51 protein-coding genes and 1 tRNA gene (1 of these 52 running past the window's edge) are annotated in these 57671 nt (G+C 48.3%); 32 read left to right on the top strand and 20 right to left on the bottom strand.

What is annotated here, in order from left to right; all coding sequences use genetic code 11:
- On the bottom strand, positions 1-705 hold the beginning of the coding sequence (locus HUK38_RS15520; protein ID WP_182583999.1) for a response regulator. 1461 nt of this gene lie to the left of the window's left edge; 705 of the gene's 2166 nt are visible here — the first part of the coding sequence; it begins with the start codon at positions 703-705; its stop codon lies off the left edge, out of view.
- Positions 706-811: 106 nt separating this feature from the next.
- Positions 812-1678 (bottom strand): bifunctional hydroxymethylpyrimidine kinase/phosphomethylpyrimidine kinase, encoded by an 867-nt coding sequence (gene thiD / locus HUK38_RS09015; RefSeq protein WP_238787554.1) that lies wholly within the window; start codon positions 1676-1678, stop codon positions 812-814.
- Between the two features lie 282 nt (positions 1679-1960).
- Between thiD and HUK38_RS15605 the strand changes: the two genes are divergently transcribed.
- Positions 1961-3841: a methyl-accepting chemotaxis protein gene (locus tag HUK38_RS15605; protein ID WP_182583998.1), complete on the top strand. Its 1881-nt coding sequence runs from the start codon at positions 1961-1963 to the stop codon at positions 3839-3841.
- On the opposite strand, the gene HUK38_RS09005 is transcribed toward HUK38_RS15605, so the two are convergent.
- From HUK38_RS09005 to HUK38_RS08970, 8 genes are all read right to left on the bottom strand, one after another.
- Entirely contained in the window at positions 3781-4074 is a 294-nt protein-coding gene (locus HUK38_RS09005) for a hypothetical protein (protein WP_182583997.1), read from the bottom strand. The genes HUK38_RS15605 and HUK38_RS09005 overlap by 61 nt on opposite strands.
- A gap of 16 nt (positions 4075-4090) precedes the next feature.
- Positions 4091-4516 (bottom strand): hypothetical protein, encoded by a 426-nt coding sequence (locus tag HUK38_RS09000; protein ID WP_182583996.1) that lies wholly within the window; start codon positions 4514-4516, stop codon positions 4091-4093.
- Positions 4517-4640: 124 nt separating this feature from the next.
- The gene (locus HUK38_RS08995) at positions 4641-5957 is read right to left on the bottom strand and encodes an exonuclease SbcCD subunit D (RefSeq protein ID WP_275285012.1); all 1317 of its coding nucleotides are present in this window, start codon (positions 5955-5957) and stop codon (positions 4641-4643) included.
- Positions 5958-5972: 15 nt separating this feature from the next.
- A complete protein-coding gene (gene hflD, locus HUK38_RS08990; protein WP_182583995.1) occupies positions 5973-6638 on the bottom strand; it encodes a high frequency lysogenization protein HflD in 666 nt (221 codons plus the stop codon).
- 65 nt (positions 6639-6703) lie between these two features.
- The gene (gene rpmG / locus HUK38_RS08985) at positions 6704-6871 is read right to left on the bottom strand and encodes a 50S ribosomal protein L33 (protein ID WP_182583994.1); all 168 of its coding nucleotides are present in this window, start codon (positions 6869-6871) and stop codon (positions 6704-6706) included.
- 103 nt (positions 6872-6974) lie between these two features.
- A complete protein-coding gene (gene rpmB, locus HUK38_RS08980) occupies positions 6975-7211 on the bottom strand; it encodes a 50S ribosomal protein L28 (protein WP_182583993.1) in 237 nt (78 codons plus the stop codon).
- 167 nt (positions 7212-7378) lie between these two features.
- Positions 7379-10534, bottom strand: coding sequence for a PAS domain S-box protein (locus tag HUK38_RS08975; protein WP_182583992.1), 3156 nt, complete (start codon positions 10532-10534; stop codon positions 7379-7381).
- Positions 10535-10969: 435 nt separating this feature from the next.
- Positions 10970-11045: transfer RNA gene (locus tag HUK38_RS08970), tRNA-Lys, on the bottom strand.
- A gap of 469 nt (positions 11046-11514) precedes the next feature.
- Between HUK38_RS08970 and HUK38_RS08965 the strand changes: the two genes are divergently transcribed.
- The 10 genes from HUK38_RS08965 to HUK38_RS08920 all read left to right on the top strand — a co-directional run bounded on the left by HUK38_RS08965 (position 11515) and on the right by HUK38_RS08920 (position 23605).
- A complete protein-coding gene (locus tag HUK38_RS08965; protein WP_338065392.1) occupies positions 11515-12282 on the top strand; it encodes an ABC transporter ATP-binding protein in 768 nt (255 codons plus the stop codon).
- Positions 12279-13334, top strand: coding sequence for an HlyD family secretion protein (locus HUK38_RS08960; protein WP_182583990.1), 1056 nt, complete (start codon positions 12279-12281; stop codon positions 13332-13334). Before HUK38_RS08965 ends, HUK38_RS08960 begins: the two co-directional genes overlap by 4 nt.
- A 38-nt stretch (positions 13335-13372) precedes the next feature.
- A complete protein-coding gene (trkA, locus tag HUK38_RS08955) occupies positions 13373-14779 on the top strand; it encodes a Trk system potassium transporter TrkA (protein ID WP_182583989.1) in 1407 nt (468 codons plus the stop codon).
- Positions 14779-16233 (top strand): TrkH family potassium uptake protein, encoded by a 1455-nt coding sequence (locus tag HUK38_RS08950; RefSeq protein WP_182583988.1) that lies wholly within the window; start codon positions 14779-14781, stop codon positions 16231-16233. Before trkA ends, HUK38_RS08950 begins: the two co-directional genes overlap by 1 nt.
- 154 nt (positions 16234-16387) lie before the next feature.
- The gene (locus HUK38_RS08945; protein WP_194374858.1) at positions 16388-17662 is read left to right on the top strand and encodes a dicarboxylate/amino acid:cation symporter; all 1275 of its coding nucleotides are present in this window, start codon (positions 16388-16390) and stop codon (positions 17660-17662) included.
- 105 nt (positions 17663-17767) lie between these two features.
- Complete coding sequence (gene ileS, locus HUK38_RS08940; RefSeq protein WP_182583987.1) at positions 17768-20593, top strand: isoleucine--tRNA ligase; 2826 nt, start codon at positions 17768-17770, stop codon at positions 20591-20593.
- Entirely contained in the window at positions 20593-21087 is a 495-nt protein-coding gene (gene lspA, locus HUK38_RS08935) for a signal peptidase II (protein ID WP_194374857.1), read from the top strand. The genes ileS and lspA overlap by 1 nt, the downstream gene beginning before the upstream one ends.
- Positions 21088-21096: 9 nt before the next feature.
- Complete coding sequence (gene rimK / locus HUK38_RS08930; RefSeq protein ID WP_182584013.1) at positions 21097-21999, top strand: 30S ribosomal protein S6--L-glutamate ligase; 903 nt, start codon at positions 21097-21099, stop codon at positions 21997-21999.
- A 66-nt stretch (positions 22000-22065) separates the two neighbouring features.
- On the top strand, positions 22066-23007 hold the full coding sequence (locus HUK38_RS08925) for a hypothetical protein (protein WP_182583986.1): 942 nt from the start codon (positions 22066-22068) through the stop codon (positions 23005-23007).
- 115 nt (positions 23008-23122) lie between these two features.
- Positions 23123-23605: a pilin gene (locus HUK38_RS08920; RefSeq protein WP_182583985.1), complete on the top strand. Its 483-nt coding sequence runs from the start codon at positions 23123-23125 to the stop codon at positions 23603-23605.
- Between the two features lie 106 nt (positions 23606-23711).
- On the opposite strand, the gene HUK38_RS08915 is transcribed toward HUK38_RS08920, so the two are convergent.
- Positions 23712-24191 carry a hypothetical protein gene (locus HUK38_RS08915; RefSeq protein WP_182583984.1) on the bottom strand — a complete coding sequence of 160 codons (480 nt, stop codon included), beginning with the start codon at positions 24189-24191 and terminating at the stop codon, positions 23712-23714.
- Positions 24192-24299: 108 nt separating this feature from the next.
- On the opposite strand from HUK38_RS08915, the gene pta reads away from it, so the two are divergent.
- Both pta and HUK38_RS08905 read left to right on the top strand, forming a co-directional pair.
- Positions 24300-26411, top strand: coding sequence for a phosphate acetyltransferase (gene pta, locus HUK38_RS08910; RefSeq protein ID WP_182584012.1), 2112 nt, complete (start codon positions 24300-24302; stop codon positions 26409-26411).
- Entirely contained in the window at positions 26408-27607 is a 1200-nt protein-coding gene (locus HUK38_RS08905; protein WP_182583983.1) for an acetate/propionate family kinase, read from the top strand. The genes pta and HUK38_RS08905 overlap by 4 nt, the downstream gene beginning before the upstream one ends.
- A gap of 334 nt (positions 27608-27941) precedes the next feature.
- Here the strand turns inward: HUK38_RS08905 and alaC are convergent, their stop codons facing one another.
- Complete coding sequence (gene alaC, locus HUK38_RS08900) at positions 27942-29165, bottom strand: alanine transaminase (RefSeq protein WP_182583982.1); 1224 nt, start codon at positions 29163-29165, stop codon at positions 27942-27944.
- A gap of 433 nt (positions 29166-29598) precedes the next feature.
- Between alaC and hrcA the strand changes: the two genes are divergently transcribed.
- From hrcA to dnaJ, 4 genes are all read left to right on the top strand, one after another.
- On the top strand, positions 29599-30639 hold the full coding sequence (gene hrcA / locus HUK38_RS08895) for a heat-inducible transcriptional repressor HrcA (RefSeq protein ID WP_182583981.1): 1041 nt from the start codon (positions 29599-29601) through the stop codon (positions 30637-30639).
- A gap of 148 nt (positions 30640-30787) precedes the next feature.
- The gene (grpE, locus tag HUK38_RS08890) at positions 30788-31387 is read left to right on the top strand and encodes a nucleotide exchange factor GrpE (RefSeq protein WP_182583980.1); all 600 of its coding nucleotides are present in this window, start codon (positions 30788-30790) and stop codon (positions 31385-31387) included.
- A gap of 116 nt (positions 31388-31503) precedes the next feature.
- Positions 31504-33432: a molecular chaperone DnaK gene (gene dnaK / locus HUK38_RS08885; protein ID WP_182583979.1), complete on the top strand. Its 1929-nt coding sequence runs from the start codon at positions 31504-31506 to the stop codon at positions 33430-33432.
- Positions 33433-33509: 77 nt separating this feature from the next.
- Positions 33510-34649 carry a molecular chaperone DnaJ gene (gene dnaJ / locus HUK38_RS08880; protein WP_182583978.1) on the top strand — a complete coding sequence of 380 codons (1140 nt, stop codon included), beginning with the start codon at positions 33510-33512 and terminating at the stop codon, positions 34647-34649.
- A 181-nt stretch (positions 34650-34830) separates the two neighbouring features.
- Here the strand turns inward: dnaJ and HUK38_RS08875 are convergent, their stop codons facing one another.
- Together HUK38_RS08875 and HUK38_RS08870 are read right to left on the bottom strand one after the other, a co-directional pair.
- Complete coding sequence (locus HUK38_RS08875) at positions 34831-35934, bottom strand: 6-carboxytetrahydropterin synthase (RefSeq protein ID WP_182583977.1); 1104 nt, start codon at positions 35932-35934, stop codon at positions 34831-34833.
- Positions 35935-36000: 66 nt separating this feature from the next.
- Complete coding sequence (locus HUK38_RS08870) at positions 36001-38400, bottom strand: ATP-binding response regulator (protein ID WP_238787553.1); 2400 nt, start codon at positions 38398-38400, stop codon at positions 36001-36003.
- 436 nt (positions 38401-38836) lie between these two features.
- Here HUK38_RS08870 and HUK38_RS15515 point away from each other — a divergent pair, with 436 nt between their 5' ends.
- Complete coding sequence (locus HUK38_RS15515) at positions 38837-39013, top strand: BPTI/Kunitz-type proteinase inhibitor domain-containing protein (protein ID WP_182583976.1); 177 nt, start codon at positions 38837-38839, stop codon at positions 39011-39013.
- Between the two features lie 263 nt (positions 39014-39276).
- Here HUK38_RS15515 and HUK38_RS08860 read toward each other — a convergent pair whose 3' ends face one another.
- From HUK38_RS08860 to HUK38_RS08850, 3 genes are all read right to left on the bottom strand, one after another.
- Positions 39277-40101 carry a GGDEF domain-containing protein gene (locus HUK38_RS08860; RefSeq protein WP_182583975.1) on the bottom strand — a complete coding sequence of 275 codons (825 nt, stop codon included), beginning with the start codon at positions 40099-40101 and terminating at the stop codon, positions 39277-39279.
- Positions 40102-40221: 120 nt separating this feature from the next.
- A complete protein-coding gene (locus HUK38_RS08855; RefSeq protein ID WP_182583974.1) occupies positions 40222-41709 on the bottom strand; it encodes a Ppx/GppA phosphatase family protein in 1488 nt (495 codons plus the stop codon).
- A 25-nt stretch (positions 41710-41734) separates the two neighbouring features.
- A complete protein-coding gene (locus HUK38_RS08850) occupies positions 41735-45040 on the bottom strand; it encodes a mechanosensitive ion channel domain-containing protein (RefSeq protein ID WP_182583973.1) in 3306 nt (1101 codons plus the stop codon).
- Between HUK38_RS08850 and HUK38_RS08845 the strand changes: the two genes are divergently transcribed.
- Entirely contained in the window at positions 45039-45224 is a 186-nt protein-coding gene (locus tag HUK38_RS08845) for a hypothetical protein (protein ID WP_182583972.1), read from the top strand. The genes HUK38_RS08850 and HUK38_RS08845 overlap by 2 nt on opposite strands.
- Here HUK38_RS08845 and gnd read toward each other — a convergent pair.
- Both gnd and HUK38_RS08835 read right to left on the bottom strand, forming a co-directional pair.
- Complete coding sequence (gene gnd, locus HUK38_RS08840) at positions 45189-46184, bottom strand: phosphogluconate dehydrogenase (NAD(+)-dependent, decarboxylating) (protein WP_182583971.1); 996 nt, start codon at positions 46182-46184, stop codon at positions 45189-45191. The genes HUK38_RS08845 and gnd overlap by 36 nt on opposite strands.
- A 48-nt stretch (positions 46185-46232) precedes the next feature.
- Positions 46233-46871, bottom strand: coding sequence for a ParA family protein (locus HUK38_RS08835; RefSeq protein WP_182583970.1), 639 nt, complete (start codon positions 46869-46871; stop codon positions 46233-46235).
- Here HUK38_RS08835 and HUK38_RS15385 point away from each other — a divergent pair.
- The gene (locus tag HUK38_RS15385; protein ID WP_275285011.1) at positions 46870-47004 is read left to right on the top strand and encodes a hypothetical protein; all 135 of its coding nucleotides are present in this window, start codon (positions 46870-46872) and stop codon (positions 47002-47004) included. The two genes, HUK38_RS08835 and HUK38_RS15385, sit on opposite strands and share 2 nt — an antisense overlap.
- Before the next feature lies 1 nt (position 47005).
- Here the strand turns inward: HUK38_RS15385 and HUK38_RS08830 are convergent, their stop codons facing one another.
- On the bottom strand, positions 47006-48043 hold the full coding sequence (locus HUK38_RS08830) for an LbtU family siderophore porin (RefSeq protein WP_182583969.1): 1038 nt from the start codon (positions 48041-48043) through the stop codon (positions 47006-47008).
- A 156-nt stretch (positions 48044-48199) separates the two neighbouring features.
- Between HUK38_RS08830 and HUK38_RS08825 the strand changes: the two genes are divergently transcribed.
- The 12 genes from HUK38_RS08825 to HUK38_RS08770 all read left to right on the top strand — a co-directional run bounded on the left by HUK38_RS08825 (position 48200) and on the right by HUK38_RS08770 (position 57636).
- Positions 48200-50752 (top strand): methyl-accepting chemotaxis protein, encoded by a 2553-nt coding sequence (locus HUK38_RS08825; protein ID WP_182583968.1) that lies wholly within the window; start codon positions 48200-48202, stop codon positions 50750-50752.
- A 275-nt stretch (positions 50753-51027) separates the two neighbouring features.
- Positions 51028-51168: a hypothetical protein gene (locus tag HUK38_RS08820; protein ID WP_182583967.1), complete on the top strand. Its 141-nt coding sequence runs from the start codon at positions 51028-51030 to the stop codon at positions 51166-51168.
- A 25-nt stretch (positions 51169-51193) separates the two neighbouring features.
- Complete coding sequence (locus HUK38_RS08815) at positions 51194-51571, top strand: BrnT family toxin (protein ID WP_238787551.1); 378 nt, start codon at positions 51194-51196, stop codon at positions 51569-51571.
- On the top strand, positions 51552-51770 hold the full coding sequence (locus HUK38_RS08810; RefSeq protein ID WP_182583966.1) for a hypothetical protein: 219 nt from the start codon (positions 51552-51554) through the stop codon (positions 51768-51770). The genes HUK38_RS08815 and HUK38_RS08810 overlap by 20 nt, the downstream gene beginning before the upstream one ends.
- An 89-nt stretch (positions 51771-51859) precedes the next feature.
- Positions 51860-52252: a glycine cleavage system protein GcvH gene (gene gcvH, locus HUK38_RS08805; RefSeq protein ID WP_182583965.1), complete on the top strand. Its 393-nt coding sequence runs from the start codon at positions 51860-51862 to the stop codon at positions 52250-52252.
- Positions 52253-52259: 7 nt separating this feature from the next.
- Positions 52260-53657: an aminomethyl-transferring glycine dehydrogenase subunit GcvPA gene (gene gcvPA, locus HUK38_RS08800; protein ID WP_182583964.1), complete on the top strand. Its 1398-nt coding sequence runs from the start codon at positions 52260-52262 to the stop codon at positions 53655-53657.
- Between the two features lie 101 nt (positions 53658-53758).
- Positions 53759-54595 carry an HNH endonuclease gene (locus HUK38_RS08795; RefSeq protein WP_182583963.1) on the top strand — a complete coding sequence of 279 codons (837 nt, stop codon included), beginning with the start codon at positions 53759-53761 and terminating at the stop codon, positions 54593-54595.
- 335 nt (positions 54596-54930) lie between these two features.
- Positions 54931-55140 carry a hypothetical protein gene (locus tag HUK38_RS08785; protein ID WP_238787550.1) on the top strand — a complete coding sequence of 70 codons (210 nt, stop codon included), beginning with the start codon at positions 54931-54933 and terminating at the stop codon, positions 55138-55140.
- Positions 55141-55271: 131 nt separating this feature from the next.
- Positions 55272-55523: a hypothetical protein gene (locus HUK38_RS08780; RefSeq protein WP_182583960.1), complete on the top strand. Its 252-nt coding sequence runs from the start codon at positions 55272-55274 to the stop codon at positions 55521-55523.
- Complete coding sequence (locus tag HUK38_RS15600; protein ID WP_420825166.1) at positions 55504-55773, top strand: ParE family toxin-like protein; 270 nt, start codon at positions 55504-55506, stop codon at positions 55771-55773. The genes HUK38_RS08780 and HUK38_RS15600 overlap by 20 nt, the downstream gene beginning before the upstream one ends.
- Before the next feature lie 26 nt (positions 55774-55799).
- On the top strand, positions 55800-56936 hold the full coding sequence (locus tag HUK38_RS08775; RefSeq protein ID WP_202985533.1) for a DNA adenine methylase: 1137 nt from the start codon (positions 55800-55802) through the stop codon (positions 56934-56936).
- A gap of 1 nt (position 56937) precedes the next feature.
- Positions 56938-57636, top strand: a complete 699-nt coding sequence (locus HUK38_RS08770) for an EcoRI family type II restriction endonuclease (protein ID WP_182583959.1) — start codon at positions 56938-56940, stop codon at positions 57634-57636.
- Positions 57637-57671: the final 35 nt, after the last annotated feature.

Here is a 57671-nt window from a genome sequence, read left to right as displayed (position 1 = left end):
GCGGCGGGCGCCTTCCAGATCGGTATCGGGTAACAACACGACAAATTCTTCGCCGCCGTAGCGGGCGAGTAGATCACCCGGGCGGCGCAAAGTGGATGTCATGGCCGCTGCGCCCTGTTGCAAGCAGATGTCGCCGCTGCCGTGACCGTAGTGATCGTTTAACGCTTTGAAATGGTCAAAGTCAATCATCACCAGCGCCAGCGGTCGGCGGGTGCGGCGGCCGCGTTGCCATTCAATCGGCAGCGTCATGTCAAACCGCCGGCGGTTGTGCGCGTGGGTTAACCCATCAATGTAGGACATCGCCTCCAACATATCGGTTTTTTTGCGCACGTTCATGTGATTACGCACCCGAGCGCGCACGATTGGCCAGCGCAGCGGCTTGGCGATGTAATCCACCGCGCCGAGATTTAACCCCACCTCTTCGGCGGCACTGTCGCCCATCGCGGTGACAAAGATCACCATAATATCTTTGGTATCCGGTTGATCTTTGAGGCGGCGGCAAACTTCAAACCCGTCCAATTCGGGCATCATCACATCGAGCAGGATCAGTGCCGGTTTATCGTCACTCTGAGCGATGGCTAATGCTTCACCGCCGCTGAGGGCCGAGCGCACCGTGTAGCTATCCTGCAACATGCGCGTCAGCAGCAACACGTTCGCTGGCTCATCATCCACCACCAGAATGCTGTAATCCTTTTCTTTCATCATGTTGTGAAACTGTAGAGTGTTAAAGCATGTCGCCACTAAGTTATTTCTTAAGTCAATCCGCAGACTGAGGTGTCTCGATCAAAGCGCCCGCCACTTTCCGCCAGCATTAGCCAACGCGCCGCGGCGTCATTTGACAGCGCCCGGTTTGACGTGCCGTGTTCAGCGCCGCCGCAACGTAGATTTGTGCCGCCTCAATGGCATCCACCAACGATTGTCCGCTGGCTAATCGTGCGGCAATCGCACTGGCCAGCGTACAACCGGAACCGTGAAAACTCGCCGCCAGCCGCGGCCATTCCCACGCCACGACCGCTTCATTGGGGCGGTACAGGCGATTGATAACCAACTCACTCGTGTGATCGTGCGTACCGGTCAATAATACCGCTTTACAACCAAATGCTAATAATCGCTCTGCGGCGCGTTCAAATTGCGTCACGGTTGACATCAACAACGCCTCCGGCACATTGGGCGTGACCAGTTCACAGCGCGGCAACAGATGCAAGCGCAACTGATTGATGAGCGCCGCATCCGCCGTCACCTGCCCACTACCGGCGGCTAACACCGGATCAAGCACCACCGGCACCCCCGGGCAGGCGTCAATCAATTCGCCCAACACTTGAATCAACCGCGAACTCCCAATTAGCCCCACTTTAATGGCACCGATCCGGCTGTCATCCATAATCACCTGACACTGCGCCCGCACTTGCGCCGGCCGCTGCGGCACGAGTTGACACAAGCCACAGGTATTTTGCACCGTGATACAAGTGATCGCAGTACAACAATGCACGCCAGCGGCCGCGGCCGCTTCGGTATCTGCTTGAATTCCCGCCCCACCGCTGGGGTCGTGACCGCCGATGGCTAACAGAATTGGCGTACGCTCGACATCCGCCGGCGCCATAATGGACGTTTCGGCCGCCGAGCGTGGCGTGATGGCAACAGGTGATGAGGTGGCGGGTGCTTGAGAATGAACATTCATGCAGTGAGTTCCGAGTGGTGGGCTGGCAAATCCGCCACCCAACGCGGTTGGTAGGGGATTGATGTGAACGGTAGCAGAGCGGCGCGGCGATGGCGATTTCGCTTGACTTGGTGGCAAATGTGGTGCTGCGCCAGGCAGAATCCCTCTGTAAAACCGCCGCGCAGTTCTGATAACTATACCTTGTCGCTGAATGGTACGTTGGTAAAAAAGTTGCTATTCAGTTAATGTTGTATCCTTGCCACGCATTTGGTATCGGCAGTTAATTTGCCACCCCCCGTGACCATGTCCAATTCCACGCATCACCTGCGCCACACCATCGCCTTTCGCGCCGTGACCGCCCTGCTGTTGGGCGTCATCTGCGTCGCCACCGCCGTTTTCACCGCCGCGTGGTTTTATTTAGACCGCCAATCTCACCAACGCCTCCAGCAAAATGGCGACCACTTGTTGACGATGCTGGTGCGCAACACCCACGAATCTATCAGCAAAGGGCAGCGCGAGAGTTTTCAACGCGCAATTGACGATTTTAACGAACTCGACGGCGTGGTGGACGTGGCATTATTCGCCCGTTTTCGCCACCTGGTCTATCGTTCAGGACTGGTCAGCGTCGGCTTACCATTCGTCCAGCGCGATGGACAACTGCTTGATAACATTAACGAATCACTTTACCAGCGCAGTCGCGGACGCTATCAACGCAGTGACTGGAACTGGCGCGACGTCACCGACACCCCCGCCGCCCAAGCGCACATCGCCGCCTATCGTGACACCCGCCAAACTTGCGCGGATTGTCACTTCACCCTGCCCGAGGCGCTGCAATTTGACAACGCCACGCGGCGCGAAACCGTCATCACCGCCGGCAGCGCCGATTTTTATGCCGCGCTACCAGTCACGCCCGACTGCATCGTGTGTCACACCCATTGGCAGCAGGGCGAAGCCGGCGGTTATTTGCGCGTGCGCCTCGATCCCTTGCCATTCACCGCCCAACGCAATGAAACGTTAATGAGCATGGCTGGCGCCATGCTCGGCGTTTTAATTCCAACCTTATTAATCTTGGCAATCATCTTCCGTCGTTTCATTCAACGTCCGCTGGCGCGATTGCAAAACAGTTTAACCGATTTAACTCAGGGCGATGGTGATTTAACCCACCGCCTGCCAATTAAACGGCATGATGAAATGGGTTTAATTGCCGCCGCCTTTAATCAATTCATCAGCAAGGTGCAATCCATTGTTGCCGCTATTATGCGGCGCATGACTATTTTGTCAACCGAAGCCGAGCAACTATTACAACGCAGCCGCACCCTATTAACGCATAGCGGTCAAATGGTCACGCATTTAGAACAGATTAGTCAGGGCGCGAGTCAATTGCGCACGACTACCCAACAATTAACCACCGCCGTGACACAGGTAAATCAAACGCTCGACGGCGTGGTGAATACGGTAGATCGCAGTCAACAGGTGGCGCGGCAGAATCACACCTTGAGTGATACGGCGATGCAACATATTCAACAATGCAATGAACGCATGACCACAGTGGCGACGCAATCGCATACGATTGTTGAATTACTCAATCACATTAAACGCATTGCCGATCAGACCAATTTATTAGCACTCAATGCCGCCATTGAAGCCGCTCGCGCTGGTGAACAGGGACGCGGGTTTGCAGTGGTGGCGGATGAAGTGCGGGTATTAGCCAATAAAACGGCTGAATTAACCCAGAGCATTGATCGCAATTTAACCACCTTTGTGCGCGATATTAAACACACCGAAATCATTATGCACGACACTACTGGTGTGATGCAGCAGGTGTCCGTGTTATCTAATCAAAGTGAACAAGAATTGTCCACCGCTGCCCAGCAAATTCACGATTTATCTCAAGGCTTTACGCACATGCAGCAGGCAATGACTATGCAAGATCATGTCACGGATGACATCAATCATCAAATTGACGCGACAAATCAAAGCGTATTAGGAACGCGGGTCATTAGTGCTGAATTGGCCGAATTAGCGCAACAGGTGCGACAGACGGTGGATGGCGTCACCGCCGAAACGGCGCAGTTTCGGATTGGTGAAGTGAATGAAGGCGTGAATAAAAACGTCACGACCGCTTATTCTAGCGAATACGGCGCGGGATGCTGCACTTCAGACAGCGCCCGCCACACGCGGTAATAAGCATGATGCAATGCATGATCGGTCACTGATTCCTTAAAGTTAGGATAATCAATACCCACTACTGACAATGCAATTGCATCCGCCACCTCTTGTTCAGGAATAAAAGCGCGATACAAATAATCACAGCCTTTAGTCATAATTACCTCAGCTGTTGCCCACAACTTCTCAATATCACCCGCCCGCCGCGCTCGCACTAATAACTGCCCATCCGGACACGCAGCAGTACGCACGATGGAATAAAACCCGTTATTTAACTGTATTCACATAACTAATGCCCAGTAATGCAAAAACCAGTTTTTTAACTGAGCGATCTACGCTGCTATACAGCTTACGCTCATCATCTGCGTATAGCGGCAGTAGATCCATTAACTCGCTCGCAAAACTAGCGAGCGCAGAGCGAACTATCAAGAATAAACTTTGTTCTTGCTCAAGCTGATAGATAGTGATGAGTAAAGCGCCCAATTGTTCTAAAGTCAGCCACCCATTCGGCGCTGTGTACTGTGCATCATCACCACTAAAAATATGCCCCAGCCGATCAATTTCGTGATAAATAACTTCAATATCATCTGCCATCATCACATCTGATACGAATTGCCGCACCAACCCGTCCACAACAGCGATATTACCCAAATACATGGAATCACTTGCTTGGCTTATACTTGATTCAAACATCTCAACTCCTTAATTAACTGTTTGGCAACACGATGAGTTCAATAACCCGCTTACCTGCCCCTCCCCATGTGCCAGGGTTAATTGATCGTTCCCACGCGCCAGCATTGGAATAATTAAGAAAGTTTTATTCCGCCGCTGAATTAAAATCCGCCGCCGTGACCTCGGCTAATAATTCGTTAAAGGTATTGAGTAATTCCGCACTCGGCTGCGTGGCATAGCGCGTTTGATATAATTGCGCGAAGACATCTTGCGGCAATAACCGCTCCAGTTCATCCAAAGAACGATAATTATCAACGGCCGGCGCGGCGCTGGCGGCATAGGTCGTTTCAATTCGCGCTAATCGCACCCGCTGATGCTGCAATGCCGTTTCAATTTGCACCCGCAAACTCGGTTCTGGCGCTGTTAATAAAACCCGCACTTGCAAATAAGGCGGCGCATCAATTGGCTGCGGCGGCAACTGCAATTCACGCAATTGCATTAACACGGTGGCGAGCGGGGCGGGTTGTGCGGGAATACGCAATAAATGAACTGGACGCGGGACGTAAATAGGTTGAATAGAGTCAACCTGCGCGCCGTTTAATTCAATACACAGCACCTGATGTTGATAATTCACTTCTGCAAATGACAATGGCAATGGACTGCCGCAATAACGGCGGTGCGCGTGTTGACCAACCAGTTGCGCCCGATGCAAATGCCCGAGTGCTGCGTAACTGATTGTTTTGTCAAAAATTTCTACCGGCAACGCCTCCGCCCCGCCAATCACCAAGCGCCGCTCCGAATCCGCCGACACCTGCCCGCCTGACATGTGACAATGTCCCAGCGCGATCAGGGCGTGATCGGCTTTCCGCACCGCCTGCGCCCGCGCCGTCACCTGTTGATACACCGCCGCCACGCCGCGCACATAGCCAGCATCCGTTGCGGGTAGCTCGCGGTGGGGCGGATCAAATAACGTCGGGTTGGCAGCGGCGGGCGGCGGCGCGGGTGTGGCAGTGGCGCGACGTGGCAGATCACTGAAACGCAAAAATGGCACGGCTAAACACCACGCGGCGCAGCGCCCGTGCGCGTCATGCAGCGGGATCACCAGCCGCTGCGTGTCCAGCGCCCCGCTCGCGTCATACTTGACCGTGCCAACGACGGTGATGCCGAACGGTTGCAACACGGCGGCGGGTGCTTCGAGGCGGGCGGCGGAATCGTGATTACCGGCAATCACCACGATGTCAAGGCGTGGTAATTGCAGGCGGGCGGTGGCGAGGAATTGATACCACTGCCGCTGCGCCTCGGCGGACGGGTTGGGTTGATCGAACACGTCACCGCTGATGAGCAGCGCGTCAATCCGTTGCGCGACCAGTTGGTCGAGTAACCAGGTGAGGAAAAATTGCTGCTCGGCGCTGCGGTCAAAGCCGTGCAGCGTTTGTCCAAGATGCCAATCTGAAGTGTGCAGCAGGCGCAGCGGCGTTCAATCCAATTGCGGTGGCGCGGCGGGATCGGTGTCGGTATCGGCTAAATACGCCCGCGCTGCATCGTACAAACGCCGCCGGGCAAAAATAATGTGCCAGCGCCGCCCGCCGAGTTGATACCACAAAATCGCTGCCCGCACGCCAGTTAATAATAGCGCCCGCACGGCGTGTTGATTATCCGTTTGTTTCAAATACACCGCTTGACCGTGAATTAAAATGCGCGGTTCTAATCGCCCAACGGTATCGCTGTAGAGCGCGGCCAATTGCGCTAAACAGGTGTCATCTAATAATGATGATTCATGTTGACAGACGGCGGCAATGCGTTCTAATTCGGTGCGCAGGCGGGTTAATAGATCGCGGCGTTTGGATAATTGCTGCGCGTGTTTTAATAGCGTGATGGCGTAACGAGTCAATTCCAAATCACGCGGGGAACTGACCAATTGATCGAGTAAATGTTGCGCCCCGCCGCGCACCGCTGCCGCGTATTCATAAACGGCGGGAACATCGCTTGGATCGAATTGAAACAGACTGTAAATACACGGCTGCATTGGGGCAGTTTCAATTCGGCCGTGGCGGGCAATCGCTTGCACACAAGCAGCCGCTTGATACAGCCCTGCGATTGCTAATAACCGGTCACGTTCGGAATGCGTGGATGCTGATGACACGAATAATTAACGCCAAATCGCCGATTCGCCACTGCCAGTTGGTGACATCAATTGGACAAGCGTCATTATTTAATCTTGCCTTCTTTATACATGACATGTTTGCGTGCCACCGGGTCATACTTTTTAATTTCCATCTTGCCCGGTTGATTGCGTTTATTCTTCGTGGTGGTATAAAAATGCCCAGTACCGGCACTGGAATTCAATCGAATTTTGTCGCGTGCTGCCTTAGCCATATTAAAATGCTCCGCATTGAAAATGACGGTGGTTAACCATAACAAATGCACGTCGGGGTTAACCGTTTTTTGTTAAAAAAACCAACTGAACTGAATCGCTCTCCTAATAACTTTCGCCGCGAGTGCGCAAGTCAGATAACACCGCATCAATTCCCAGTTTATCAATGGTGCGCATTCCTTTGGTCGTCACCCGCAATCGCACCCAGCGATGTTCTGATTCAACCCAAAAGCGATGGTAATGTAGATTTGGTAAAAACCGCCGTTTAGTTCTATTGTTGGCATGAGAAACGTTATTACCCACGAGTGGGCGCTTACCCGTCACTTGACAGATTTTCGACATGTTGTTGATCCTCAAAATCATTTATGCGCAACCCGTGCGCGAAAAGACGCGCTAGGTTACTGAATTAACGCGGTAGGGTCAAGTTGCTTGTTGAGCCACCGCCAATGGTGACGTATTTTAATGAGTTTGCCCATTTAATAATACGCCGCCGGCTTCATCATTCTAGTCTAATCCGTTGACAAATCAATATCTGCCAATAGATGCGCTAGGGTATCGGTCAACTGTTTAATGTTAAATGGTTTAGTCAAATATGCCGCAAAGCCGGCCGCTAACCCATTTTCAATATCACGCGCTGTTGCATTAGCCGTTAATGCCACAACGGGAATGTGTTGCGTGGCGGCATCCGTGTGCAAAATACGCAAAGCTGTATAACCATCCATGCCCGGCATGTTAATATCCATTAAAATTAAATCGGGTTGTTGATTGCGCGCAATGTCAATTCCTAATGCCGCCGTTTGCGCACTCAAGCCACGCACGCCAGGATAGCGAGCTAATAACCGTTCGACCAATTTAAGATTCGCTGAATTATCTTCAATTTGCAAAATTGTGCGGTATTTAATTGGCGGTGTCTCAATCGCTTCGTACTCAGTTGAATCAACATCTATTGTGACTGCGGTCATCGTATTAGCGCGGGGTAATTCAATCCAGAACTGGCTGCCTTCATTCACCTGGCTAACCACGCCAATTCGCCCGCCCATTGCTTCAACCAATCGCCGACACACCGCCAAACCAATACCGGTACCTTCTTGATATTCATCGCGGCGCAGGCGGGCAAATGGTTGGAATAAATCATCAATGTGAACAGCAGGAATCCCAAGTCCGGTGTCGGTAATTTGCAGGCGCGTCATTGCGTTTAATTCCCCTGCGGGTACGGTATCAATCCGCACAATACCCGCTGGGCGATTATATTTAATCGCATTAGACAGCAGGTTAATAATCACTTGCTTTAAGCGAATACGGTCAGAGATTAGGTGAATATCACTCGTGATATTCGCCAAAATCTGAATGCTCTGTTGCCGTGCCAGCGGCGCTAATAGGGTGACACACTCTGTGACTATTTCGGATAATAAAATCGGCTCTAACGATAGCTCAATTTTACCGGATTCAATGCGTGCCAAATCTAATATTTCATTGATTAATTCTAATAAATGTTTACCGGCGCGCAGAATCTCTTCAACATTTTCGATTTGTTCGGCATTGAGATCGCTGTCATGTTCTAATAATTGCGCAAATCCCAGCACGGCATTCATGGGGGTGCGCAATTCATGACTCATGGAAGATAAGAATTCTGATTTGGCTTGACTGGCACGTTCGGCTTCTTCTTTTGCTTGGCGTAAATCGGCTTCAATTTGACGACTCGCGGTAATATCTTGATGATTAATCACAACGCGGGGGTGGTTTTCATTCGCCCCCTGCAATGGTGTAATGCGCACCAAATGGGTTTCTTCTTTATCGGCACGCGGTACGCGAATCTCGGTTTCAAAGCCGCGCAATTGACCTGCTAATACATCGCGCACACCCTGCGCTAATGTAGTCATATCCGTCCGATGATGTTGTGTGCTTAAATTATCACACAATTGTAAATAATTACCGCCAATTGTGAGGCGGTGACTGCCATCACCAAAACGATAGGCGTATTGTTGCCACGAGCGATTTAATGACAAAATCACGCCTTGTTCATCAACAACACAAATTAACGCCCATAATGAATCAATAATTGATTGGATTTGTTGGCGGGCGCGTTTTTCAACGAATTCGGCATGTTTTAATGCGGTAATATCTTGCACGACACCAAACATACGCAAGGGCCGGCCATCGATGTTATGCACGACATTACCGCGTGCTAACATCCAGCGTAATGATCCATCTGGCCATTGAACGCGAAATTCTTCATCTAAAACATCTTGCCCTTCGACGCAGCGATCTAAACATTGGCGTAAGTGAAGACGGTCTAATGGATGGACGGCGTTAAAGAAATCTTCAAAGCTAAAGCCGAGGCGGGATTCGGTTGATCCTAATAATTCTGGAATGCGGTCTGACCAATAGACTTCATTGACTAAGATATTCCAATCCCATAAACCAATATTGGCGAATGCATGACTACGGCTTAACCGTTCTTCACTCAGTTGCAGCGATTCTAATAGGCTACGATATTCGCTGACATCTTGCCCAGTGCCAATTAACACCGGCCGCCCGTCGTGAATACGGCGCACTGCCGTGTAATAAATTGGTACACGGGTGCCGGCTTGGGTAATTAAACGTAGTTCTAATGAAACTGGAGCGCGTTTTTCAAATCCTTCGGCAATAGCAACCAGGGCGCGTTCACGCTCTTCACCCGCGAAAAAGTCGAGTAATGTCATGTGGTATAGATCGCGGGTATCATAGCCGCTGACTTCACAGACTTTGTTATTAAAAGCTAATAAGTTGGCCTGTTCATCAATCATAATGAATAGGGTGGGGATGGATTCCAGCGCCATGCGGATGAAGTCGCGTTCATTACGCAATGCTTCTTGCGCATTAATCATGGTGGTAATGTCTTGTTGAATCCCAAAAAAATGACTAATGCCACCGTATTCATCGTGTAATGGTGCGACCATTAACCGATTCCAAAATAAGCTGCCATCTTGACGATAATTGCGTAATATCACTTCGGTTTTGCGCCCGTCGCGTAATGCGGTGCGTAATTGTCCTAACCCGATTTGATCTTCGTCGTTGCGGTGTAAAAAGCGGCAGTTTTTGCCAATAACGTTTTCTATCGTATAGCCAGTTAATCGGGCAAAGCCGGGGTTGGCATAAATAATTGGCATATCCGGAGCGCGGGCGTCGGCAATTGAAATGCCATTGTCGAGTTCTTCAATTGCTTTGACTAATAAGTGACTGACATCTATTGGCGGCGCGCTGCTAAATGTTAATTGCGGTATTGATGTTGGTATGAGCGTCATTATTGCACCACAACAGCATTGGGCGTTGTCGAATAATGGGTGTGCTGAAATGAGTAATGGTTGCGGCGTGTGAATATGATTGCCGTGTGGATACAGTTGCATAGACTGAATAATTTCACCGCGTAGGGCGCGGGCGAGCGGCAAATCTTCGGCGATGAGTGGCAGTCCATCTGGCGTCAGGGCTAACGCTAAACCCACCAGCGGGGCATTCGGCTGAGTGACTGCGTCTTGGCAGGCCGAATTTTCTAGCAAATGTTGCGCCGTTTTGTTGCAAAACCGCAGGCACCCGTTGAGGTCGGCGATGATGACGCCTTCCGCGAGTGCATCAAAGAGGTGTTGAAGGTCGAATTTGTTCAGCAGGTGCGCGACAGATGACGACATGCAGGATCCCAGCATGAGCATTTTTAGCGAAAATGTCGCTCACGTTTAACCACAATTAGCGGTATGTCGTGGCGACAGAGAGGGTTACGATAAAACATTAGCCCATCACGCCACGCCGATTGGTTGGCGCGGGGGCAACGTGAGTATAGCGTTATGTGAGAGTAAGGGTGTCAGATAATAACCAAGTTATCTGCTCTGTTAATAATTCGGGTAACGAGTTTTAATAGCTATGTCATGTCATTTAATCAATAGACGCGATAGGTTTGTTGACAATTGGTGGCGCATTGTTTTAATGCAGTTAATGATTAATGTTGGAATGACATGACAGGTACGCCGCCGCTGAGATTGATTTTTCAACCACGGCCGCGCCCGGTGCTGGTTTATGACTGCCCAAAAAAAACGGCTCAGATCGTTTGACCTAAGCCGTTGCTATATTGGTGCGCCCTGTGCGACTTGAACGCACGACCACCTAATTAAAAGTCAGATGCTCTACCGACTGAGCTAAGGGCGCTGTGTGATCGGAGGCGCAGTATAGCAGCTTTGCGCCCGCTGTCACTAGCGGAATGCACCTTAAAAAAATCACCACATTAGGCCGCTTCAGTCGCTAACTGCTTGATTTATTAACGCACGGCGTAACATGCGATCACTTGACAACCAGTGTAAGAATTGCTGGCGGCGCTTGATGAATCACATTTTCCGCGCCGCCGCTTTAGCATATTCACTGCTTTTAATCAGTTTCAGGTTGATTGACTCCAACCTGAAAACGCCTTCTTTCTTAACGAATCAATCGGTTATGATCTGAACTGCATCACTGACGCTTTCCATTAATTTTATCATTCCAGTTTAATTGCCGGCACGGCGCATCCGCGTTACCCGTATTTAGTACGCGCCCGCTCGTCATTCAAAATCCGAGGGCTGAAATCACCGATCAAACCCAATTGTTTTAAGCACCAATACCGGTTGCGCGGTGTATCATCATTGTGGTTATCGTGACGCCGCACCTGCTTGCCTTTTCACCACGCGCCTGCCCTGCTATGTCAACGCCACCTGCACTCCATGCCATTGATGTTTCAATCATTTACGGTCAAGGTGACACCGCCGTCCGCGCTTTGGACACAGTCAATTTACAGATTGGCGCCGGTGAAATCGTCGCCATGATGGGACCGTCCGGCAGCGGCAAAACCACTCTCCTCATGGTATTGGGCGGGTTATTGCAGCCCACACTCGGCGAAGTTCAAATACGCGGCCAATCGCTCACTGGTTTATCTGAAACGCAACGCGCCCGCCTGCGATTAACTTTGATGGGCTTTATTTTCCAAAGCTACAATCTCTTCCCCGCCCTCACCGCGCTGGAAAATGTGCAATTAGCATTAGAACTCAAGCGCCGCCCGTCGCGTGAAGCCGCGCCACTGCTCGAACAGGTTGGGCTGGGGCATCGGCGCCACAGTTACCCGGCTAAACTCTCCGGCGGTGAAAAACAGCGCGTCGCCATCGCCCGTGCCCTGGCCGGTGATCCGGGGATTTTATTAGCTGACGAACCCACCGCCGCGCTGGATACCAAACACGGCATGGCCGTTGTCGAACTGTTGCGTACCATCGCCCATGAACAGGGGCGCGCTATCGTGATGGTCACGCACGATCCCCGCGTCGGCCCCATGTCCGACCGCCTCGTCACGATTGCCGACGGTAAATTGGTGGCCGCGCCCGTGCAATATGGCTTGAAATCCGACGCGAGAGAACACGCATGACGCATCATCACTGGCCGGGTCACCTGCTGATATTTGTACTGGGGTTTGCCACGACGGCCACTTGGCTGATGTTGCAACCCGCCGGGCAGCAACTCCACGCCCAATCCACCGGGATCAAACTCACCGCCATTCCGCGCACCCGTGTTGCAGCACTTGGGCGCGTTGAGCCGCGCTCGGAGGAAATGTCCATTGCCGCCGCCATGACCGGCCGTTTGGCGACCGTGGCAGTTGAAGAAGGCGAGTCTATTGTCATCGGGCAGGTGTTGGCGACGTTGGAAAATGCCGATCATTTTGCCCGGTTGCAAACTGCGCAAGCCGCGCTCGCGGCGGCGCGGGCGCAGTTGGATCGCGTGTTAAACGGTGCCCGTCAGGCGGAACGCGATCAGGCCAAAGCTGAGGTCGGTGAAGCCAAAGCGGTGGTTGAGCTGGCGCAGTTGGAATTGGCGCGCCAGCAGAGTTTAGAACAGCGGCGGCTGGGCAGTCGGCAGGATTTAGACCGCGCCCGCAGTGAATATCAGGTTGCCACCGCCCGTTTAACCCGTGCGCGGTTGCAACACGAATTGCTGGAAAGTCCGCCGCGTGCCGATGAACGGGCCGCGGCGGCGGCGGAAGTGGCGGTGGCGGAGTCGCGTTTGAACGAAATGCGGGCGGTGTTTGAAAAATCCTTCGTGCGCAGCCCGATCAACGGCGTGGTGCTGCGCAAGTTGCGTCACCCGGGCGAACAGGTCAGCGAGTTGGGTGACACGCCGATTGTGGTGATTGGCGATACCTCGGTGCTGCGGGTGCGGGCGGAGGTGGACGAGGCCGACATCGCGCTGGTGCGCACCAATCAAACCGTTGACATCCGCGCTGATGCCTTCCCGGGGCGCAGTTTTCGCGGGCAAGTTAGCCGCATCGGTAATCGCATGGGACGGAAGGCGGTGCGCAATGAACTGCCCGAGGAGCATGTGGACACCCGCGTCCTCGAAGTTTTGATTGATCTGGAAACCAACGCGCCACTGCCGGTCGGGTTGCGGGTGGATGTGTATTTTGCGTTAGATAATAACCCATAACCGGCGCAGCAGTTGCGCGCACCTTTGCGAGCATTACTTTGAAAATCATCATTTTAGGTGCCGGTCAAGTCGGCAGTTCCGTTGCGGAAAGTTTGGTCTCCGAAGCCAACGAGATCACCGTCGTAGATACCGACACCCGCCGCCTGCGCCACCTGCAAGATCATCTCGACCTGCGCACCGTCGTGGGCAACGCCGCGTTACCCTCCACCCTGCAACAGGCGGGCGCGGAAGATGCCGACCTGTTAATTGCCGTCACCCAAAGCGATCAAACCAATTTGTGCGCCTGCCGCACCGCCGCGACGTTATTCAAAATTCCCACCAAAATTGCGCGGCTGCGCTCGGCTGATTACCGCGATCATCCCGAATTATTAGATCAAAAAAACTTCGCGGTAGATTTCAATATCTGCCCCGAACAAATCGTCACCGATTATCTATTAAAGTTAATTGAATTCCCCGAAGCCTTGCAGGTATTAGAATTCGCCGGCGGTCTGGTGAGTTTAGTCGCCGCCCGCGCCGTGGAAGGCGGGTTATTAGTCGGTCATCCCGTCTCTGATTTACGCCAACACAGCCCCGATCTTGACGCCCGCATTGCCGCCATTTATCGCGGTAATCAAGCCATCATTCCCAAAGGCGACACCCGTATTCAAGCCGGCAATGAAGTCTTTTATTTAGCCGCCACCCATGACATTCGCCAAGTGATGAGTGAATTACGCCAACGTGATCGCCCCACGCGGCGGTTAATGATTGCCGGCGGCGGCAATATTGGCTCACGTTTAACCATGGCCGCCGAGGCGCGTTATCAAGTCAAGGTCATTGAAATCAATGAAGAACGGGCGCGGGAATTGGGCGCAACATTAGGCAGCGCATTGGTGTTACACGGTGACGCAACGGATGAGACTTTATTAGCAGCGGAAAACATTGATGACATGGATTTCTTTTTAGCTTTAACCGATGATGATGAAAACAACATCATGGCGGCGTTATTAGCTAAAAACCTCGGCGCCCGGCGGGTGCTGGCGCTCATCAATCGCCACGCCTATGCCGATTTATTACAGGCAGATCGCATTGACATTGCCATCTCACCCGCGCAAATTTCCATTGGTTCATTATTAGCGCATGTCCGCCAGGGCGATGTGGCGGCGGTGCATAGTTTAAGACGCGGCGCGGCCGAAGCATTAGAAATCATTGTGCATGGTGATGCTGCGACCTCGCGTGTCATTGGGCGGCGGATTGATGAATTAGAATTGCCCGCCGGTGCCAGCGTCGGCGCCATTGTGCGTGGATTACAATACGCCACGCCCGAGACGCCACGCAGCGGACAAGTCATTATTGTCCATCGTGACACGGTCATTGAACCAGAAGATCACATCATTTTATTTTTATCGAATAAAAGTCTGGTCAATAGTATTGAGCGGTATTTTCAAGTCGGATTGGCGTTTTTTTAATGCGTAATATTTTGTCAGTCACCAATGTACTCGGGCACCTGTTGATGGTGTTCAGCGTCACCTATCTATTGCCCATCAGCACCGCGATCATTTATCGTGATGGTACCCTCATTACCTTTGTCGCCAGCCTGGGTGCATGTTTAATTGCCAGCGCGGTCTTAACCTTAACCACGCGCCATCATCGCACCGAATTAAAAGCGCGGGACGGGTTTATTTTAGTCGCGCTTGCATGGATATTGATTTCAGCAATTGCCACTGTGCCATTGATGTTGCATGAACAACTCAGTTTCACTGACGCCTTTTTTGAAACCATGTCGGGATTAACAACGACGGGCGCCACCGTCATGTCAGGCTTGGATCAAGTTGCACCATCAATTAACTTGTGGCGTCATACTTTGAATTGGCTTGGCGGTATGGGAATCATTGTATTAGCAGTCGCCATTTTACCCATGCTCGGCGTTGGTGGAATGCAATTATTTCGCGCTGAGGTACCGGGGCCAATTAAAGATGCCAAACTCACTGCGCGCATTGCCGATACCGCCACCGTATTATGGATTGTTTATTTAGCATTAACCCTGGTCTGTTTATTGGCGCTGCGCCTCGCTGGCATGAACTGGTTTGATGCGATTTGCCATGCGTTTGCAGCATTAAGTTTGGGTGGTTTTTCAACGCGGGATGCCAGTATTGGTGCGTTTAATTCACCGTTAATTGAAGCAATATTAATTGTTTTTATGGTACTCGCGGCACTGAATTTTGCGACGCATTTCACCGCCTGGCGCGAACGTAAGTTAAAAGCCTATTGGCGTGATGCCGAGGTGCGCGGCGTTTTATTTGTACTCATTTGGAGCATTTTAATCTGCACCTGTTATTTATGGTTTACTGATACTTATCATCACTTTTTAACCGCATTACGCCACGTTAGTTTTAATTTAGTCTCCATTGCAACCGACTGTGGTTTTGCCAGTGTTGATTACGCACAATGGCCAATTTTTGTGTCGTTTTGGATACTCTTTTTATCTTCAATCACCGCCAGTTCTGGCTCGACCGGTGGCGGCGTTAAAATGATTCGCACATTAGTGCTAATCCGCCAAAGTTCTCGTGAATTAACCCGCATGTTACATCCAACATTAGTGTCACCCGTGACCGTGGGTGGTGCGCCAATTCCAAATAACATCGTGATTGCCATTTTGGGGTTTATTTTTTTGTATTTTATGAGCATTGTTGTTTTAACTTTTATGCTCATTTTTGGTGGATTAGATTTTATTTCGGCATTTACCGCTGTCATTGCCTGTATTAACAACGCGGGGCCAGGGTTGGGTCAAGTTGGACCAGCGACGAATTACGGCAGCTTAACTGATTATGAAATCTGGGTACTTACCTTTACCATGCTACTCGGGCGACTGGAGGTATTTTCATTACTCATTTTATTTACACCGCAGTTTTGGCGTAAATAACTAGAAATGACGCATGGGAACGATCAATAGATCACTTACCCCACGCCTAAAAGTATAGAATCAATTGTCATTCATTATCCGATACACATTAAAACAATGAAGCGCACCCTGTGGGCGGCGGTTTTATTGCGGGCGCCCGCCCAAGAACGTAATCTTGATAAATCAGGAGCTAACCATTAACAAATCAACGCCAATTTTAGCTGCTTTACCATTGGCCGTCCTGGTCGGGATTTTTATTGAACGCGACGCGGGATTATTCGGCATCACTCTGCTATCGGTATTTGATTTTATTGGCGCATTATTCTTGAATGCACTCAAGATGGTCATAGTGCCTTTAATTATGTCGTCAATCATTGTCGGCATGTCGGGATTGGGAACTGCCGAGCAATTGGGGCGGCTCGGCGGTAAAACCATTGCGTATTACACCATGACCAGTTTAATTGCCATTGTGGTCGGCGTGTTCATGGCTAATCTCATTCAACCCGGCGTGGTGACTGGCGATCCAACAACGGTATTTGGCTTAAATGCGGACACGGCCACCATCGCCGCCCAATTGAGTGATAAAACCGGCGGCGATGTGATTGACGTATTTCTGCGCATGATTCCGCCTAATATCATTGCCGCCGCCGCCGAAGGACAAATGCTCGGGCTGATTTTCTTTAGTTTACTTTACGGTTTTTTTATTAACAAATTAACCGACATCAATTCACAAGCGCAGCGGTTATTTTTCAGCGGCATGTTCGATATTATGCTGCACATCACTCATCTTATTATGCGTTTTGCCCCCATTGGCGTATTCGCACTGGTGGCGAAAACCGTGATGAATACCGGATTAGATGTATTCTGGCCGCTGGCACAGTTTTTTATCACCGTTGTATTAGGATTGGCAATTCACGCTTTTATTATTCTACCGCTGTTGTTATTTGTCATCGGGCGGATCAATCCCGTGCGGCATTATTCAGCCATGAGCGCCGCATTATTAACCGCCTTTTCCACCGCCTCCTCGTCGGCAACGCTGCCCGTTACAATGGAGTGTATTGAAAAGAACGCCGGCGTATCGAATCGCATTAGCAGTTTTGTTTTACCGCTCGGCGCGACGGTGAATATGGACGGCACCGCGTTGTATGAATGCGTCGCCGCGCTGTTCATTGCCCAAGCCTATGGTTTAGAGCTAACTTTTGCCACGCAATTCACCATTGTGTTATTAGCGTTATTAACCTCAATTGGCGTGGCCGGTATTCCCGCCGCCAGTCTAGTCGCTATTGCCGTTATTTTAGGTGCCATTGGCTTACCATTAGAAGGCATTGGCTTGATTTTAGCGGTGGATCGTATTCTGGATATGCTGCGCACGGCGGTCAATGTATTGAGTGATACTTGCGGGGCGGTGATGATTGCGCAGTCGGAGGGTGAAATAACCAGCGGCAAATAACGCGGCGAATAGTAATGATGATCACCCGCGCTTCAATACAATCCAGATTAAAACAGCGAAAAAAGTTAAAATGCGGCATCTTCACTTCAGCAATCGGGATGCCACATGTACAAACACACATTAAATCTGCCTCAAACCGCCTTTGCCATGAAGGCCAATTTACCGCAGCGCGAACCGCAAATTTTAGAGCGCTGGCAAACACTTAACCTCTACAGTCACATCCGCGCAGCACGGCACGGCGCGCCGCAATTCATCCTCCACGACGGCCCGCCCTACGCCAACGGCGCGATCCACCTCGGTCACGCCGTCAACAAAATTCTCAAGGACGTGATTGTCAAAGCGCACACGCTCGACGGTGAAGATGCGCCCTACGTCCCCGGCTGGGATTGTCACGGCTTGCCAATTGAATTGCAGGTCGAGAAAAAACACGGCAAGCCCGGCGGCAAGATTTCGCCCACGCAATTCCGTCAAGCCTGCCGCGCCTACGCCACCACGCAAATTGCCAGTCAATCCGCCGATTTCCAGCGCCTCGGCGTGGTGGGCGACTGGGCAAAGCCGTATTTAACGATGGATTTCGCCTGCGAAGCCGACATCGTGCGGGCGCTCGGGCGGATTTTGCAGCAGCAACACATCCATCAGGGGTTTAAACCCGTCCACTGGTGCATTGATTGCGGCTCGGCGCTGGCGGAGGCGGAAGTTGAATACGCCGACAAAGAATCCATCGCCATTGACGTGCGCTTCCCGGTGTTATCAGAAGAGGCATTATTTGCCCGCTGTCACGCCGCCCCCGACGGTCACGGTGACGGCCCGTTGTCGGTGGTGATTTGGACGACCACGCCCTGGACGCTGCCGGCCAACCACGCGGTCGCGCTCAATCCCGAGTTCGACTACGCCATCGTGCAAGCGGACGGCGATCACGGCCACGAGCGGCTGTTGATTGCCGAAGGGTTGCTCAAAACGGCGCTGGATCGCTGGAGCATCACCAACTACCGCGTCATCGCCTACGGCCGCGGCGCCAGCTTCGCCGGTTTAAAACTGCAACACCCGTTTTATGACCGCGAAGTGCCGCTGATTTTGGGCGAATACGTCACGCTCGAAGCCGGCACCGGCGCCGTCCACATCGCCCCCGGTCACGGGTTAGACGATTATCTGGTCGGCAACCGCTACGGCTTACCAGTGGACAACCCAGTTGGTGGCGACGGGCGGTTCATCCCCGGCACGCCGTTATTTGCCGGGGAACATGTGTTCACCGTCAACGAGCGCGTAGTCGAAGTGTTAAAAGCGCACGGGCGTTTATTACTCGCCAGCCGCTTCCGTCACAGTTACCCGCACTGCTGGCGGCACAAAACGCCGATCATTTTTCGCGCCACGCCGCAGTGGTTTATCAGCATGGAACAGGCCGGGCTACGCCGTGACGCGCTCGCGGCAATTGAGCAGGTTGCATGGCTGCCCGACTGGGGACAATCGCGCATTGACGGCATGATCCGCCACCGCCCCGACTGGTGCATCAGTCGCCAGCGCACCTGGGGCGTGCCGATTGCGTTACTGGTTCACAAGGACAGCGGCGCGCTGCATCCGCGCACTGACGAGTTGTTGGAACAGGTCGCGCAACGCATTGAATTACAAGGCATTGATGCGTGGTTTAATTTGCAACCGAGCGATCTGTTACCCGCCGACGAGGCCGCGCACTACGTCAAGGTGCAGGACACGCTCGATGTGTGGTTTGACTCCGGCGTCACCCACGCCAGCGTCCTCGCCCGCCGCGCTGAATTGACCAGCCCGGCTGACCTGTACCTCGAAGGCTCAGATCAACATCGCGGCTGGTTTCAATCGTCGCTGCTGACCGCCGTCGCCATGCACGGCCGCGCCCCGTATCGGCAGGTGTTGACGCACGGCTTCACCGTTGACCAGCACGGGCGGAAAATGTCCAAGTCGCTCGGCAACGTGATTAGTCCGCAGGATGTGACCAAAACGCTCGGCGCGGACGTGTTGCGGCTGTGGGTGGCGGCGACTGATTACCGCGCCGAAATGAATGTCTCGGATGAAATCCTCAAACGCACGGCGGATGCGTATCGGCGTATTCGCAACACGGCGCGGTTTTTACTCGCCAATTTGCACGATTTCAATCCCGCCGAGCATCAATTGCCAATTGACCAGTTATTAGCGCTGGATCGCTGGGTATTAGATCGTGCGCATCAATTGCAAGCCGACATCATTGCCGCCTATCGTGAGTATCAATTCCACGTTATCTATCATAAATTGCACAACTTTTGCGTGGTGGATTTGGGCAGTTTTTATTTGGATGTCATTAAAGATCGCCAATACACCATGCCCGCCAATAGCGCAGCGCGGCGCTCGTGTCAAACCGTGATTTATCACATCATTGAAGCGATGAGCCGCTGGTTAGCGCCAATTCTGAGTTTCACCGCAGATGAGATTTGGCAATACATCCCCGGCGAGCGTTCACCATCCGTATTCACCGCGACCTGGTATTCAGACCTGGCGGCGCTGGATGATAACACTTTGTTTAATCACGAGTTTTGGTCACAGGTGCTGGCGCTGCGCACCGCCGTTGGCAAACAATTAGAACAGGCGCGGGGGCAAAACTTCATTGGCGCCGCCTTAGCCGCAGAATTAGAGTTGTATTGCGCGCCGGCATTACTTGTGCAATTGCAACAATTAGAGGATGAATTGCGGTTTATTTTAATTGTGTCTGCCGTGCGATTACATCCGTTCATTGATGCGCCGGCCACTGCTGCGGCAACTGAATTAGACGAATTGCGCGTCGTGGTCAATGCCAGTTCTGCTCCGAAATGCGTGCGCTGTTGGCATCAACGCCCGGACGTTGGTAATGATCCACAGCATCCGCAATTATGCGGGCGGTGTATTGAAAACGTGGTCGGCAATGGCGAAACGCGGCGGTTTGCGTAATGAAAAACATCTTTCAATCATCACGCTTGCGTATTCAACCCTGGCTGTGGTTGGCGGGCATCATTTTAGTTTTAGATCAACTCACCAAAGGGTTGGCCGAATTAAACTTACCGCTGCACCAACCGGTGCCGGTCATGCCGCTATTCAATTTAACGCTGGTTTATAATACCGGCGCCGCATTCAGTTTTTTAGCCGAAGCGGGCGGCTGGCAACGCTGGTTTTTTATTGGATTAGCCATACTCGTGACCAGCGTGTTAATTGCGTGGCTCAAGCAATTAACTGTGACTCAACGCCTCGCCGCCGCCGGATTAGCATTGTTAATTGGTGGCGCCATTGGCAATGTATTAGACCGCATTGTGCGCGGCGCGGTGGTGGATTTTATTGACATCTATTACGCCAATTGGCACTGGCCGGCATTCAATTTAGCCGACAGCGCCATTACCATTGGCGTTGGTTTGTTAATTCTCGACACCCTGCGCGGCAGTCGGCGTTAATCATTTATGCTGCGCTTTGCTGTTCTCTCGCGCAATCCCAAACTCTATTCCACGCGCCGCTTGGTTGAAGCGATTAAAGCGCGTGGACATAGCGCCCAAGTCATTGATGTTTTACGCTGTTATATGAATATCACCGCCAGCGCGCCGTCTATTCATTATCGCGGTCAAATGCTCGGCGAATTTGATATTGTCATTCCGCGTATTGGTGCATCCGTGACCTTTTATGGCATGGCGGTATTGCGTCAATTAGAAATGATGAATGTTTATACACCGAATGACGCCATTGCCATTACGCGAGCGCGGGATAAATTGCGCTGTTTGCAATTATTATCACGGCAGGGAATTGATTTACCGATCACCGGCTTTGCCCACGCGCCGGATGATGTAAATGATTTAATTAAAATGGTCGGCGGCGCGCCATTAGTGATTAAATTATTAGAAGGTACACAAGGCATTGGTGTGGTATTAGCGGAAACCAAACAAGCCGCTGAAAGCGTGATTGAAGCGTTTATGGGATTAAAAGTGAATATCCTCGTGCAGGAATACATTCACGATGCACAGGGCGCGGATATTCGCTGTTTTGTCATTGGTGAGCGCGTCGTAGCGGCAATAAAACGGCAAGCAAAAGCGGGTGAATTTCGTTCCAATTTACATCGCGGGGGCAGCGCCAGTTTCATTCACATTACGCCGCAAGAACGGGCGGCTGCTATTTGTGCAGCGCGATTAGTTGGATTAAAAATTGCGGGCGTGGATATTCTGCGCGCAGCACGGGGACCGGTCGTGATGGAGGTCAATTCATCGCCCGGCTTGGCGGGAATTGAACAGGTCACGCGCAAAGATATTGCCGGCATGATTGTCGATTTTATTATTCAAGATGCGGCAAATCATAGCGACGTTCGGCAACGGGGATAGCGCAATTTGTGCCAGTTTTTTAATTAATAAACGCTATTCTAACCCAGCAAGGCAATGGTGAATACCATGAATGACAATGCGCACACTCAATCACGCCTAGCGCGTCAATCCTATTATCTTGCCCAAGCGGGTGTGAATGAAACCGATGCAGATCAACGCCTGGCGCATCTATTTGGCATAACAGCGGTTAATCAATTTCGGCAATCGGCAGAACATGACAAAGCCGCGCAAGCATTGGGTCCAGTATTCAATTCGATGGCGACCCGCAGCGCGGAATTAAAACTCAATTCAATACTCATCACGACTGCATTGGGTATGTTACGGCGGGAATTGGCAATTTTGTATAATCCTGCCGTGCGTATCTTTAGGAAAAATCTGGAAATTGTTACAGCCACCACCACCGTAGCAACCGCTATGTTGCTGTTTTTTATGTATATTATTTTGCCGCAATTTGTTGATGTATATTCAGGATTTGGCGTGGATTTACCGCGCCTGACAACAATCATGTTTAATCATAACATGCTGTATTTTTTGATTGTATTTGTATGGAGTTTGGTTGCGCTATTTTTAGTTTTGAATCGCTGGCTAAACCAATTAATTCAATTAAACCAGCGTCCACATAAACGCTTTCACTTGATACCCATAGTGGGACATTGGGTCACGCAATTTGAAAGCGATCTATTCCTGCGCTGTTATCTGACCATACGGAGTCTGGGCGCCACTGGCGAACAAACACAAGCAATTGTTTTACACGGATTAGGCTATACGAATTTGAATGAAACATCAGCCTTATTGTGTGATCTGGCCGAGAGCCTCACCATTGCCACACAATTAAACACCGAGGCAGATGAATCACATTATTGGCAACTGGCTTTACAATCAAATAGTTACCTAGAACGCCGTTATCAATTACTTGCGTACAGTTTATTCGTATTACTCGGGTTCGCAATCGCTTGTTTTATCATTGCAATCTATCTACCAATATTTAAATTAGCATCAGTGGTTTAATGTAATATACTTAAATAATTTAAGCGTTAAAAACTGGCAACTACTGACGGAATGAGTCACCACGCAGCCGACTCGGCAATGATGTATAAAACAACATTTAATGGAGCAGCAAACAATGAATTCATCCAAAGGGTTTACGCTGATTGAATTGATGGTCGTGGTATCTATTATTGGAACATTAGCCGCAATCGCAATACCTAATTATATGCCATATCTTATTCGTGCGCAGATTGCCGAGGGATTGATGTTAGCTGAAGACATCAAAAGCACTGTGCAAACTTTTTATAAAGAACGCGGCAGCTTTCCAATAGATAATCAAATGGCCGGCGTTCCAGCACCGAATAAATTACTGGGGAATTATGTTAAAGGCATGACCGTTGCCAACGGCGCTATTCATATTCAATACGGACACGATGTGCATACCAGTGTAGCAAATAAAACGCTTACGCTACGCCCACAGGTTGTTATTGATAGTCCGCTAAGTCCAATGTCGTGGTCATGTGGGCATCATCAACCGCCGCCGGGAATGCGGGCGATTGGTGATGACCGCACTGATTTACCGAATGAACTTCTCCCTCATGCGTGTCGCCGGCGGTGAATTATTTATTCACAGTCGGGCATTGATTCATTTAACATTAATCATCGTTCGACCTAAAGGCGTATTATTAATTATAATACTTAATTCAATAAAATTACCGACACCCTTATTGGCAAAACTCCCGCACATAGGTTTCATAATTCTTTCGACGATGGCGCAATTTCACCCCTTCATCCGCCTGATAGCCCTGCCGTAATTTCCAATTGATCTCTTCAATTTGCTGCCGTTTATTCCAACATTTTTTACTCTCACCAGACCGTCCTATTTGTGTTTCATCTGACGCTTTTTTTGAGTGTTTTTTGTTCGTTGATTGATTAGACTGCGACCCAGTTTTGTCACTTTTATTATCATATTTTTTTGTTTGATTGGGCGTTGGCGGCACCCAACCAGATGATTTACGTTCAACATCCACTTGAGTTGCCGTATCAGCACCATGACATGGGTATTGGCGGAATTCAATTCGGCCATCAACCGTCACACAACGGTAAACAGTCGGTGAATCAGCGGCTTGAATGACACCGCTTAACCACAAAAATGTCATAATCAATCCGCTATTAATCCACCAAATGCGACAATTCTTACTCATAGCAGCAAATAACTCCGATAGCGTTGACAGAAGATGTTGACAGTGTCATTATAAAACAGTTTACACAAGTGTATTCACTTAATGTCTATTATCACTAAGGTATCTAACATGCAAAGTTTGTATATTGCCGGCGCCGGTTCAGGGAGTGGCAAATCAGTCGCTATATTGGGTTTTATGGAGTTTTTATCAGCAATTTACGGCCGGGTGGGATTTTTTCGCCCTATTGTCAATCATCATATTGATGAAGACAACCTGACCAGTTTAATTCGCGCCCGCTACGCACTGCCATTTCCACCCGAAATGCTGTATGGCTGTACGGCGCAACTGGCCAGCGAATTAGTTGCCAGCGGTCATTATGATGAACTACTCAAACTCATTCTCAACAAATTTAAAGTACTCGAAGAAAAGTGCGACATCGTATTATGTGCCGGGACGGATTTTGATGGGCTAGTGCCGTCATTAGAATTCGATTTTAATGCCGATCTGGCCAATAACTTTGGCTGCACCATTGTCGTAGTCATTAAAGGGTTTAATCGCAGTCCAGAAGAAACACTCAATGCATTACAATTGGCACATGAATCCATGCTAAATCGCGGCGGTGATTTATTAGCCACCATTGTCAATGGCGTCAATCCCGAATACGTTGACCTAGTACGCCGCCGGGCGCGTGATGTCGTACCCACAAATGAAACGGTGTATGTATTTCCCGCAGTGCCAACGCTTGCGCAACCAACAATTGGTGAAATAACTAAAGCATTAGCCGCTGAATGTTTATACGGCGAACGCGAAGGTCTTAACCAAGTTGTGAAGAATTATCGCGTCGCGGCAATGGAAATCCCTGGGTTTTTGAATTATATCGCAGATGGTTGTTTAATTATTGTTCCGGGGGATCGCAGCGATATTATTTTGGCAAGTTTGGTAGCTGATGTGTCCGCGTCCTTTCCTCGTGTTGCCGGTTTAATTCTCACCGGTGGATTAAAACCTGCGGATAATGTGCGGCGGTTAATTGATGGGTTGCGCCGCAATAAGGTGTCCATTTTTAGCGTCCCAACCGACACCTTTACCACCACGCTTGCTATTAGCAAAATTGAATCAACTATTTTACCTGGCGATGAGCGCAAATTAGCGGCGGCATTAGGTGTATTTGAATCGAATGTAGATATTAAAGATTTGCAGCAGCGTGTCTCATCGCATCAGGCAACCCGCATTACACCATTGATGTTTGAATACGAGTTAATTCACCGTGCTAAATCGCAGCGCCAACATATTGTATTACCTGAGGGAACGGATGAGCGTATTCTACGCGCCGCTGAAATTTTAACTTTGCGCGATGTTGCCGATTTAACTTTATTAGGTAATCCTGATAAAATTCAGCGGCGAATTGCTGAATTAGGATTACATCTTGACCAAATTTCTATTATTGATCCGGTCACCTCACCCAAACGCGATCAATACTCTGCCATTTATTATGAACGGCGCAAACATAAAGGCATTTCTATGCAAATGGCGCATGACGCATTAGCCGATGTCAGCTATTTTGGGACGTTAATGGTGGCAATTGGTGAAGCCGACGGCATGGTCTCCGGCGCAATTCACACCACGCAACATACCATTCGTCCGGCCTTTGAAATCATTCGCACCCGTCCGAATACGCAATTAGTTTCGAGTGTGTTTTTTATGTGTTTAGCCGACCGCGTATTAGTGTATGGTGATTGCGCGGTGAATCCCAATCCGAATGCTGAACAATTAGCGGATATTGCATTAGCATCCGCCGATACCGCCGCCGCTTTTGGGATTGAACCGCGCATTGCAATGCTGTCTTATTCAACCGGTAGCTCGGGTGTCGGTGAAGATGTCGAGCGGGTGCGGCAAGCGGTTCAAATTGCCCGGCAGCGCCGTCCTGAATTAAAACTCGACGGGCCAATTCAATACGATGCCGCAGTGGATATGGGTGTGGCGCGATCAAAAATGCCCGAGAGTGAAGTGGCCGGCGTGGCAACCGTATTTATTTTTCCCGATTTGAATACCGGGAATAATACCTATAAAGCAGTGCAGCGCAGCGCCGGTGCAGTGGCAATTGGTCCAGTATTGCAGGGATTAAATAAACCAGTTAATGATTTAAGTCGGGGTTGCACCGTGACCGATATTGTGAATACGGTGGCCATTACCGCAATTCAAGCGCAACAAGCAAAAACGCATTCGGGAAACAGTGCAGCATGAAAGTTCTCGTATTAAATTCGGGCAGTTCTTCACTCAAGTTTCAATTGTTTCGGATTGAAGATTGGGCAGTAGTTGCATCGGGTCAAGTCAGCCGGATTGGTGAAGTCACTGGCACATTTCATTACCGCTGGTTATCCGCTACGGGTGAGCAGTGTATAGAAACAGAACAACATGCAATTGCCAATCATCATATTGGTTTAGAGCAGATTGTCACGCGCTTACAATCCAGTGGTGCATTAACTGATATTCAAGAATTGTGCGCCGTTGGGCATCGCGTTGTGCATGGCGGCGAGGCATTTCATATTCCAACCATCATTGATGATGCCGTCATTGATGCGATTCGCCAAATGATTCCATTAGCACCGCTGCATAATCCCGCCAATTTAGATGGTATTTTAATTGCGCGGGCGTTATTTCCGCAAGTACCGCAGGTCGCGGTATTCGACACGGCATTTCATCAAACCATGCCACGCCCTGCCTATCATTATGCGTTGCCCGCCACGCTTTATAATGAACATCATATTCGGCGCTATGGGTTTCATGGCACGTCGCATCATTATGTCGCTAAACGTGCCGCGTTATTATTAAATAAACCCCTTGACCAGTGCAATCTCATTACTTTGCATTTGGGCAATGGCTGTAGCGCAACGGCTATTCAACAGGGGCGCAGTGTAGATACGTCAATGGGCATGACGCCATTAGAAGGATTGGTCATGGGGACGCGGTGTGGTGATCTTGATCCAGCAATTCTTTTATATCTCACGCAACATTTGGGATTAGATCATCATCAACTCGACGCTTTACTTAATCGCCAAAGCGGATTATTCGGTTTGTGCGGCGTCAATGACATGCGCGAATTGCACCGTTTAATTGCGCAAGATCACAATCAAGATGCCGAATTGGCATTAAACGTATTTTGCTACCGCTTGAAAAAATACGTTGGCGCTTATTACGCGGTGTTAGGTCAATTAGACGCGATTGTATTCACCGGTGGCATTGGTGAGAATGATGCAGACGTCCGCACCCATACTCTAAACGGGTTAAACAATTTCGGTATCATATTAAATGAAACTGCCAATTATGCGCCAAACAGCGGAGAACGGGTGGTTAGTCATGCAACCAGTCCAATCGCAGTTTTAGTCATTCCCACGAATGAAGAATTAGAAATTGCACAGCAAACGTTGGCGGCAGTCTAATTCTGTGTGAATACGCTTTTTATTAAAAAACAGCGCGTTGAATTAAGCGACATTGCTTAGGAATTATGCAATTGAAAGCGCAAGTACTTGATTTTTATAGAAATGAGATTTTACATCGCAACTAACTCGACTCTAAGAAAATCAAACACTTAGTGTCCAACTGCGTCACTTTTGTATATGACCGGCATCTGCTGCATTTGATCGTTCCCGCCTGAGAACACTCACTTGAATGAAATGACTTAACCAATACAAAACGGCGGTGGAATCATTGATGATTGACTCCCCCGCCGTTGTTAGTTTTTTAATCGTAGTGAATTGAGACTACAAGACGCCGTTAATCAATCACAGCGGTCGGTGGTAAATGAACACGACTATCTTCACGGAACATGTGTTTAATGCCTTTTAATGCTTGACGAGTGCGTTGTTCATTTTCAATTAATGCAAAGCGGACGTGCGTGTCGCCATAATCACCAAAACCAATGCCGGGTGAGACGGCCACTTTGGCATCGCGCAGCAGTTTTTTAGCAAACTCCAGCGAGCCAAGTTGTTGGTATTGCTCAGGAATTTTTGCCCAAACAAACATGGTCGCCTTCGGCCGTTCCACCGGCCAACCCAGCGCATCCAACCCGTCACACAACACATCGCGGCGATTTTGGTACTGCGCCCGAATCTCGGCTACGCACTCCTGCGACGATTCCAGCGCGTGAATCGCCGCGACCTGAATTGGCGTAAAGGTGCCGTAATCCAGATACGATTTCATCCGCGCCAGCGCCGCCACCAGTGTTGCATTGCCGCACATGTAGCCGATGCGCCACCCGGGCATGTTGTAACTTTTTGACATCGAGAAAAATTCCACCGCGTTTTCAATGGCACGCGGCACTTGCAGAATAGACGGCGCTTGGTAGCCGTCGAATACGATGTCGGCATACGCCAGATCGTGAACGACCCAGATGCCATGCTCGCGGGCGATGGTGATGACTTTCTCGAAAAAGTCCAACTCGACACATTGCGCGGTCGGGTTGCCGGGGAAATTCAACACCAGCATTTTCGGGCGCGGCCACGAGTCGAGGATGGCGCGTTGTAATTCTTCAAAAAAATCCACGTCTGGCGTTAAACGCACATGTCGCACATCCGCGCCAGCGATGATGAAACCGTAGGGATGGATCGGATAGGCGGGATTGGGCACCAGCACCGTGTCACCCGCGCCCATCGTGGCGAGTGCCAAGTGTGCCAAGCCTTCTTTGGAGCCGATGGTGACAATCGCTTGAGTGTCGGGATTTAGCGACACATCGTAGCGTTCCTGATACCAGTGGCAAATTGCCCGGCGCAGGCGCGGGATGCCGCGTGACACCGAGTAGCGATGGGTGTCACGGCGCAGCGTGGCTTCAACCAGTTTGTCAACGATGTGTTGCGGTGTCGGCTGGTCAGGATTGCCCATGCCAAAATCAATGATGTCCTCACCACGCGCTCGTGCAGCCGCCTTTAACTCGTTGACAATGTTAAAAACGTAGGGCGGGAGCCGTTCAATGCGGCGAAATTGGGGATGCGGCGCGACCACAGGAAAACCTCGAAAGATAAAATGATAATCATAAAAAGGTGGTTGAGTTTATCGCGTCATTTGACCATTTGTCAGTTTTCCAGTAGCAGTCAGTGTCGCGTATTGGCACGACGTTGTTTTCATGTCAGCGCCTGTGCTTGACAGCGTGGGCGGTAATCCCTACATTGGCCGCCTTTAGCACTCCCACAATAAGAGTGCTAACCATGACCGGTTGGCAGCACTGCTGGCGATGACATCAAACTCAGGACTATGACAACTGGTTGAAATGGCATTGTGTCGCTGGCAAACGGATCACAACTCCGCCCGCCGAACGGTGATAACAAGCAATACAGCGGCCATTTCGATCACAATTCAGGATGAACGTGGCATTTGAGCAGTGGCAAACACGATTCGACACACTCATAACCCGAATTCCCGCAGCACTGAACCGCTGATGAGTGAGCGCGCCTCGTATTTTCTCAAGGCGCTGATTGAACGCTACATTCGTGACGGTCAACCCGTTGGCTCGCGCACCTTGGCTAAAGATACCGGGCTGGATTTGAGTCCTGCGACGGTGCGCAACGTCATGGCGGATTTGGAGGACATGGGGCTGGTGACGTCGCCGCACACCTCCTCCGGGCGGGTGCCGACGGTCTCGGGTTATCGGCTGTTTGTGGACAGTTTATTGACCGTACAACCGCTGGCTGAACAGGACATTAACGCCTGTCAAACCGAATTAGCCGCCGCCGCCGACGTGACCACACTGGTTGACACCGCCTCGCGGCTACTGTCGAGCATCACACACCTGACCGGCATGGTAATGGTGCCGCGCTGCGAGCGGGACGTGTTCCACCAGATCGAATTCGTGCCACTGTCGGGGACGCGGCTGCTGGTCATTTTGGTCACGGGCGCTGGCGAGGTACATAACCGTATTGTGTACACCGACCACACCTACACCCCCGCGCAACTGGTGCAGGCCGGCAACATGCTAACGGCGATGTTCAGCGGGCAGGATTTGCACACGGTACGGCAACAGTTATTAGATGATCTTGAGCAAACGCATCAACATGTGGATCAATTGATGCGGCAGGTATTACAGCTTGCACAACAGGTACTAGTCACCGCCGAACCCAAAGATCATTTATTAGTGTCTGGTCAAACGAATCTAATGGAATTTGATGAACTGGCGAATATCGAACGGCTCAAAGCATTATTCGCGGCCTTTACCGAAAAACATCAATTACTGGATTTATTAGATCGCTGCATCGCCGCTGAAGGCGTCCAAATTTTTATTGGTGATGAATCGGGCTATGCGTTATTAGATGATTGCAGTTTAGTCACCGCGACCTATCGCGTGCGTGGTCAAGTGCTGGGCGTATTAGGCGTGATTGGCCCAACGCGCATGAATTATCAACGAGTCATCCCAGTCGTTGACGTCACCGCCCGCTTATTAGCCGCCGCGTTCGGTCAGCAATCATCCTGTTCAATTGTATAAGGATTAAAATGTCAAATACACACTGCCAACACCCGGGCGAGAATCTAATCAGGCGCTCGGGTGTATTCATGTCCGTATTTGCACTATTCAAACTGAATCAACCACACCGGTTTTAATTCCCAGTGGATAAAAACGCTGGGACTGCTTGATGGAGAATAAAACGATGCAGGAACAGGTCACTGGCGCTGATGCGCGGATTGAACCAGACGCCCCCGCAACGCCTGAATTGATGACAACCGAACAGGCACCACCCGTATTACCGGCTGATCCGGCAGAATTGATTTTGCTATTAGAAGATGCGCGAACGCGGGCCGATCAAACCCATGAACAACTATTGTATGCTCGCGCCGATATTGAAAACCTCAAACGGCGCCATACTAAAGAATTAGAAAATGCACATAAATTTGCATTAGAAGGCTTTGCGCGTGAATTATTACAGGTGCGTGATAGTTTAGAACTCGGTCATGCAGCGGCATTAGAACCCGATGCCAACTTCGACAAATTGCGCGAAGGCATGGAATTAACGCTGAAATTACTTAGCGATGTGATGAATAAGTTTGGCGTGGTGCGTATTGACCCGGATGGCGAGCCGTTTAATCCTGAATATCATCAAGCGATTTCAATGCAGCCGCGCACCGATGTACCGCCCGGTACCATTGTGACAGTTATTCAAAGTGGCTATTCCTTGAATGGCCGTCTTATGCGCCCAGCACTTGTGATGGTCGCGCAATTATCACATACGAATTAATGACCCGGCGTATTCAGCCACTTGAAAAACAGTGACTGTTACCCCAGATGTCTGTATTAAACCATGTCGCGTGATGCGACCTCTACTGAATCAGATTTGTAACGGAGAACTCAATAATGGGCAAGATCATCGGGATTGATCTCGGAACAACGAATTCGTGCGTCGCCGTCATGGAAAGCGGTAAAGCCAAAGTCATTGAAAATGCCGAAGGCGACCGCACCACGCCGAGTATTGTTGCTTATACCAGCGATGGTGAAGTGCTGGTTGGTCAATCGGCAAAACGCCAAGCCGTCACCAATCCAAAGCACACGCTCTTTGCAATTAAACGGTTAATTGGCCGGCGCTTTGAAGATCAGGTCGTATCAAAAGATAATGACATGGTGCCGTATCGCATTGTTAAAGCAGACAATGGTGATGCGTGGGTTGAAGTGAATGGCAAGAAGATGGCGCCGCCCGAAATTTCCGCCAAAGTTTTGCAAAAAATGAAAAAGACGGCGGAGGATTATCTCGGCGAAACCGTCACGGAAGCGGTCATTACGGTGCCGGCGTATTTTAATGATTCACAGCGCCAAGCGACTAAAGATGCCGGGCGCATTGCGGGATTAGAAGTCAAGCGGATTATTAATGAACCAACCGCCGCCGCTCTGGCGTATGGCATGGATAAGCAACGCGGCGATCAAAAGATTGCGGTGTATGATCTTGGCGGCGGGACATTCGATATTTCAATTATTGAAATCGCCGAAATCGAAGGCGAACACCAGTTTGAAGTCTTATCCACCAATGGCGATACGTTCTTGGGTGGTGAAGATTTCGACTTGCGCATTATTGAATTCCTTGCTAGTGAATTCAAAAAAGCGCAGGGCGTAGATTTACATAATGATCCATTGGCATTGCAACGCTTAAAAGAAGCGGCAGAAAAAGCCAAAATTGAATTGTCATCCAGCCAGCAGACGGATATTAATCTGCCGTACATTACCGCCGATCAAAATGGCCCGAAACATCTCAGCGTCAAATTGACGCGGTCTAAATTAGAGTCATTGGTTGAAGATTTAATTGAACGCACAATGGGACCTTGCCGCACGGCATTGAAAGATGCGGGTGTGACTGCGGGTGATATTGATGAAGTCATTCTCGTTGGCGGTCAAACGCGAATGCCCAAAGTGCAAGAAAAGGTGCAGGAATTCTTTGGGCGGGCGCCCCGGCGTGATGTGAATCCTGATGAAGCGGTGGCAATTGGCGCCTCAATTCAAGGCGGCGTATTAGGCGGTCAAGTTAAAGATGTTTTATTGCTGGATGTGACGCCATTATCGCTCGGGATTGAAACGCTAGGCGGTATTATGACCAAGTTAATTGAAAAAAATACCACCATTCCCACGTCAGCCCAGCAGGTGTTTTCAACCGCTGATGATAATCAAACGGCAGTGACGGTGCATGTATTGCAGGGTGAACGCGAGCGGGCAGCCGACAATAAGTCATTAGGGCGGTTTGATTTATCGGATATTCCACCCGCGCCGCGTGGAGTGCCGCAAATTGAAGTCAAGTTTGATATTGACGCCAATGGCATTTTGAATGTGTCAGCACGCGATAAAGCCACCAGTAAAGAGCAATCAATTATTATTAAAGCCTCGTCGGGTTTATCCGAAGGCGAAATCTCACGCATGGTTAAGGATGCCGAAGCGCACGCGGAAGATGATCGCAAGTTTCACGAATTAGTGGCGGCGCGTAATCAGGCAGATACACTGGTTCACGCGACGCGCAAATCATTAGAACAGTTAGGCGAATCGCGGATTGATCCGAATGAACGTGATCGCATTGAACGGGCAATGCGTGAATTAGAGGAGGCAATGAAGGGTGAGAATAAAGAGCGCATTGAATCTCTGACTAAACTATTGAGTGAAACCGCGGGTAAAATGGCCGAGCGGTTATACGCGCATCAACAAGCTAATGCCGATAATGAGTCAGCCAGTGGCGCCACTTCGGGTAAAGCAAGCCGCGATGATGTCGTGGATGCCGAGTTTGAAGAAGTGAAAGATGAGCGTAAATAATCAATGACGCCCGGGCGTTTTGCTATTATGATTGCGTGAATAAAACCATGACTGACCTGTACCACGAATGACCCGCTATGTCTCAACGTGATTATTATGAAATCTTGGGCGTGACCCGGAATGCCAGTGAGCCGGATATTAAAAAAGCATTTCGCCGCTTGGCAATGAAATACCACCCGGATCGTAATCCAAATGATCCAGATGCACTGACGCATTTCAAAGAAGCAAAAGAAGCACATGACGTATTAACCGATCCGCGCAAACGGTCGGCTTACGATCAATTCGGCCACGCGGGCGTGAATCAAGGTGGGTTTGCGGGCGGTCAAGGTGACTTCGGCGCGGGCAGTTTTTCCGACATTTTTGGCGAAGTTTTTGGCGATATTTTCGGCGCGGGAGTGCGCAGTGGCGGCGGACGGCGGGCGCAGCGCGGCTCGGATTTGCGTTACGATCTATCGCTGACGTTGGAGGAGGCGGTCGCCGGCAAAGAGGTCAAAATTCGCATCCCGACGCTGGTGGAATGTCATCACTGCGGCGGCAGCGGGGCGAAGCCGGGGACGCAGCCGAAAACCTGTCCGACCTGTCAGGGCAGTGGCCAAGTGCGGATGCAGCAAGGCTTTTTTTCCATTCAGCAAACCTGCCCCACCTGTCGCGGCACCGGGCGCATCATTGAAGATGCTTGCGGACATTGTCGCGGCAGTGGGCGGTTGCAAGAGGAAAAAACCTTGTCAGTCAAGGTGCCGGCGGGGGTGGACACGGGTGATCGCATTCGCCTCGCCGCCGAGGGTGAAGTCGGGGCGCAAGGCGGGCCGCCGGGCGATCTGTACGTTCAAATTCAAGTGCAGGAACATCCGATTTTTACCCGCGAAGACAACAACTTATTTTGCGAAGTGCCGATCAGTTTCATCACCGCCGCGCTCGGTGGCGAGTTTCAAGTACCGACGCTCGACGGCAAGGTGATGCTGCGCGTCCCCGATGGCACGCAGACTGGGCGCATGTTTCGGATGCGCGGCAAGGGTGTTAAACCGGTGCGCGGCGGGCCGGTGGGTGATTTAATTTGTCGCGTGTTGGTAGAAACGCCAGTCAATTTAACTGACCGACAAAAAGAATTATTACACGAATTAGAAGCGAGCTTTGTCGCCGGCGGTGATAAGCATAGCCCTAATTCAAGTTCCTGGTTAGATCGGGCAAAAAACTTCTTTGAAAAAATGGGGTTTTAATTGCACCAGTCGCATTGACGCGCTTCATCACTGATTGCGCATTTGACTGGTCACGCACCCGGTACTTTAATTGAGATGCTTGACCAGTACGCAATGACTAGCGCAATTGATACGGCAAGTTGCTATTAAAAATAGTTTGCACGGCGCGCTGTATTTCACATCAATCGGTCATTAACTACCGCTAATGATCTAGCATTAAAAATGGCGGCAATGACTCGCCCACACAGCAAATTGCACCGCAGCCGGGCTGTTGTTGCAATTCCACCGCCACTAATTCAGGTTGCGTGTTTGTTGCCCGCGCACTAATCCACGTCACTAAACTCCCTACATCGGTATCGGTTAATTGCGGTAGTTCATTCAGCAAATGATGATCTAATTGCGCATAAATCGGCTGAAATAACGCCTTCACCTCGCCGTAATCCACCGTCCAACCCAATACCGTATCTAATGGCGCGCACAGATGCAGACGTAATAGATAACTGTGACCCTGCAATTGTTGATGACCATCACCAGCGGGCGCTACACATAACTGCCTCGCGCTTTCAAACCGTTGATCTTTCCAAATACAAAACTGTTGACCGTCATAATGACAACCCGCCGTGGCCGTTTCAATCACTGCCACGCCAAATAATGCCGGACAAGCGGATGTTAAGCGTTGCCATATCCATTGACACAGATGTTCACTGGTTGGGTTTTCTAATCCCGGCACATGATTCAAACACTGATGATGCAATTCAATAGATAGCGTCTGCCAAAGCGCATCTAATTGATTGCATTGCTCCGAATGCGTCACAACATTTAATTCCAAAGCGCAAATACGCAAGATCACGCCAAACCGATGCCCGTGCATTCGCCCGCATGGATGTCCATTCGGCACCTGAGGTAAATAATGCGCTGCTTCAAATTGATAGCGGCGTTTGAGTATGACAACATGATTGGCGGTTAATTCGGCACCCTGTTGCGGTGTGCTATTAACAAACAGGGTTGCATTTGGCAATGCCAGCCGCGTATTCAACCAATGCGCAAGATGTGCATCACTCGGCATCGGCAATTGGCGATTCAAATCAGCATAATTCAATGGTTCGACAGCCGTGTGCAATGCTGTCATTAACGTATTCATTTGCATTCCAATACGGTTTTCCCATTGAGTATTAACCGGCGTCACAACCACAGTTTGAAAACTATGACCATGCAAACGTGATGCGGGGTGCGTATTGGGTAATTGAACTAATTGTCGTGCGCCTTCAAACTGCGTGGTTGCAAAATAAAATACAGTGCGGTTCATGGTGATAGATTCCAAAGTACAATAACTTAATTTTGGTTTTTTTTTGCGTATTTAATTAAAGTTTATTTAAGTTATTTCCGTGCAAGACTTGACTAATAACGAATGCAGCAGGTGAAAAAGCATTTCACTGGTGACAGGTTTTTTAATAAAAGCAGTGGCGCCGGCGGCAAGATATTCTGCTTGTTTATTATCATCAGCATACCCAAGAACGATAAGCGGTATTGCATCTGATAGTGTTTCATTACGCAAAGTAGCAATCTGCTGGCAAGTCACTGTTAAATCTTGACTAGATGCGAGTAATAAAACTACTCCTGTAACATCCTCTTCTGATAAGGTTTCAAATGCCTCATCTAAATCAGCCGCTGTTTGTACACGCAATCCGAGTGCTTCAAGACGCACCGTTAAACACAATAAAGTTTGTACATCACGTTCAATCAATAACACCCAATGATCGCTGAAATTAAATTCATGATGAATAGCATAGGTTATTGCCAAATCATGAGCATCAAGGTTTTCTAAATTATCACTTGGCCAATCAGTTGTAGATGTTAAATGATGACTAACTGGCACGATTTCATTACTCTCCAAAATTTCTACATCATCAAAGGTATCTGGATTCAGTGCTAATGGTAAAATTAGCGTAAAACATGACCCTTTACCAATCGTACTATTCAGGGTAATTTTGCCACTAAGCAATCCCGCTAATTCCCGACTAATTGATAAGCCTAATCCCGTTCCGCCATAGCGACGCCGCGTTGATCCATCCGCTTGTTGAAAGGCTTCAAAAATGATGTTTTCTTTACCAGGGGTAATGCCAATACCCGTGTCAGTCACACTAATTTGCACGGCATAATTGGCATGATGCTCAGGTTTAGCGTGAATAACGACACTGCCAACGTGGGTAAACTTCACTGCATTGGATAAAAAGTTTTTAATAATTTGCCGCAATTTATCTCGGTCACTATACAGACGCGGCGGTGTTTCATTTGCAATATTTAAGTGCAGTATAATACCTTTTGCATGAAACAGTGGTTCCATTAGTGCAAATAACTCTTCTAACATAGGGCGTAATTCAACCCATTCTAAACTGACCGTGACTTGCCCGGCTTCAATACGCGAAATATCTAAAATATTATCAATCATGGTGCGTAAATCACTGCCGGCTTCATGGATCACTTGGGCTTGGCGACGCTGTTCACTATCTAACCCGGATGAGTGTTCGGCCAATAACTTTGATAATAATAAAATGGCATTTAATGGCGTCCGCAGTTCATGGCTAACATTCGTTAAAAACTCAGATTTATACCGATTCGATTGCTCCAATTGGCGGGTATGTTGCCGTTCACTCGCTAAATGTTCTGCGTGAGTGCGTGATAATTCGGTTAATTGCTCACTTAATTCACGCACTTCACGCGGCCCGCGCCATTGCAAAGTGACGGTTTGTCCATCGCGTAAAATATGTCGCACACTTGCAGTTAATTTAGTTCCAAACTCTTCAACACGACTGGCAATCCAATGCGCCATTAATAAAACGACCGCTACTAATAACAAGATAATAGATAGTACGCGAATCATCAAGGTATTACGAAAATCGGCAATTGGCGATGAATCAACTGGCCGCCCAACCCATAATGGTAATCCGTCTTCGGTCATAAACATTGGCACCCATAAATATGGTATCCCTATAGCTGATTTTGATAATGCTAATTTGCCTTCGTGAAATACAGCGGTTAATTCAGGGAAATCTGTAAAGGCTTCACTAAAATCGCTAATTGGTGTTCCCGGACGTAAATAATGCCCATGATAATTAACCCATAATGTGTCACGATAAAACTGCGCTAGTCCACCGACATCAATTGTCATTAACAATAATCCACCAACTGTTTCCGATTGATGCTGATTCCTGACAGGACTGGCGAGTTGTAAAGTTAATAATTGACGCGGATCCGCTTTAGCTAAAGCAGGATTGACGCGAATACGACTCACCAATACCGCACCAGATTGTAGCTTTAATGCGGCATTTAAAAACCCTAAATTGGGTGGCTCAGGTGGATTAGCAGTCGGATGCCAAATACCAGTTTCAGCATGACGTTCTAACCAAAATCGTTCTTGTCCCTGACGATCAACAAATAAAATTTGAATGATGTCACGTTGATCTGCCAGCATTTGATTAATCCAATCAGTATAGCGAGCGCGAGCAAGATCAATATGTTCTTCATCACCTTCGTTGCCAAGAATAATCTCTAATCCAGGCAATTTTGCTAATAAACGGATAATTTCATCTCGACTAGCAAGGTGTTGATCGAGATCACGAAAATCTGCCCGTAGATTTTGTAAATAGGCTTTTTGATAGAAAAGCGCGGTACGTTCTAATACGAGAGGTAAATTAATGGCAGCCGCTAAAATAAGTGGTGCAAGCCCAAACAATAACAATAGTGCAAGAATATAATAGCGTAATTTCATCATAAGAAGTAAAAAAACAGCTCTAATTGTAAATTACACTTTAATCTAATTGAAATTGGATACGATAAATATAGCAGGTATTTTATATTTTGAAGAGGCGCATGTCTTATTGAAAATGGCGTTGTGTGTCATTTTTAATGCAATAACAACTACTAAAGGATGGACTAGTTAATTGCGCCGACATGGTGTTTCGTTGAATTCAAATCTAATGCAACTAGAAAGGCAAGCGCATTTGCTTAATCTCATTTTGTTAAAACCGTCAACAGGTGCTAAACTCGTCATACTTGAAATAAGTCATAACACAATACCAGTGCATACTATTGCTCAACACCGATTTTCGCTTATTCAACTCGGATTAACCTGCTGCATTATCACTACCTCAGTTTGTTTTAGTGGGTGTACGCCAACTGCTACAGTTCGTTCCTCGGATATACTGCCAGTGCGTTGTCTTGATCGCCCGCGGCGCGGTCATTGTCGTGCGTCAATTCCAGCATTTTATTATGATTATCGCACTGATCGCTGTCGGCAATTCTTTTACAGTGGTTGTGGTGGTTTTGTACCATTCGCAACGTTACGCGACTGCGCGATCACCTGTACTGGACGTGCAGAACCCTAATTCAATATTGACTAATAACATAGCAATGACAAGCAGTGATTTTAATAGAAAGGTGAAGATTTATAGCTTAAATTGGCACTAGATAATTGGGTAAATTATCTAAAATAACCGAGTACTTTTATTAAGCAAGATGTGGTGAAAAATGGATTCATCAGTTTGTTTTTTCGCGGAAAGCTGAAGGTTTTGTCTATGAACTGAATCCATCTGATTGGGTATGGTATACCTATCAATAAATGCTATTACTAATCTTATTTTTGATCTGTTCATTGTTCTTTCATTAGTGAACTAATTTGTGGTGATGCGCCAAGACACGATTCCCCGTCTAAACGCTTCACTTGTAACATTGCTTGATAAGCCAACCGAAAAATTTCTTCGGCATCTTGACTGTGTTCTGGGAATACAGCAACTCCAACGCTGACATCCAATTCAACTTCACCTGTACTTAAACGAATAGGCGCTTTTAATGCTGCCGCCACTTTTTTACCTAACCACAGCGCCGCTGGAGGATCACGAATCTCAGTTAATAGTACCGCAAATTCATAATTACTTAGGCGCGCAACCGTATCCGATTGACGCAGGCTATTAGTTAGCATACGCGCAACGCGCAATAACAATTCATTACCAACATGATGACCTAAACGGTCGTTAATATTTTTAATTCCATCTAGTGCAACTACAATTAAGCCATACCGACGTTGATAACGTTTAACGTGCATGTGCAGACGTTCTAATCGATCAAAAAACAAGGTGCGATTTGGCAATTCTGTTAAATGATCGTAGTGAGAAAGTAATTCAAGCCGCGCTTTATATCGATGTTGTTTGACAAAACTCAATACACTCAACCAAATTGCAATAAGACACACTGTAAATACACTACCCATGACTATGAGTAATTGTTGCCAATGTGGCTGTTGGGGGCTAAACATAATAGCATTTGTTGTATTATCAGTACAGGTTTCTACAAATATTTCTGTTTGATATAGCCAATAAAAGCCGAGTCCAAATATTGCAGTGATGACTAGCAATATTGCAAAAAAAATCGGCAAAACATAGCGTAATATATGCCGTTCAGGTGATGTTTTTAGCATGAGAAACTGTACACAAGTTGTCATGTTTGATGTGAAAAGCATCATTGAATCCAGTGATGATGCTTGAGTTTAAAAATCCTGAAATTTAAGTTTGAACTTATTTGAATTAACCCTATTTGGTTAAAAGAATTCCAAGTTTATTCCAGCGGTTATTAAGCGTTGTGCTTCTTCTTCTAATTCTAATCGGGTTAAAGGGTGTGTCGCTAACCATCCCGTCGGAAACATGAGTGTCAAATGTTCATTCTGTGCAATGACTTCAGGAGTTGGTTTGGCAGATGCAGACCGCCCGCGATGAATCAAAACAGCAAGCCGCAAAATGACGCATAAATGCCGTGTACATTCCCGAGCAGTGCCAGATAAACTCATAAATGTATCCATTGGTAATTTACGGCGATGCCCCAAAACTAATGTCGCCAATACATCCTGTTCTGAGCGTGTAAATCCAGATAAATCGGCATGACTTAATAGATAGGCGCCATGTTTTTGATATTGACTATGCGCAACAGCTAATCCAATTTCGTGTAAATGTGCCGCCCAACTCAGTAATTTAGGTGCATTAGGATCATTTAATTGCCAGGGCAAACGTAATTGCGCAAATAAGGCTAATGCAGTCTGTGATACACGCTCGGCATGATCCTTATCTACATCAAAGCGCCGACAAAATGTCATGACAGTGCGTTCACGCACATCTTCATGTTGAATACGCCCCAACATTTCATAAAGCAATCCCTCGCGTAACGCTTGATCGGAAACGCGCATCCGTTTAATATCTAAATTAAGAAAAATAGCACGCAATACCGCAACGCCACCGGCAAAAACTGGCCGACGATCTTCAGTCAATCCTTTAAAGTGAATAGCACTCACTCGTCCAGTATTAATCATCGCCTCACGCAATCTTAATAAGCCTTCCGCATTAATACTATCATCATCATTACTCCAGCCTTCAGCGGCCAGTACTGCGGCAATAGCGCGAATCGTTCCTGAACTGCCGGTTGCGGTATGCCAGCCGGATTGGCGAAATAATTCACGCACCGGTCGCAATTCCAATGCACAGTTTAATTCGGCTTTTTCCATTGCGCGAGCGGTAATTCGATCATTTGCAAAAAACCGCCGGGTTAAACTCACACAGCCAATATGTAAACTTTCGCGCAATAATGGCGTAAATCCTTGACCAACAATGAGTTCTGTACTGCCGCCACCAATATCAACCACGAGTCGTTTTTCATCACCAATCGCTAATCCGTGTGCCACGCCGAGATAAATTAAGCGTGCTTCTTCACGACCAGCAATGACTTCAACAGAATGCCCTAATGCAAGTTCGGCACGTTCAATAAAACGACTATCACGGCGTAATTGCCTTAATGTATTCGTGCCAACAATGCGCACACGACTTGAACGCATATCGCGCAATTGTTGTCCCATACGTTCTAAACATGCTAATGCACGTTGTTCAACTTCAGGTGTTAAACGTTTATCATCCGTTAATCCTTCACCAAGACGCACTGACTCTTTGTAACGATCCAATACTTGCAAAGTACCGCCATCACTGCGCGCAATCACTAAATGAAAAGAATTAGAACCAAGATCAACAGCAGCAAAACGAGTCACGCATTACACTCCAAGCGGGGATAAATCAATCGGTAATAATTCGCACTTCCAATGGTTGTGTAGAATGCAAATGTAGGTCGCGTTGTGGATAAGCAATACCAATGTTTGCGGCACGGAAGTTATCATGAATTGCCTGATGTAATTCAGTCGTAACCGCCATACGGTGTTCAAGTGAATCTAAATAACACCGCAGTACTAGAATTAACGCATTATCGCCAAAACCTTCAAATGTAATTAAAGGTGCGGGATCACTTAATACACGCGGATTATCCTCAACAATACGAGTCAAGGTTGTTAATGCTTGGCGCACGTCGGCTTCATAGTCAATACCGACAGTCACCACAAGTCGGTTAATTTTATCGGTTAGGGTCCAGTTTAATAGGCGTCCCGTAATAAATTCTTTATTTGGCACCAAAAGTTCTTGACGATCCCAATTCCGAATCGTGGTGGCGCGAATGTTAATTTTTGTGACAGAACCTGTAATGTCACCAATCGTTACAACATCGCCAACACGAATTGGACGCTCGAATAAAATAATTAAACCGCTAATAAAGTTGGCAACAATTTCCTGTAATCCAAAACCAATGCCAACACTTAATGCAGCAACCAACCATTGTACTTGTGACCAGGATAACCCGAGTGTAGAAAAGGTAAATAAAATGCCCCCAGCAGTAATGGAGTAGCCAGTTAAAGTAATGAGTGTATAGCGACTGCCGGCGCTGATACTGGTATGACGCAATAAAACAATTTCTAATAAAGCGGGTAAATTACGAGCGGCGATAATTGCAAGACCAACAATTAATAATACCAGCACTAGATCAGCAAGTGTCATTGGGACTAATTGCCCACTGTCAGCGCCAGTGTAATGCCACAACGTGACGTGTTCAAATAAGGTTAATGCAGGTAGCATATCAGCCCAAATAGCCCACAGCCCAGCTAATCCCGTAACAAAAATTAAACTGTTTACCAATTGCCGCGTTTGCTCATCTAATGCCGCAAAATCAATTTCTTCTTCATTCTGAGTAATCTCAGCTGAATCATCCCGTCCTTCTGTATCTTCACGGGTAGCGCGGGCGTCCAATGCGGCTTGTAATGCCAAACTACGGCGTGTCACATTTAACCAACGTATTATCACCTGTTGAACAACCAACAACGTTAATATTAGCCACAATTCGCCAACTAGCGATTTTAATAATATCCCTGCCGTATAAAGATAACCCGCTAATGCCAACACGGCTAATAATAACGGTACCGCAACGACAATTGGATACCACACATAACGCAACCGATTTGCCCACCCGGTTGGATGTGCAGTGAGTAAATGTTTAAATGCACCGGTTTTAGGATGAGCAACCCGCACGGTAAAGCCCGCTAATATAAACATGTAGGTGATTAAAGCGAGGCGGCCGAGTGTTCCACTAAAATTGCTATCCGGGTGATGATAAACCGCTGTGGCAATAAAGCCAAATGGAATTAGTAACCAGGTTGCCCAGGTGATGGTGTGACGTAAAAGAACTAGCGTGTCGCCATGCCAGCGAAAATGGCGGTCGGCAACACCACTGCTCATACATAATAATGAAAAGGCGCGTAATCCATATAGCATCGCGGTTAGACTCAAAAGCGCTTGACCAATTGCTTTGGTAAATAATGTGGCCTCCAATGATACATTAAGCCGCCAGCCAATAACGAATAATAAAAGTGACCAAGGCAATGCTAATAGCACAGTCCAGCCAAGCGCTATCAACGTATAAGAAAACCGGTCACTGCTGACGCGCCGTAACGGTTCTGCGGTTGCTCGAATATAACGTCGAATCGCGTGAGTGCGTGTAATTAAAACAGAGAAGCCAATAATCGTTATCCATAACACGACCGATGTTTTTAATTCTTTGTATAAAACTAAGACAAGATCATACCAATTAGTTGGTGCAATTAACCAGTCAATTGCAGTGGGTAAAGCAGTAAAGGTTTGCTGAGTGATAGGGACAATACTGCGCACCCACAGCAATCGTTCAGCCAGAAACTGTTCATAGTTTATTGTAATGCGTAATAATTGCTGGGCGCGGTCATCGAGATCAGATAATGCGCGTAAATACCGATCTTCTAATGCAATGCTTTGTTGTAATAGTTTTAAGCGACTTTGTAATTGTTCTCGCAATACTTTACGCAACGTGGCGCGGCGCTCAGTTATTGGGATGGGCGTGAGATAATGAGACAGCGCTTGTTCTTCATTATTTAATTGCCGTAACTCTTCACGCAAGCGAATTTGATTCAGTGTCGTTTCAGAAATAATGTCAGCCCGTTCAGCCGCCGCTTTACGCAATACACGCTGCTCGGGTAATTGATTACGTTGATCTATTAATACCTGCCCCAGTGCATGATTTAATCCAACTAATTCAAGTCGCTGACGGGCGCTGCGGAAGTCTTGTTCAATACGAGTGTGTTCACGTTCAATAGCAGTCTGTTGATCGGTTAGTACATTCAATTGCTCTGTTAATTCAGTGATGCGTTCACTCAAAGTAGCATTGTTTTTTGCCAACTGCCGTGCCACTGGATGCGCATCTGCCAATGATCGTTCGGCCGCCTGCGTTTCAGCTTGCGCCTGTTCTGCTTCAGCGCGCCGTTGACGATCCGCCGCATTTTCTAACCAATCATGTCGCGTTTGTAATTGCTGTTTTAATAATAAATTGCGTTCACGTTGCGCGAGTGCTAACTCAGTACGCACGGCCGCACTTAAAATCTGTTGTTCCAGCATCAGTGATTCAATGCGCAATCGTTCACGTTGGCTGGTTAATACCCACTGCCGTATTTGTTTTTCATCAGCGGTGAGCGAATCAGATAGCGGTTGTTTTAATTCAGTATTACGTTTTTCTAATAGCAATTTAACTTCGGTTAGGCGTTGTCGTGCTGCACTGGGTTGTTGTTGCAAATCTTCAATAGTTTTATCTAATTCAAGCCGCTGTGCATCGAGTGCTACCATATCGGCTCGTTCACGCACTAATAATTGTTCAATCTCTTGTAAATTGGCACTTTTGGTTAAAGTCGGTAGCGTTGGCGTATCAGCAGCAATTTTTTTTAATTCAGTTTTAATGACGGCTGTTTCTTTCGGTGCCGTCTCTAGTGCCGTGCGATACCCAATCGCTTGGTTATCCAAGTTTTTAATTGCTTCTAAATCAGACAAAATCGCCCGGTATTGTTCTAATTCCCGCGTTTTTTGCTCTTCGGTAACAGTCGAATTACCTTCAGTTGCTTTGATTTTTGCCGTAATAACATCGGCACTTGGCAATGATTGCGCGGGGACAACAATAGAGGAAGACGCTGGTGTTTCAGCCATGATTAACGGTGGCGTGAATAACAGCAGCGTATTAATGGCGATGCACAAGAAAACGACGGGGGAGCGGTTGAATAAAAAACGCTTCATGTATTGTCCTGACAAATTGCTAACACTGGTTCACGCCCCGTTGCTTTTAATAGCGATTGATTTAATGCCCGCCGAATTGATGGCGCAGGGCGGCTAATAATTGATTGGCAAATTGATCTTCACCGCGTGATTGAAACCGCTCAAATAAAGCGGCAGTTAATACCGGTGCTGGGGTGCCAGTTTCAATAGCGGCAATGCTCGTCCAGCGCCCTTCACCTGAATCAGCTACCTGTGGTTTAAAGGTGTGTAAATCAGGATCATGATGCAGTGCAATGGCGGCAAGATCGAGTAACCAGGATGAAACGACGCTGCCATGCCGCCATAATTCGGCAATACGCGCTAAATCAAATTCATAGGAATAGGCGGCGGGATCATTTAATGGTGCGGTTTCGGCATCAATGCGTTGGTTTGAACAGCCGACATTGGCGTGTTTTAATAAATTAAAGCCTTCAGCATAGGCGGCCATTAAGCCATATTCAATGCCGTTATGCACCATTTTCACGAAATGACCTGCGCCATTTGCGCCGCAATGTAGATAGCCTCGCGTGGCGGAATCGTGCGTATCAGAGCCGACGGCGGGCGGAATAGGAATTGCCGGTGCGGCGAGTGTGGCGAAAATGGGATCAAGGCGTTTAATTGCCGTGTCATTGCCGCCGAGCATTAAACAATAGCCGCGTTCGCGTCCCCAAATGCCGCCGCTGGTGCCGCAATCAATCCAGTCTATCCCCAGTGGCGTTAATTGTTGGGCGCGGCGGATGGCGTCTTTATAATACGAATTGCCGCCGTCAATCACGCAATCACCGGCGCTGAGTTCAGGTATTAAACTGTCAATTACGGAATCAACGGCGGCGGCGGGTACCATGATCCACACCGCTCGCGGGGGGGTTAATTGGGCGCATAATTCGGCAATAGAACTGGTGGCAATTGCACCCGCCTGTTGTGCTGTGTTAATAGCATCTGCATTGCGGTCATATACCACGCAATGATGTCCCTGATCTAATAAACGCGCCACCATATTGGCGCCCATGCGGCCTAATCCAATCATGCCTAGTTGCATTGTTAATCCCCGTTTTGATGTGATAAAAAATGAATTGATGGGCGGTGGTTAATTTAATAAATCAGCGAATAAGACGGCGACGAGCGAGTGGAATTCTTGCGCGGCTTTGCCGTGTGGTTCTAATTCAAACACGGCTAATCCTTCGCTAAAGGAACGGCGGAAGATGGTGCGTTGTGACAGGCGTGGTTTAATAAACTTGAGGCGCGGCAGTGAAATTAACGCGGCGGCCGTTTCTTTAGTTTCAGTGACGCCAAGATGGGTGTCACCGCGATTGATAAAACCAATGATGTCTAATGGCCGGTCGCGGTTAATTGCGGCGATGAGTTGCATGAAGCGTTGGGTTGACCAAATGTCGGCTTGTGAAGGCGGAACGGGAATGACAATGCGATCACAGATGGTTAATGCCAAGCGCACGGCGTCCATGTCTGCTGTGCCAATGTCAATTAACGTTTCGGCCGCGGCGGTGGTGTGGGCGGTGATTAACGCGGCGCGGTCATCAATAGTTAAAAACGGGGTGATGCCTTCTTGGCGGCGTAATTCGGTCACGTCAATTAAAGTGGCTTGCGGATCGGCGTCAATCAATTGCACTTTAATACCGCTCAACGTGAGCCAAACGCCGAGGTTAAATGTCAAAGTGCTTTTGCCAGAGCCGCCTTTCAGCGAGCCAATCACTGTGATTCGTGGCATGGATAATAACGCGCCTGATCGCACTGCGAGTGTAGCCCGAGGTTGGCGTTATTATAAACAGGCGCAACTGCATTGGCGCAGTTTTATGCGTGACACAGTTGCGATGGTGGCGGGAAGTCACACGGCGGGTTGAATTAAAACGACACGGCTAATTGTGCTACCACGCTGTCGCTGGTTTCACCCGTGCCGCCGGCGCGGCGTTCGTAATCAGTATCGCGTGACCATTCCAGCGCCAGCGTGGTTTGTTTGAACACCTCCGCCGACCAACCGATCAGCCAGCGTTGTTTGGGTAATTCCACCGCCAGTGCTTCGCGGCTACCCTGATACCCGATGGCAGCGACGTTATCCCGCCCGAGCAGTTTAAAATGATAGCCCGCCTCAACGTTCCAGGTCGCTGGACGAGCGCCGTGATCGCGGTAATCCAACGTGCCGGCATCAAAGCGGTCGGTCGCCGCCAAATATTCGCCAATCACCTGCACGGCGCCGAACTTCGCGCCAGCAGCAACCGTCCACGCGGCGGTGCTGTCGTCTGACACGATCACGTCTTGCAAACTCCCCGTGTCGCCCAGATCGCTCAAATACCCCAGATCAACCGACCAACTGATGGCGGTGGACTCATCACCGGCGGCAAAACCGACCTGCCCACCCCAGCGGTCAACCTGGGTATCATCGCTGTCGTCACTGTCATCAGAATGCGCATGATCGCCGTTAAACGCAAACATGCTGGCCGTGACGCCGTGTTGTTTGAACCCGACTTGCAGCGCGGTGGCACGAATTTCGCCTAATTCCAACGTCAGCGGATCAGAGACAAGCTGTGTCTCAAAGCTGCCAAAAGGGAGATAAAATTGCCCGGCGGTGGCAAACCAGGGCAGGCGCTCAGGATTAGCGAGCGTGATTTGTGCAATGTCAACTTCCAAATCCGTTTCATCCTGCTCATACAATAGCGACACGGTGGCGGCGACCCAGGGATTGACTTGCGCCGTCACGCCCAATTCCACCGTCGCCACGCGCACATCACTCGTGCTGTCACCCGTGTCGGGTTGCACATAACTGGCCTCAACTTCCACCAAGCCGTCGAGGGTTAATTGATCGTTCAAGTCAAGCGCCGCCACCGCCGTTGACGACAGCAGACTGGTAATTGCAAGCGCGGGGGGGAATGTGAGTTGACGCATAAGACAAGGTTTCCTAAATAGCAACGGTTATTATTTACGGCTGACTTTTTAGCGCAAAATCGGTCTTTGGTCAAGAACCCTAGATTTTTACCAGTAGTCACCACTGGTAGAAATGCGTAAATTGTCATTACTACTGCAATAAGGCGTTTCCATCTAATGAACAGGCATTCCATCAGTTTTAGAATTAGTTTTTGGTCAGGATTAACGCTCGTGATCTTGGGAGGGGCAATTACGGCCTATGCTGTCCAGCGTATGAATTCAATGGCGGATAGACAGCGCGTCCATGAAATGAACTTAGCGCATGAGATTATTGTTAATGCCGCTAAAGAACTTGCTGTTAATGTAAAAGCATCGATAGAGGTGCCATTGGATGCAGCGCGCACCCTGGCACAGGCATTTGGATCAGCAGCGCGTAAAGAATATGCTGAATTAACCGATGCTGATTATACGCGCTTGCAAACGCGGTTTAGAAATGTGGAGGTTGTCACCGAGCTGGCGCGTTCAGCTATTCAACCGTACATTGCGGCCGCTGCAAATGGACAAATGACATTAGCCGATGCGCAAAAGAACGCCGTCAATCTCATTCGACAAATGCGTTTTGATGGCGGTAATTATCTTTGGATTCAAGATACCGTCAAACCTATCCCCCGCATGATCATGCACCCCATTCAGCCACAATTGGATGGAGAACGCATGGATAATCCCGAGTACAATACCGCAATGGGATTGTCACATAACTTTGCCACTGTGTTAAATGAGATATGCTTAAAAGATGGCAATGGCTATGTGCGTTATAATTGGTCAAAGCCCGGCGAAACAGCCATGACACCTAAATTTTCATTCGGGCGGTTAATTCCCGAATGGGGTTGGGTATTAGGGTCTGGCATGTGGTTAGATAGCATGTCATTTTATAGTCGGGCAGATTTGAATTCGATACTGCGGGTAGTATTGGAAAATAATTCACATTTTCTTGCGACCTACACCGCCTGGGAGCAAAATGCGTTTGACGGATTAGATAGCCAATTTGTCAATAAAGAAGGGACGGATGCGAGCGGACGGTTTATTCCTTATTGGAGTCGTAATGCTAATGGAAGCATTAAACTTGAGCCGTTGGTTGATTATGACAAACCTGGCGCCGGTGATTATTATCTATTACCCAAACAGCACCAAGTTGAACAGGTTATTAACCCGTATTTTTATCCCGTACAAGGGCAACAATTATTAATTACTTCTTTAGTAGCACCCGTGATTGTAAATAATCGTTTTCGTGGAATTGCCGGGGTGGATTTGGTATTAGATGGTTTTCAAGCATCAGTTGAAAAAGCCGCACAACGACTGTACAACGGTCAAGCAGAAGTGATGCTGGTTGCTAATAATAGCACGTTGGTCGCGTCAAATAACCCACAATATTCAATTGGTAAGTCAATTGATGAAATCCACCGCAGTAGCGCAGATAGTGCGAAAATTCGCGCAGCAGTGACGGATGGCGTTGAATTAACGTTTGAAGCCGATAATAAAGTGGTAGCAGTGGTACCAATTCAATTGGGCTATACTAAAACACCCTGGGCAGTTGAAATAACTGTCCCGATGGATTTATTGAATACGCAAGCAGAACAGGCGATTAGCGAAATCCACCTGACAGCAACGATTATGATTATCGGTTCAATTGTTGCCGTCATTTTCGGGGTGGCGTTAATGTTGTGGGTAGCGATTGCCATTGCACGTCAAATTCTAAAGGTTGCGGCGACACTGCGGAGTATTGCTGATGGCGAAGGTGATTTAACTCGTCAATTGGATACCGGCAGTGGTGATGAATTAGCCGAATTGGCAAAATCATTTAATGGATTTCAAAAACGCATTCGAGATTTAGTTGCACAAATTGCCGGCAGTAGTGAACGAGTCGCGGCGGCGGCGGAAGAATTATCCGCAACCAGTATTGAAACCAATGGACAGGTGCGCCGGCAACAGAGTGAAACTGAGCAGGTCGCAACGGCAATGAATGAAATGACAACTACCGTTTCTGAGGTGGCGCATCATGCCCAAAATGCTGCTCATGCGGCAATGCAAGCGGATGATGAAGCGACTGCTGGGCGGGATGTGGTGGCGCGTACTGTGCGCTCAATTCAAGTCTTATCACATCAAATAGAAACGAGTAAAGAAACCATTGATCGTTTGTCAAATGATTCGTCGGAAATTGGTAAGATTCTCGATGTCATTCGGGATATTGCCGATCAAACAAATCTATTAGCATTAAATGCCGCTATTGAAGCAGCACGGGCGGGTGAACAAGGGCGAGGATTTGCGGTGGTGGCGGATGAAGTGCGGACATTAGCCAGTCGTACTCAGGCGTCAACGCGGGAGATTCAGCAAATGATTGAACGCTTGCAAAGTGGTGCGGCAACCGCGGTAATGGCAATGGATGAAGCGCGCAGTCAAGCACAAGAAAGTGTCAAAATGGCTGAAAATACGGGGCATTCATTAGATACCATTGCCAATTCAATCACCACGATTCGGGATATGAATAATCAAATTGCGAGTGCGACCGAAGAGCAATCAGCAGTTGCGGCAGAAGTGGATCGTAATTTGACCAATAGTACGCAAGCCATTAATGCAGTGGCTGCTAGTTCGAGCCAAATTAATAATGCCGCAATTGAATTGGCGCAATTGGCTGCCGAACAACAAAACCGTGTCAGTCGGTTTAAGGTTTAGTGATTAACACTGATTGCGCAACTCACTACTGATCGTTCCCATGCGCCAGCGTGGGAACAATTAATGATGACTCTACGGCTGTTGGCGTGTCTATCTATTTCGGTTTTAATACTGCGCAATTGACGCATGATGCCGCCACGGCATTAGATCGTTTGGGTTCGGCATTAGCCACCGAACAATTCCGTGATGTGACATGATTAATTGAAGATCACACTGACGCAGTGGGTTCAGATGAATATAATTTGCGTTTATCAGCGTAATGAGCCGATGAAGTGGTGCGTTATCTAGTGGAGCATTGCGGTTTGAATGCAGCGCGCTTGTGCCCTATTGGACGCGGTAAAGCCATGCCGTATTTACCGAATAATCCATTTGCCAGTGTTAATCGGCGGGTGCGTATTCGGCCGGCGGATGGTTAATGCGTTTCATATTCAGTTGGCATGGTTGTTTGCACACGCCAACGTAGCAACAATTAATGCTTCGATAAATGATTTGCGCTTATTATCTATTCAACTATCCATTACTCGAAGAAAACACTTGAGTTTGGTTTTCAAGTGGAATTTACACAAAGCGGCAATCAATGTGCGTAAGCATGGCATTGCATTTTCAGAAGCAATTGCCGTTTTTGATGATCCATTAGCCAAAATTTTTCCAGATATTTGGCATTCAAACAGCGCCCGCGAAATTATTATTGGGCATCTCCATGATTTGAGATTATGTCTAGTCATTTTTACCGAAATTGAATCAGAGCACTTACGCATTATTAGTGCCAGACTAGCAACATCAAAAGAGCAACGCGACTATGAACACCACGCCAGATGATCTATTACCAGAATACAATTTTGATTATACACAGGCACAAGCCAATCGTTTTGCAAAACAAGCCACCTTTGCTGTGACATTGCGTACTGATGTATTCAGTTATCTGCAAGCGCGGGCAACAGCAAAGGGCATCACGTTAAATGAGATGGTCAACGATATGCTGAAAAAAGACATTGAACTCATTGAAACTGTCAAATAACTCGTCCTCACGCATTCCCCAATATCGTTCCCACGCGCTCGTGCGGGAGCGATTCTTTTTATTCACCTCACCAATAGGATTGTATGACCATGCACACCCTTCCCACTGATCGGCGTTATAGCGCCAGCCACGAATGGATTAAAGACAACGGCGATGGCACCGCCACCGTTGGTATTACCGATCACGCCCAAGCGGCGCTCGGTGATTTGGTCTTTGTTGAATTGCCGCAATTAGATCAAGTCATTGCCGCGCAGGCCGCGTGTGCGGTGGTTGAATCCGTCAAAGCGGCGTCGGATATTTATTGCCCAGTGGCCGGCACCGTGATTGCAGTGAATGAAGAACTGTCCGCGATGCCCGAATTGATTAATCAAGATGCTTACGGCGCGGGCTGGATTTTTCAATTAAAACTGGCAAATGCCGCCGAATTAAACGCGCTATTAGACGCCGCGGCGTATCAAGCCAGTTTGCACGACGCGGGTTAATGAACTCATGCCATTTATTCCGCATACTGACGCCGAGGTCGCGGCGATGTTGGCGACCATTGGTGCGCCTGATTTGGCCGCGTTATTTGATGATATTCCCGCCGATCTGCCCGCCGCCGACTTGACCGACCTGCCGCCTGCCGTGTCGGAAATGGAAATTACCCGCCTCATGCAGCGGCGGGCGCGCACCGATGGGCAGGCGTTGTGCTTCACCGGCGCGGGTGCGTATGACCACCACATCCCGGCGGCGGTGTGGCAACTCGTTGAACGGGGTGAATTTTATACCGCGTACACGCCCTATCAGGCGGAGGCGAGTCAAGGCACGTTGCAGGTGTTGTACGAATTTCAGTCCATGATGACGGCGCTGACCGCGCTCGATGCGTCGAATGCCTCGTTGTATGACGGCGCGTCGGCGTTGGCGGAGGCGATTTTGATGGCGGTGCGGGCGCAGCGGCAGCGTCACGCGCCGCGTATTTTGTTGCCGCGCAGTGTCCACCCGCTCTACCGCCGCGTCGTACAAAGCATTGTTAACTATCAGAATATTGAACTGGTCGAGGTGCCGTTTGACCCGCAGACGGGGCAATTGACCATCGCGCAATTGGAGGCGGCCGCGGCCGGTCAACCATTTGCCGCGCTGGTGCTGCCGCAGCCGAATTTTTTTGGCGTAATTGAAGAGGTTAGCGCGCTGACCGATTGGGCGCACGCGCAGCAGGCATTTGTGGTGGGTTTGGTCAACCCTGTGGCGTTAGCGCTACTGTCGCCGCCGGGCGAGTGGGGACAGCGCGGGGCGGACATCGCGTGTGGCGAGGGGCAACCGCTCGGCATTCCACTGGCGTCCGGCGGGCCGTACTTGGGATTTCTCTGCTGCAAACAAGCACTTGTGCGCCAAATGCCGGGGCGGATTGTCGGCAAAACGCTCGACCGCGACGGGCAAATTGGGTACACCTTGACGTTGCAGGCGCGGGAGCAGCACATCCGTCGCGCCAAAGCAACGTCGAATATTTGCACCAATCAGGGCTTGTTGGTCACGGCTGCGACCATTCACCTCGCGCTGTTGGGGGCGGAAGGGTTGGCGCGAGTGGCGCAACACTGTCACGCGAATGTGCAGCAATTGACGCAATTATTAACTGCTATTCCCGGCGTGACGCGGCGATTTAATGCGCCCGTATTTCACGAGCAGGTGTTGCAATTACCATTGCCGGCCGCGGCGGTATTGCGCAGTTTGGCGGCGCATCAATTACTCGGTGGTTATGATTTGAGTGATGATTATCCCGAACTGGGCGCGGCGGTATTGATTTGCACGACTGAACAGCAGACGGCGGATGATTTGACCCATTTTCATAATAAATTGGCGCGAGTCATCGCGGCGCAGACGCAGCCGGGGTGTGGATTAAAACCGAATTGATTTGCGAATGAAGAAATGTCCCCATGCGGGGCGTGGGGGCGTTGTTGATGATCTTAAATGTGAGGTCGAATTTTTGTTATGCCATATTAGAGAGGTGAACTATGCTCGTTGTTAGTGATCTCCAACAGGTTCAAGAAAATATCATAGAGCTAGAGCGAGGTAAAGTTAGTAGTGAATCTATTGACATCAAAGAATATCAATCATTGATCGGCCGCGGAACGTGCTTCGTTCCATATTCTTCCTCTAAAGGTTTAGCATTTGCCCCTTCAAGATTTATTGGCTATGTCGGAAATAGATTAAGAACGCATTCGCTCAATTCTGAGCGTCACGGGGGACAAACAAATACAGCGCTAAATAAGATTTTCGGTATTTCTCCAGTGCCGAACGAAAGTTTGGAGCGTACATATCTTGCTTTCTGTAAGCGCTTAGATATTACGGTGTCCAGGCAATTTGAGCGTAAACGTAAATACTGGATTACTCCAGAAGTAATGGAATACTTAGACGCTAAAGCAGAGCGAGATATAGTAAAAAACTCAAGCATAAATGAAACTGAAAAGATTCAATTGGTCAAAGCGCGAATAGGTCAAGGACTTTTTCGTGAGCGCGTATTGTCATTTTGGAAGCACTGCTGCCTGACTGGGTGTAGTTTTTCATCAGTACTACGAGCATCACACATCAAGCCTTGGAGAGATGCTGATAATGAAGAGCGTCTTGATGTATTTAATGGGCTTCTCCTGACACCCAACATGGATGCGCTATTTGATAAAGGTTTTATCTCGTTTGAAGATAGCGGCGGGATTATTATCTCACCAAAGATTACGATGGATTCGCAACGTGCTTTGGGATTGCACTCTGATATGCAAATTCGATTCGAGAAAGCTCACTTAAAATACCTCAGTTGGCATCGGACTCACGTTTTTGTTAATGCTAAGGAATAATATTAGGTTATCACTGTTTAACAATCTAACCCTTGCCTCAGCTCCGATATATCAAACCGCCTTCAAGCAATCAAATTGATGGCAGTTTTTAATCAATCAACCGCATAACGCTTGATTGTTTATAGAGCAGATACGGGAGTAGATTTTATCAGTGTTGACAAGTGTTTTGATTGATTTTAGCCTGAAATGTTAGGCGATTTTTTGTTAAGCCACAGACTCAGGAGAAATCATGAATTTTGAATGGAATCCTCAAAAAGCAGAAATTAACAATAAAAAACACGGTGTTTCTTTTGAAGAATTAACCGCTGTTTTTCGGGAACGGGAGTTTTATGAACATGCACGTTGACAATGAACTCAATGACGAACTGCGAGATGAATATGATTTCGCTAATATGCAAGGTGGTGTGCGTGGTAAATACGCCAAGCAGTGCCATGACAATGCAAAACTCATTCTGCTTGAGCCAGATGTTGCAGTAAACTTTCCTGATGCCAAAGCAGTCAACGACACTCTCAGGTCTCTGGCGAAAATTATTCAACAATATTAAAAAGGTGCTTAATGCTTCCATATTAAATTGCCACCGCTAATAGTATTGTTTATCATTATCTTGAAATATTGAGTTGATTTTGCGAATAATTAGGCATGAAATCAAGTGAATAAATATAGAGGAATTTAATAATGACTGAATTACTAGAACGTGCCATTACCGCTATTAAAACGCTGCCAACTGACGCACAAGATGCAATTGCTGCCCGTTTACTCAGTGAAATAGAGGATGAACGGGAGTGGAATATCCGCTTTATGGCAACCACTGATAGCCAATGGGATAATTTAGCGAATCGAGTAAGAACGAGCATTGCTAATAAAAAAACCAGACCACTTGATGAGATTTTTACGGTAAAAGAGCCTAATGAAATCGAGTGTAACTGACGAGTTTCGTGAATTACTTAATCAACTTCCGCGAGAGGTACAAGAGCAAGCAGAACGCGCTTATACACTTTGGTACAACGACCCATACCATAGTAGCCTGCAATTCAAACGTATTAGTCACAGGCAACCAATCTATTCAGTTCGCATCGGTATTGATTATCGCGCTTTGGGCTTGCGTGAAAACGATCACATTTACTGGTTTTGGATAGGAACACATTCTGAATATGATGGTTTATTGAGACAACTATAAAACACTCGCTATTTGAAGGTAAACCTGTGCGCGAACAATTGAGTCTCATTGTAGAAGATTTTATTCAAGAATCTCCTGCATATCTCCAATCCCAGCTAATTACCTACATCGGCAATAAACGCGCTTTGCTACCGTTTATTGGTAAAGGCGTCGCAATTATTAAAAAGCGTCTTGCACAAGAGCGGCTACGTTGTTTAGATTTATTTGCCGGCACTGGCGTTGTGTCGCGTTATCTGAAGCAGCATTCTAGTTTTCTGGTGGCAAATGATCTGGAACTTTACAGTGAAATCACTAATCGCTGTTATTTATCCAATACGGTGGACGTGAATTTTGCAGAATTAAATGATGCAATTCAATTTCTGCACAGCGCAATTGAACAGCATTGGCAACGCGGGTTTATTGCCGAATTGTATGCCCCCGAATGTGATGAACATATTCAGCCGGGTGAAAGAACGTTTTACACTAGGCGGAATGCTGAATATATTGACACCGCGAGAATGCAAATTGCGTGTTTGCCGCATCATTTACAACTCTATTTACTCGCGCCACTCATTGCGCAGGCGTCAGTACACGCAAATACGTCCGGGGTTTTCAAAGGATTTCATAAATCAAAAACAGGGATTGGTCAATTTGGCGGGCGTGGACAGGACGCGCTCACTAGAATTAAAAAACCGATTGCAATTGAACTCCCCATTTTTTCGCGGTTTGCTTGTTCACACGCCGTGACTCGAACTGATGCCAATGTATTTTTTAATGCTTCTACTTTTGGCGAGTTTGATTTAGTTTATTTAGACCCGCCGTATAATCAACATCCATACGGCTCAAATTATTTCATGTTAAATCTAATTGCGACGTATGAACGCCCCCATCAAATGAGTGCAATCTCAGGCATTCCTACGAATTGGAATCGCAGCCGCTATAATCAACGTCGAGAGGCGGAGGCGGCGCTGTTTGAGGTTATTCAGAATTGTCCGGCGAAATATGTCATGGTGTCGTATAATTCAGAAGGATTTATTGCCCATGAGCGTTTTTTAGATTTAATGAATTGCAGCGGGAAACTTTCGGTATTAGAAACGCCATATAATACGTTCAGAGGCAGTAGAAATTTGAATAACAGATCAATCCATGTGACGGAATTTTTGTATTTGTTGGAGAAAACATGACATGGCAAAAAAGGATGAACTGCGTAATCAACGCGAAGGCACTATCATCAATGCTACTTCAAAACGGCAGGAAAAAGAACTCGATAAAGCATTAGTATTGGTGTGTGAAAGACTTCTACAGAAGTTTCCAGGAATCAAACTAAAACATGATAAACAATGGCTCTTAAAAAATGTCGTTTCTGCCTTAAAAGAAATATTTCCAGAAATAGATTTTTACTATTACCATGATACTTCGTTTATGAAACCGGACGGTGGAATATTAAACATTTGTGATAAGGATGATTCAAAGTACCCAATTCTAATTGCTGAAAAAAAGAATCAGGGTACTAATGATCTTCGCATAGCCGAAGGCAAAGGAAAGCAAGCGAAAGGTAATGCAATAGAACGTCTGGGAAAAAATGTCATTGGGTTTAGAACTGCACTACTGCAAGAATCCATTTTTCCATTCGTTTGCTTCGGAGATGGATGTGATTTTGCCGATGATTCTAGTATTCTTGATCGGGTAGTGACTATCGCAATGTTTGGTCGTCTGAATCATCAATACCTACACAATGCGGCGGGTAGTCGGTTTAATAGAGGTTCGTTTTATTTTCGTGTTCAGGAATGGACTGCAAGCGAAATGGCAGAAATCTGTTATTCAATTTCTGAAAAATCGGTTTATTATTACTATTCTAAATACGATGAAACGTCGTTTTTTTAATTGTACCGTCTCAACCAAAATAAATGCCTTTAATC

The sequence above is a fragment of the Thiospirillum jenense genome (genome assembly GCF_014145225.1).
In the GTDB taxonomy this organism is placed as follows: Bacteria; Pseudomonadota; Gammaproteobacteria; order Chromatiales; family Chromatiaceae; genus Thiospirillum; species Thiospirillum jenense.
Note: the sequence above shows the minus strand (reverse complement) of the source record. Positions and strands in the feature narration are given on the sequence as shown.

Excerpts from the sequence above, each read along its gene's own strand:
- HUK38_RS08975 (WP_182583992.1), bottom strand. The coding sequence starts at position 10,534 with ATGTCGTCATCTGTCGCGCACCTGCTGAACAAATTCGACCTTCAACAC.
- HUK38_RS08860 (WP_182583975.1), bottom strand. The coding sequence starts at position 40,101 with ATGCTAAAAACATCACCTGAACGGCATATATTACGCTATGTTTTGCCG.
- HUK38_RS08825 (WP_182583968.1), top strand. The coding sequence starts at position 48,200 with ATGAACAGGCATTCCATCAGTTTTAGAATTAGTTTTTGGTCAGGATTA.
- HUK38_RS15605 (WP_182583998.1), top strand. The coding sequence starts at position 1,961 with ATGTCCAATTCCACGCATCACCTGCGCCACACCATCGCCTTTCGCGCC.
- HUK38_RS08780 (WP_182583960.1), top strand. The coding sequence starts at position 55,272 with ATGACTGAATTACTAGAACGTGCCATTACCGCTATTAAAACGCTGCCA.
- HUK38_RS08925 (WP_182583986.1), top strand. The coding sequence starts at position 22,066 with ATGAATGACAATGCGCACACTCAATCACGCCTAGCGCGTCAATCCTAT.
- gnd (WP_182583971.1), bottom strand. The coding sequence starts at position 46,184 with ATGCAACTAGGCATGATTGGATTAGGCCGCATGGGCGCCAATATGGTG.
- HUK38_RS15385 (WP_275285011.1), top strand. The coding sequence starts at position 46,870 with ATGGATAATAACGCGCCTGATCGCACTGCGAGTGTAGCCCGAGGTTGG.
- rpmB (WP_182583993.1), bottom strand. The coding sequence starts at position 7,211 with ATGTCGAAAATCTGTCAAGTGACGGGTAAGCGCCCACTCGTGGGTAAT.
- HUK38_RS08835 (WP_182583970.1), bottom strand. The coding sequence starts at position 46,871 with ATGCCACGAATCACAGTGATTGGCTCGCTGAAAGGCGGCTCTGGCAAA.
- HUK38_RS08845 (WP_182583972.1), top strand. The coding sequence starts at position 45,039 with ATGATTAACGGTGGCGTGAATAACAGCAGCGTATTAATGGCGATGCAC.
- grpE (WP_182583980.1), top strand. The coding sequence starts at position 30,788 with ATGGAGAATAAAACGATGCAGGAACAGGTCACTGGCGCTGATGCGCGG.
- HUK38_RS08905 (WP_182583983.1), top strand. The coding sequence starts at position 26,408 with ATGAAAGTTCTCGTATTAAATTCGGGCAGTTCTTCACTCAAGTTTCAA.
- HUK38_RS08920 (WP_182583985.1), top strand. The coding sequence starts at position 23,123 with ATGAATTCATCCAAAGGGTTTACGCTGATTGAATTGATGGTCGTGGTA.
- HUK38_RS08810 (WP_182583966.1), top strand. The coding sequence starts at position 51,552 with ATGAACACCACGCCAGATGATCTATTACCAGAATACAATTTTGATTAT.
- HUK38_RS08950 (WP_182583988.1), top strand. The coding sequence starts at position 14,779 with ATGCGTAATATTTTGTCAGTCACCAATGTACTCGGGCACCTGTTGATG.
- hrcA (WP_182583981.1), top strand. The coding sequence starts at position 29,599 with ATGAGTGAGCGCGCCTCGTATTTTCTCAAGGCGCTGATTGAACGCTAC.
- HUK38_RS08870 (WP_238787553.1), bottom strand. The coding sequence starts at position 38,400 with ATGATGAAATTACGCTATTATATTCTTGCACTATTGTTATTGTTTGGG.
- dnaJ (WP_182583978.1), top strand. The coding sequence starts at position 33,510 with ATGTCTCAACGTGATTATTATGAAATCTTGGGCGTGACCCGGAATGCC.
- lspA (WP_194374857.1), top strand. The coding sequence starts at position 20,593 with ATGAAAAACATCTTTCAATCATCACGCTTGCGTATTCAACCCTGGCTG.
- HUK38_RS08875 (WP_182583977.1), bottom strand. The coding sequence starts at position 35,934 with ATGAACCGCACTGTATTTTATTTTGCAACCACGCAGTTTGAAGGCGCA.
- rpmG (WP_182583994.1), bottom strand. The coding sequence starts at position 6,871 with ATGGCTAAGGCAGCACGCGACAAAATTCGATTGAATTCCAGTGCCGGT.
- pta (WP_182584012.1), top strand. The coding sequence starts at position 24,300 with ATGCAAAGTTTGTATATTGCCGGCGCCGGTTCAGGGAGTGGCAAATCA.
- dnaK (WP_182583979.1), top strand. The coding sequence starts at position 31,504 with ATGGGCAAGATCATCGGGATTGATCTCGGAACAACGAATTCGTGCGTC.
- gcvPA (WP_182583964.1), top strand. The coding sequence starts at position 52,260 with ATGCCATTTATTCCGCATACTGACGCCGAGGTCGCGGCGATGTTGGCG.
- HUK38_RS15600 (WP_420825166.1), top strand. The coding sequence starts at position 55,504 with ATGAAATCGAGTGTAACTGACGAGTTTCGTGAATTACTTAATCAACTT.
- HUK38_RS09000 (WP_182583996.1), bottom strand. The coding sequence starts at position 4,516 with ATGTTTGAATCAAGTATAAGCCAAGCAAGTGATTCCATGTATTTGGGT.
- HUK38_RS08960 (WP_182583990.1), top strand. The coding sequence starts at position 12,279 with ATGACGCATCATCACTGGCCGGGTCACCTGCTGATATTTGTACTGGGG.
- HUK38_RS08785 (WP_238787550.1), top strand. The coding sequence starts at position 54,931 with ATGCACGTTGACAATGAACTCAATGACGAACTGCGAGATGAATATGAT.
- HUK38_RS08830 (WP_182583969.1), bottom strand. The coding sequence starts at position 48,043 with ATGCGTCAACTCACATTCCCCCCCGCGCTTGCAATTACCAGTCTGCTG.
- ileS (WP_182583987.1), top strand. The coding sequence starts at position 17,768 with ATGTACAAACACACATTAAATCTGCCTCAAACCGCCTTTGCCATGAAG.
- HUK38_RS08915 (WP_182583984.1), bottom strand. The coding sequence starts at position 24,191 with ATGAGTAAGAATTGTCGCATTTGGTGGATTAATAGCGGATTGATTATG.
- thiD (WP_238787554.1), bottom strand. The coding sequence starts at position 1,678 with ATGAATGTTCATTCTCAAGCACCCGCCACCTCATCACCTGTTGCCATC.
- HUK38_RS08795 (WP_182583963.1), top strand. The coding sequence starts at position 53,759 with ATGCTCGTTGTTAGTGATCTCCAACAGGTTCAAGAAAATATCATAGAG.
- HUK38_RS08850 (WP_182583973.1), bottom strand. The coding sequence starts at position 45,040 with ATGGCTGAAACACCAGCGTCTTCCTCTATTGTTGTCCCCGCGCAATCA.
- HUK38_RS08770 (WP_182583959.1), top strand. The coding sequence starts at position 56,938 with ATGGCAAAAAAGGATGAACTGCGTAATCAACGCGAAGGCACTATCATC.
- gcvH (WP_182583965.1), top strand. The coding sequence starts at position 51,860 with ATGCACACCCTTCCCACTGATCGGCGTTATAGCGCCAGCCACGAATGG.